Source organism: Billgrantia bachuensis (genome assembly GCF_011742165.1).
Classification (GTDB): domain Bacteria; phylum Pseudomonadota; class Gammaproteobacteria; order Pseudomonadales; family Halomonadaceae; genus Halomonas; species Halomonas bachuensis.
This window is the reverse complement of record NZ_JAAQTO010000017.1, coordinates 54,202-106,436: the sequence shown is the minus strand read 5'-3', so window position 1 is coordinate 106,436 and position 52,235 is coordinate 54,202. Positions and strand designations below refer to the sequence as shown.

Genomic DNA, 52,235 nt, shown 5'->3' with positions numbered 1-52,235 from the left:
CCACCACCCGGTGGTACTGCCACGCTACAGCCGCAGCGATAACAGTCAGCACTACCAGCCACACCCACCCCGGCACCAAGCGGACCAGGCGAGTCACTGCCGCTGTCCCAGGCGCCGCGCCACTACGTCATCCCAGATAGCCGTACCCATGTAGGCGCCGATGACCGTTCCCCAAAGACCATAGGTCGGCCATAGCGCGGCCTCGGGCAGGTCCAGGACGAACAATGCTGCTGTCTCGAGGATGGCCGCTGCCATCGCCCAGTGGGCCAGCCGGCGGCGATTGCGCCACCAGTCGCGCGGCTCGTCACTCATGGCTCTCTCCTGCCAGAATGTGCTCCGGCTCCATCAAGCACAGCTCTCGCTCAGCCTGGCGGCGAGTGACCAGCCCACGAAGAACACGGCCGCCGGCATACACCCAGCGCAGCAGCTCGTCGCAGGCCTCCTGCACCTGGCCGGCGTTGAGGCGCCGCAGCAGGGTCGAGCGAGCGAATGCACCCTCGCCGACGTTGTAGACGAACGATGCCAGGGCAGCCTCACGGGTAGGTGGAAGCTCCGCGTCGACATGACGCTCCACAGCCTCGAAGGCCTCGCCCAGGTCTTGCTGCAACAGTCTCTCGCACTCGGCATCGCTGTGGGTCTGCCCGATGCGCGCGGTAGAGGTATGGCCATAGCAGATGGTGACCACACCCACCGGATCGATGTAGGCGGAGTTCTCCTTACCCTCAAAATATCCGACCGTGCCGGCGGCAATGGCAACAGCCGATGCTGTAGCTAGCGGCAATGCCAGACGCTTTAACACGCTCACGACTTGTCTCCATCGGAGCGGCCAGCCAATAGGTTATCCATGGCCAACCTGTGCTCACGCTGAGCCATCTCATGCTTCTCGCGCTCAATACGGGCTCGTCGTACGATCAAGAAAAGCTGGGCGAGCATGTAGGCGCAGGTCAGCAAACCAGCGACCACAGTGACCTGAGTGCTCGGGTCGGCGGAGAGCATCGCAGCCCAACCGAACGGCACAGGCGCCACGCGGGCGCCCTCCTGAATGATCATGGAGGACATAAAGGTCTCGTCATCGCTGCGGAATAGAGAAAGGCCACGCACAAGGGGCAAAGACACCAGGTGGTGCCATAACTGATAGGTTGCCGTCCTGGGCAGGAGGGCACACTGGGGGATGCGTGTTGGATAGCAGGCCCTGGAGTCGAACCAGGTTCCCGAGGATATGAAGGCCCCCGTGACATGCCGTCTGTCCCGCCTGCCGCAATGAAAACGCCCCGCCGGGGATGCCGGCAGGGCGTTGGTTGATTCTGGCTCCCGGCGATACTGCCTGCCAGGCTACAGATACGGTAGCGCAAGATGCTTATAGACGCAACATGTAGTAGCTATCAGCTGTCGAGGTACTTTTCACGGTACCGTCTCATGGGCTCTGGATCGCCATGCTTCTCAGCACGGTAAGCAATCTGGTATTCGCGCCGCCGATCGGCATCGCGGCCATCGGCGCGCTTGGCGCCTGGTGGCAGCCGATGGTAGTCGCCAGGCCGCTGCTCGGCCATCATGGCGCTTTGGCGGGCCTGGTCGACTGGCGTCTTACGATTGCGCCCGGCTTCCCTGGCGGCGGCGGTGGCGTTGGGCAGGTGGTCGTAGGTAAATCTGCCGGCGTCGATTTGCTGGCGCAGCTGCATGGAGAGCGTTTCGCGCGTGGCGGTGCCGGCGAGCGGGTAGCGCTGGGGGATGCCCCACTTCTCGCGGTAGTCCTGGTGAGTCATGCCGTGGGTGCGTGGAAGGTGAGTGGCCAGGGCACGGAACCATCGGCCGCACTCGAGGCACTGGATCTTTGGCCCGCCTACATAGGCATCCAGCTCCTCGAGCGACACGAACGGCCCGTGGCGCATGTCAGAACCCCAGGCTTTCGATCATGGCCACGCGTTCGGCCAGGCTCATTTCGCGCACGCGGGCGGCGAGGTCGCGCAGCGCCGAGGGCTCGCCGGTATCGCTGTCCTCGAGTTCGGCATCCAGGTGCTTGATGAGCAGCGGCTCGATGTAGGAGCCCGACAGGGTGTTGCCCAGCAGTTGACGCTCCTCGTCGGTGAGCTTGGGCGGCTGTGCACACAGCAGGGCGTAGCGGTCCCATATCTGGTTCAGGCGGCCGGTAACGCCGACGGTGTCGCGCCTGGCGTTCAGGTCGGCACGCAGGCCGGGTGATGGCGTGAACGAGGGGTTGCGGGGTAGCTCTTTCATGGTGCCTCCAGGCGAAAGCCCCGGCGCGTGGCCGGGGCTGGGTGATCAGGCTTCGATTTCATGCCAGCGCTGCTCGGCGGCATCCAGCAGGGCGGCGAGTTCTTCCATGGCGGCGGCTTCGTCGAACTCGATCTGAGCGCCTTTGGCTTCGTCGCGGTAGAAGATGGCCTGTTCGGCAAAGCTGTCGTTGCTCAGCTCGCAACCGCGCTCGCTGGCGGCATCCTGCATCAGATCGAGCAGTTCGTCGGTGGTGGCGGCTTCGTTGATGTGGCGAACGGTGATGTTTTGCATGGAAGGTCTCCTTTGCCTCTCCCGGCCTGTGGCCGCTTCGGCGCTCTGAGTGATGTGGCGGGCTCATTCCCTGTCCACGCCTTTACTGTATGACAGCTGTCGTACAGATGCAAGGACTTTCTCTCTCCGCTTTTGGTCGTAGCTGCAACACAACCCGGCCAAGCGGCCGGGCTCCTTCAAAGAACTCCCGCCTTCGCCTGCAGGATCAGCTCCACCCGCGCCTGGGTCGCCGCGTTGGTGATCGCCTTGCCGTTCTTGAACGCCCTCACACGGTGTGGCTGGCGCACTTCCACCAGCCGCCCTGGGTGCCGGCCGTCCTCGACCTGTTCAATGCAGTCGACGACATAGCTCGACACACTGAAACCCAGTTGGCGTCCGTAGTGCTCGACGTTGGCTGCGATCTGGTCGTAGCTGGCGCCCCACTCACCCTGCACGCGGCGGTCGAGCTTGCGAGCCTGGATCAGGGCGGCCAGCAGGTTCCTCGGCGCCAGTCGGGCGGCCACGATCCAGCGCCTCGCGGCTTCGTGGTCCTTGTGCAGCCGAATTCCCCGATCGTAGGCGGCGGCCAGCGGCTCTCGGGCAATGTCGGTACCGCCAGGCGCCAGCCCGGGGGCCATGGGGCTATGGGTGTGCCACCCGATGTTGTCGTGCTCATGCAACGTGCGCCGCTCGGCCTCCATGTCGAGGATCCTCCGCACGAACACCCGGGCCGCTTCGTCGATGTGCTCCGGGTGCGTCTGCCGCGCCAGCTCCCGCAGCCGCCAAATGCCCATACGCTCAAGGTCCGCCACGTTCGCCCCTCGCTCAGTCCGCGATGTCACTGCCAGTGCTGCAATCCCCATCGCCTTCTTCCCCCTTTCGCCATTCCGTACCTTCCGGACAATCAACAGCCTCCCCCCGATAGAACTGGGTGGGCATCAGGCTGGCGTACCAGCTCAGCACCGCCTTCGCCTCCTCGTAGCCACGCGCCAGCAAAGCGCAATAGCCCCGACTCTCTGCCAGCGCCAGCCAATCTCGTTGGCTCGTCGCCAAGGCAGCATGCTTGGGCGGTGTCGCCTTGAACTCGAGGTAGAGCCCATGCCAGCCGCCGCGGGCATCCATCACTACCAAGTCACTGACGCCTGGCTTCACCCCTTGCTTCTTGAGGTCAGCACCTGTTTTGCCATGGCGCGCCCCGCCGTTAGGTACGTGGTAGATCACGTCATAGAGTTCGCCAACCTTGGTGCCGCGCATCTTCTCGCCCAGCAACCACCGGATCACCACCGCCTGCTCGTTGCCCTCCCAGTCCACTCGGCGCTGTCTCAGTGCCGAAGGCTTGGCCACGCCAGGCGGGGGATTGCGCTTCACCTGGGCCATGGTCGGCTTCTTGCGTCTCGAGTAGATCGTCACAACGGCAGCTCCTGTTTCTTGTCCCACAGTGCGAAACGGCGCTCGATCTCGTCGAAGGCCTGGGCGGCAACAGCGCTCACGGCCAGATGCCCCAGGCTCTCGACGCCCAACTGCTCACGTAGCCAGGCGGCCGCCGTGGTGCGGTTGTGTGGCCAGCGGCTGGGGTGCGCCGATGTCGCATCCAGCCACTCGCAGAACCGCTCATCCTCGACCAGCGCCAGCGCCTGGCGCTCACGGGGTGCGCGTGCTTCGGTCATTGTCCGCCCCATTCTGTTCTGCATGGCGGTGGCGCAGGCGGGTCAGGCTTTCGCTTCTCACAAGGGCACAAACCAAGCTGCGATCTCAATAGCCAAGGCCCCATGAATGGGACGCTGCGCCACTTATCTGAAGCCATAAGCATGTAGCGCTCCGTCAGTGCCTTGCACTTCTCGTCGGCAGCCAGCCATTGCGAATCATCGCGTAGGTTGATCGCTAGGTGGTCCAGGCGCTCCTCGAGCTCGGCGAGCCGGCGCATTGAGCGGATCGGGTGGAGTAGGTAACGAATCACTGCGCTCTCCTCTGCTGGCGCTCCCAGCGCTGATAGTCCGCGACGATCCGGTCGAGCATGGCCCGGGCGGTGTCGCTGTGGTCGATCTCGGCACGGCTGGCAACGCCACAGGCCTGACGAATGAAGTCGGCGGCGTCCTGCACAGAATGGGTACCGTCTGGCAGCTGGGCGGGGCTCAGGCCATAGGCACGGCGCCGACGGTCGTCGAGGTAGAGCCGGAACCGCGGGTTCTGGCCCAGCACGGCCGCGCGCTTGGCTTGCTGGCCACCCTTCACCGCGCACCTCCCGCCGCCAGCAGCTGCTCGCCGGTCTCATACAGCCAGGCCAGCTCACTCTCCGCGCCAGGCTCTCCTGCCGCCGCGGCCTCCCGCGCCTGCGCCAGCAAGGTCAGGTGCATGGCGGCACAGCGCTCGAGCAGATCCTTCGGGATGGCGTGGCCATGGTGGAGCGATACGGTCGCCTCGAGGGGCAAGTCCCCAGCTAGCGGCGGCAGAGCCTGGCCAGAGCCTTCGCCAGTGATTCGCCCGGCAGTGAAAGCGTTGACGACCGGGCACTCGGGGCTGTGGAACTCTCCCTCGTTCGCCTCGCAGCCATGGCAAGCGGGCTGTGCAGGCGACTGCTCAGTTTTCACCGTGGCGGGCGCTTTCGGTGCAGGGGTTTGCTCAACCTGCCGCGTCACCGGCCGGGGTGCGCCTCCTACCATGGGGCGGAGCGTGTCGCGCAACTTCCGCGGCTGCTTGAAACCGGCCTCGATCGGTTGGGCCGGGCTAGCGGAATTGGACGGCGGCAAGCCGGCGGCCAGGTGCTGCGCCGCCTTCCGGCCATCGGCCGTGACTGACCAGCTGTCCTCATGCTGGACCACCAGACTCTGGCGCTTGAGCGCGACCAGGGCGGTGATCACGCCGTCCTGCTGGTTGCCGGTCTTCGCGTTGCAAGCGGCGAGTACGATCATCGTGCGCACCGGGCGGCGAGCCTCGGCGAACTCCTTGGCCAGTGCGATGAGCACCTTCTGCTCGAGCGTGCGATCAGTCATGCGTCATCGCTCCTCTTGGTTGCCAAGCACGTAAGGGCGAACACCGAAAATTCGGCAAATCTGGTCGCTATCGAACTCGCGGAACGCCAAGAACTCACCGGTCATGTCGGCACCCGGCTCTGCCATATCTACGCCCATCCAGGCGCCAGCAGGCAGACCATCGTCCAGGCTCGCCTTTGATGCCTCATGCACTCCGCCGCCTGTCAGCTGATATGCCGGCTGCATCACCTCGCCGACCTCTTCCTCGGCCGCGATATAGATTAGGCCCTGCCGCTCGAGGCGTAGCACGGCATTGGCGACCTGGCGCCAGCCCGGGCCCTCACCCTTGGCAGTGGTCAGGCGCTTGACCAGGGCGGGGATTGTCAGCGGTTGCGGGTCACCGCACAGGGTGGACCGGCGCAGGGCCACGAGGATGGCATTCTCGATGTCGATGGGCTTCATTTACCGCCCTCCAGAGTCTCGAAATAGAACACGACCGGCTTCACCGTCTCAGCAATAAGTCCGTGCTTCTTGGCCACGCGATACGTCGGGTTATTCCTGTGAAGCGCTCCGACGTAGCCGACAAGAACGTCTCTCCACCTCTCCAGTGAGTAGGCCGCTTTTGAGATGTTGCAGGGCGCGCAGGCAGGCATCATGTTGTCGAGCACGTGCCGTTCTTCGAAGTCTGCGCCCACCACACGCGCCTGGTGCCTACCTTTCTCATCCCGGTACAGCTCGTGTCTGCGACGAACGGCCTCAAGGTGGTCGGCATGCCAGCGCTTCCCCAACTCTTCGCCGCAGTAGGCGCAGCGGCCACCGAATTTGAGGCGCACTTGTTCGCGCTCAGTTTTCGTCAGACGCTTCATGCCGCCAGCTCCCGCAGCACCCGCGCTGCCTCAATGCGCCCCTTCTCGGTCAGCCGCAGCGTCGAACGCGGCGAACGGACCCCGGCGGGCTTGACGGTGCCGGCGACCTCGATCAGCTTGAGATCGAGCAACGCATTGGCGCGGGCACATGACGACGACAGCGCCATGCCGGCGAGCTCGGCAATCTCGTGCCGGGTCAGCGGGCGGGATGACAGCGCCAGCACGGCCAAAGCCGCCTCTTGCTGGCGCTTGCAAGCTCCGCTACGGATATGGTCCAGATAAGCGCCCTGCTTCACTTCGGCGCCGGTGGGTGTTCCGATCGGTTGCATGTTCATCCCCTCCCCGTGGCGGCTACCGGCTCACCCGCCTGCGCCAGCAACTCGGCACGGCGGCGTTCTTCCTGCTCCCTGGCCTCGGCACGCTGGCGTGCGGCCTCCTGCACGGGGCGGTTGATCAGGTCACGCAGCTGGGCGACGACGTGCTTTCGCTGGGCCGCGGCTTGCTTGGTCGGCGGTTCATCCGGTGGCGGCAGCAGGTGCTGCACCTGGGGCGCAGGCAACCGTCCGGCAGTCACCGCCTCCTCGAGGACGATCTGGCGCCGCTGCGGGTCATGCCCCAGCGATACCTGCCACTCCGGGCGGCGGCCCTCGGCCTTGGCCAGCGCCAGCTCCCGTTCGTAGGCGGCGAGGAACGCCATGCGAGCGCCCACCTTGTCGCCACCCTCCAGCACCGGCCGGGCAGCGCCGAATGCCTTGGCGATCTCAGGCGTCCACACCACGGTCTCCTGCTCGTCGGTACTGGTCAGCGCCAGCGCCCAGGCCTCGTTCGGCAGCAGGTGGGCGTTCGCACTCGGCAAGCGCTCCAGGATGGCCGCCAGCGTCAGTCGGCCGTGCAGTTCGGCACGGCAGCGGGCCAGCGCCCGGTGGATCTCGGCGAACGGATAGGCGGCCAGGTCCTCGACGATCAGCATGCCGGCGGATGGGCGCATCTCGTGCCCCAGCACCTCGGCTGTCGCATACACCAGGTCGAGCACCTGCTCGTACTGTTCGGCGTTCAGTGGCATGACGTTCCCTCCTGCTGGGCGCGCTTCTCCCGCAGCATGGCCTTGGCCTGCTCCAGGTTGCTCAGGTTGGTCTGGGTGGAGTCCTGCTGGCGCGCCTGGGCCTGGGTGACCTGGCGCCCGGTGGTGCACTGGGTCGCGATGGCCTCGCAGTCGGCCAGCAGCAGCGAGACCGGGTGCACCTTGGCGAGGTAGAACTGGTTGTTCATGCGCAGGAAGAATGCCGCGCACTTCGGCGCCAGCTCAGCCCCCACGCGGTCGACAAGCTGGCTCAGCTGGGCGGCAGTCTTCTGGTTCCACACCGGCCAGGTGCGGTATCGAGCGCGATAGGCACAGGCGTAGTTCGCCCAGGGCTTGAAGGTCTTCGCGTTCGGGTCACGGGTACCGGGCATATCGGCGGGCACCCGCGCCAGCAGATCCTCGCCAGACTCGCCAGCGGGTGTTTCGTGCTGGCGCTGGGAATCGGGTTCGGGCTGTTCGGCAGCGAGGTAGTCTCCCTCTGCCGCCGCGGGGCTTGCCCCCGGCGGAGAAGTACCCTCACCTGGATTGCTCCTATGAACCCCTAAACCTGAACCCCTCTCTACACAGTTTTCCGAATACCCCTCTTCGGAATCTCGAATAGGGTTCTCCCTGTTTCCCGAATACCCCTCTTCGGAATCTCGAATAGGGTTCTCATCGTTTTCCGAATACCCCTCTTCGGTTTTCCGAATACCCTTATCCAGCGGACGTTTCATGAAGATGCGGCGCTCGACTATCTGCTTCCCTTCGCGGATCTGCTCGACGCTCACCCACCCCTTCTTCTTGAGCGAGCTGATGATCTCGGAAACACGGTTGGGTGATAGGTCGAAGAACTCGGCCAGGTTTTTGTTCGACTTGAAGCACCCCTTCTCCGGGTGCTGCAGGCTGTCGATCTCGATCAGCATCACCTTCTCTTGAAGGGAAAGATCGCGATTCAGCCAGATGTGCGCCGGAATCCAGACGCCGCGGAAAGCACGCTGCTCGCTCATCCCGACCTCCCGCACAAATAGGCGGCCATGCCGTCACCCGTTACATTAGGAGTTTCCACACAACCCAATGGAGTAACGACATGGCCGAAACTGAGAAGATGCTGAGGACCATGCTGGTGATGCAGGCCGAGATCCTTGGCCGCCTTGAGGCAATAGAGCGGAAGCTCGAAAGCACAGGAAATGGCATGGAGAATAGAATGCGTCGGCACGTGGGGCTGCATTACGCACCTGCGTACGACGACCCACGACTTGAAGCGCTTCACGAAGTCGACGGGTTGTTGCTCAGTGACGAATGGGCAAACGTCGAGGCAGCCCTCAACGACCTGATCAGGAACGTGGATCATCGCTCCAGCCCTTCCTGAACAGGATCATTGCGAGTATCGCGGATGAAACCGGCTACTCGCTTCGCATACAGCTGACCCAGAAGGTCGTCGGACAAACACCGCCGGCCTTCTTTCTTCATCCAGTGCTCGTTCCAACCCTTGTCCTGGGCCAGCGAGAGCAGCATTACGCCGCTCGCACCTTTGAACTTGGCTCCCTGTTCCATGGCGAGGAGCGTTCGATCCAGCTCCTCGCCTCTGCCGAGCTTGGCCAGCGCCCGAATGGCGAGCAAACGCCTCATAAAAACGAACATCAGTTTCCCCCCTCGTGCTGCGCCAGCTCGGCTTTGGCAGCCCGGGCCTTCTCGCAGTGGTCTGTCCGCGCGCTTTCGATGCGCTGCTGTGCCCCGTCACACCAGGCCGTGGTGCGGCTTGTCAGCTCGGCCATCGTTTCGTGGTAGGCGATCAGCGCCAGCAAGCGGTCTCGGCTGGCCTTGCGCTCCCTGCGCTCGGCAGCTTCGACGAGAAACGCCAGGCGAGTGGCGCGGTCGATCAGGTCTTTGTCTGGGCCGTGGCTGGTGTTGCGCGTGGCCACGGTTGGCAGTGGTGCGTTCATGGCGGTTCCTCCCCCCCCGGTGCTGGGTAGTGCCAGCTACCGCTTCTGCTTTCGGCCGATCAGCCTCACGTCCCACTCGTCAGCAACGACACCCGACAGCTCCAGCAATCGCTTCGAGTAATGGGTTTTCTCCTGCACCTCGGTGAGAGGCAGGCAACCGGCAGCGATCCACTGGGAAACAGCCCCAGACGAGATACCCAGCTCTCTCGCCACCTTGTTCGTGCCACCAGCCCTATGGATGAGCGAGCGGAGGGTTAGCTGGCCTTTCAGGGCTTTTCTGGTCATAAGCTGAGCCGTGCGGTGGGTTTCCTTAATTCTACGTCTAGCTAAAGAATTGAGCAATTCCTTAGTGGATTTGCACTATGGCAGGCAAAAGTTGATCTGTCTAGAATCTCGTTTAGCAATCACTCAACAACGGGCTCCTAGATGAGCGACGAATCTTTCCAGGTGACGAACAGGGAATGGGCAAAGAGGGAGTTTCCTAAGCGCCTACTCCGTTTGGCGATCGAGGAACACGGCTATTCGGAGGGCGAGCATTACGGGGTCAACAAGGACATAGCTGACCGGCTCGGCGTGTCCAGAAGCGCTGTTACTCGCTGGCTGAATGGCTCGGTGCCGGGCATCGAAAACCTCTTAGCCATTGCGAAGGCCTACAAGACAACGCCTGACTACCTGGTGGGGAACGATAATGCCCCTCCGGGGAAGTTTGATTTTGGCATCCTGGAATCAAACATCCCTCGCCCCCTGCTCCTCCACGTCCTGACCGTCATGTCGGAGCTGCGCGCCAGCGCCAAGAACCTCACCGACGAGTGGTTTGCCGAGGCCACCGTGCGGCTGCTCGAGCGCGTTAGCGAAAACCCGGACATGAGCCGGCACGAGATCATGGGCTTGGCGTATGAGCTGCTACGCAACGGGCCGGATCAGGCCGGCAGCGCCAGCGCGGATACGCCTGAGCGATGAACTGTATTACTGCATTAATGCATTGCTGCATGGGCGTATCGCCTCTCAGCTGTAAATGCAGCTGGCCAGTCGCATCCTGCTCAGCAGGATGCCGACGGAAGTAGCGCAGGCGAGCCGCGGCTCATTCCGGTAGAGCCCGGAGGTGCGGGTGGGAGCCCACCACCGGACTGCTACTAGATATAGAGCGCTTGTGGACACATGTGGTAGTGCGACGAAATGACAGGAGCAATCTCTTGAGAATCTCATCCAGCAGATCTATACAGGGAAGTGCAACTAGAATACAGTTGCGACCCGGTGAAGGTAGTCCACGGGGGCTCCATGAGTGACAAGCGGCTCGACCGCCTCAAGGAGCGACCCAGGGATTACACTTGGGATGAGCTGATAGCCTTGCTGAATGGGTTTGGCTACAAGCTGAAGAACGCGAGCGGATCGAGACGCAAGTTCATCGATGCCGAGAAACGCAAAATCTGCCTTCACGAGCCTCACCCGGAGAACACCCTGAAGGCATACGTGATTGAGCATGTTCTTACCGCGCTTGAGGAGCATGGCAAGATATGAAACCTAAAGTGTTGGAATATAGAGGCTATCAAGGCTCTATCGAGGTCTCGCCGGAAGACAATGTTCTTCATGGCAAGATCCTTCACATTGTCGATCTTGTCACCTTTGAGGCTCAGACACCTGCTGGGCTCCGCCAGGCTTTTGAGCATGAGGTCGAAGAGTACCTCGCCTTTTGCGAGGAAGAGGGCGTTGCGCCCGATAAGCCTTTCAGCGGCACCTTCAATGTTCGACTTGGTTCTGAGCTCCACCGTCAGCTCGCTTTGGCGGCAAGCAGGGAGGGTCTGGGTATCAATGAAACGCTAAAGAAGATCGTTGAGATCTGGCTGCATGATTGTCCTGATGGCTTCCGGGTTGTTCACCACCACAACCACATGCATGAGCACTTCTACCCCGCCGAGATGACGCACGACAGCTTTCGAGGCGGCATGAATATTAGTCTCACTGAGCACCCGCGACCGGAATTGCGAGTGGTTCAATGAATATCGTTAGCTTTTACCTGGACCAGCATCGCTTCGAACACATCGAGGCCAACGGGCTGGCTGGAGAGCCCTGCAAACCGCAGCTGATCGAGATACGCTTCGAGGTGGGCTTCCATGACCACACCAAGCCGGATGATCATTTCGATGTCACTTTGACCCTGCAGCTTGCTGCTCGCTTGGATGAAGAGCGCACCGAGGAGCTGCTGACAATGTCCGCTCGAGGCACTTTCCTGTTTCATGAAGGTCAGGAGCCTCAACCAATCAAAGAACCACTCGAGCGGCTCTACGCAGGCACGCTGCTCTACGGCGCTGTGCGGCCGACCCTGGATTCAATTGTCGCGAATTTAGGACTACGAGGCCTCTCCATGCCGCTTAACCTTCCCATGGACGAAGATGGACGCCTCCCGGAACGCAAGCTCGACTGACTCTCAGACGCTAGATGATTCAAAAACGACCCGCCCACCGAGGCGGGTTTTTTTGTATCTCCATCCTGACGACTGTATGCGTATACACGGTCATCCGGTCCGCTGATGTCAGCGCCGCCCCTATCTACCATTGCTCTATCATGGTTCGCCGATCATGCAAGCGCCAGCCCGCCAACGCTGCCCTGGGCCTTGAACCTTGCATCTTTGCCTATCCGTGAAGAATGGGAGCAGAGACACAAAACGCCCAGACAGCAACAGGACGAGACGCGATGTCACGAAAAGCCAAACCGGCCGCCCGCTTTTTGACCAACCGCAAGCTCAATCCGCTTTGTACCATGGCCGTGCCCCTGAGGGGTGGCCAAACCTACTCTTCCATTATACTGTATTGATATACAGGGAACGGCCATGGGGCAAAGAAAAATGAGCACTCTTCCTACCCGCATTCACTCCAACGCTGCCAGGCACGACGCCGCGCGGCTGGAGACGCTTCAAGAATCTGACGATACCCTTATGCCGCTCCTCGCCGTTGCAACGACTGAGGCGGCTCGGCGACTGCTTAGGCGAGATTCACAGGCCCCAGAGCACCGCCAGAAGAAATAAATTTCACTCCATAGCCAAGCACAGTTTCGTGCTTGGCTTTTTTGTTGCGCAATTCTGTTGACAGAGTTGAATGCTTAGGCAACACTAAGCTCAACAGTTGAACAGGACGCGCAACATGAAGCCTCTCACAAAGCGACAAGCCATTCTCGTCACTCTTACCGCTCGCGGTTTGGGCTGCAAAGAGATCGCCCGCGAGATGGGCATTGCCGTCAATACCGCCCGGGTCATGCTCCAGCAGGCTCGCGAGCGCACCGAATGTCGTAACGCCGCCCACCTGGTCGCCCTCGCTCTCAGCAAAGGCTGGATTCCCCCGCTACCCGTTTTGCTCACTGGCCTCGTGCTGGCGCTGGCAGCCGGCGGCGGTGGTGATGACCAGCTCCGCAACACCGCCCGTATCCGTATCCAACGCACCCAGCAAGTCCGCAGGGAGGTATGAGCCATGGCCACGAACGTCACCACCATCGAGGAAGCGCTGGAGAGCGCCGGAAAGCAGCTTTCCGATGTTCAAACCTCCCAGCTGGCTCGCGCCACCCTGGCTAAGGGCGCCTCCCTCGAAATCATCACGGTGATCCGCCCCGCAAAGCAGGGAGCCGTCGTCAGCCAAGAGGCCCGCGACTGCGTCATCACCAAGTTCCCGACCTACATCCGCCTGAAGTGAGGAGCGCCAGCATGACCACTGAACAGAACAACGACGGCGCCAGCCAGCTCAGCAGTGAAGTCGAACTGCTCCAGGCGCGGGTGGAGTACCTCGAGGCGCGGCTGGTGAAGGCTGGGGAGGAAGAGGCTGCCCTGGCGGCGCAGGCGGCGCGACTGCGCGGGCTGGGCCAGCTTGTCCGAGAGGCGGCGACGGACATGGCCAACATTGGAACTGAGGAGCTGTTCGATAGAGCAGAGAAATGGGATGACGCGCTCAAGGAAATGCCCATGGCCAGCCTTGACCAACACCCTGACGATGCCGCCGTTGACCGGTTCGCACGGACCATGAAATTGAAGCTGGCCGCTGCCCGTGAGAAGGGGCGTGACGGTTGGGACGATCCAGACCGCTGCAGCGTGGAGCTGCTTGCCGATCTCCTCATGGAGCATCTGCAGAAGGCCAACCGGGGCAACTACGTCGACATCGCCAACCTGGCCATGATGCTGCACTTGCGCCTTGCCTCGTCGGAACTGCTGGCCCGTGAGCTCTCCCGACGGGATGCCGACAAGAAGGCTGAGGGAGCCCTCGCCATCCGTCACCTCACGAAGGGTGACGACTGGGAGGATGACGAGCTTCGCATGGTGATCGATGACTACGTTGCGGGCCTGCGCCGCCAAGCCGAGGAGCCCCGCCCATGATCTGGCTTATCGCAATCCCTGCCTACCTGGCACTGCTCGCCTTCGTCTTTGCTGCCTGCAAGGTCGCCGGCGACTACGACAGGGAGCTGGGGCTCCTGGAAGAGGAGATCGCCCGCGATCAGTACGACGACGCCATCGTCTTCACGTACCCGGTGAAGGAGCTTGCTGCCGCATGGCGTGACCATGCCCAGCGCCACGGCATCACCGACCCCGAGACACAGCTGCTGGCGCGTGAGGCCGTGCATGGCTCACCCCGGGCCGGGTACCGCCCTGCCTGGTACGTGCCCAGCACCGGCGAGCTGGTGGTGATCATCGCCGCCGAGCCGCACTGGACCGAGGCACAGGCCATCGACTGGCTGCGCTGGATGCTCGAGCAACTGCACGCCAACGGCAGCGTCACCCTCTACGCCCACGACCACGCCGACAAGGCGCCAGCACAGGAGCGCATCGCATGACACCCCGCACCGCACTCAACCGAAGCGTGCTGATCCTGCTAGTGGCCTTCCTGCTCGTCGCCATGACCTGGGTGACGCGCATGGATGAGCATGTCGCCAGCGCCAGCCTGGAGCAGTACTGCGAAGACGCGGCCATCTGGGCAGCCGAAGAAGCCCGCGGCGTGCCGCTCAACGAGCGTGCCGGCCAGCCCGACTGGGAGAACAAGGCCGCCGAGCAGTGCCCCGGCATGCGCCCGGCCCTGCCGGCCTACCAGGTCGCCAGCCCCAGCGTGTTTCCCGCCACCCAGCCCCAGCGCCAGCTGGTTCAGTTCTGAGGAGGTCGTGATGCGCTACCACTGCCATTTCGAGATCGATTACCTACTGGGCCGCTCCGATAGGCAGCTCGGCGAGATGCTCATTCAGCCTAAGGATGGCACCCATTTACGCACAGCACTGTGCGAGATGAAGCAGGACGGCCAGCAGTTCCTGGTGGTTGGCGAGTGCAACAACAAGCGCCCGGATGGCTCATGCGCCGGCCACGCACAAGAAAACGAGGACGCCTGATATGTGGTTCAAGAACCTCTACCTCTACCGCCTACACGACCAGCCCCAGCTTGACGCCGGCGCCCTACAAGCGGCCCTCTCCGAGCAGGCCATCCGGCCTCTCGGCGGCAGCGAAAGGCGCTCCATGGGCTGGATGCCACCTACCGGTGGCGCCAGCACAAGTCTTCTTCATGAGCTGCAGGGTCAGCGCCTCATTACTGCGGTGCGCTTCGAGCGCCTGCTACCCAGCGATGTGGTGCGGGAGGAAGTCGAAGAGCGTGCCGTCGAGATCGAGCAGCGCGAAGGCCGCAAGCTGCGCCGGCAGGAAAGGCAGGAGCTCAAGGAACAGGTCGTCGAGGAACTGCTGCCCCGCTCGCACATCAAGCGCCAGCGCATCGACGTGTGGTGGGACACCAACCGCAGCCTGCTCGCCGTGAACACCGGCAGCCGCAAGCGGGCCGAGGAAGCCCTCGACCTGCTGCGCGAAACGCTGGGCAGCTTGAAGGTCACGCCCCTGGCTACCCAGACCTTACCCATGCGCGCCATGACCGAATGGCTTGCCCAACCGTACCGGCGCCCCAGTGGCCTGCTGCTGGGCGACAAGGTGGAGCTCAAGGCGAAGGGCGACGACGGCGTAGTGCGCGGCCGTCAAGTAGATCTCGACAGCGACGATATGCAGCGCCTACTCGAAACCGGGCGCCAAGCCAGCCAGCTCGCCCTGGAGATCGAGAGCGTCATGTCGTTCGTGCTTCACGACGACCTGACCATCAAGAGCATTCGGTTCAGCGATGCACTGCTCGACGAGGCCGGTGAGATCGAAGACGACGGCGACGCCATCGTTCGTCTCGAGGCCGACTTCCTCCTGATGACGCGCGCCCTGGGCGCCAGCATCGAATCACTCATCAGCTGGATGGGTGGAGAGGCGAATCTGGCCAGCGCCAGCAAGGGGGCTGTGGCATGAGCAAGCTTCCCCCAGTGCTTCGCTACCACGGCGGCAAGTGGCGCATCGCCAGTTGGGTGATAGCGCACTTCCCGCGCCACCAGGTCTATGTCGAGCCCTTCGGCGGTGCCGCCGGCGTGCTGATGCAGAAGCCGTCGGTATCGGCCGAGGTCTACAACGACCTCGACGGCGAGATCGTCAACGTGTTCCGCGTGCTGCGTGACCCGGCGAGTGCCGAGCGTCTGGCTGAGCTCTGCCGCTTCACGCCCTACGCCCGCGCCGAGTTCGATCTCTCGCAAGAGCCGGCCAACGATCCCCTCGAGCAGGCCCGACGCACCCTGCTGCGCGCCTGGGCCAGCTTCGGCTCGGCCGGCGCCACGCGCGGCAACTCGGGCATGCGGACATACACCAAGCCCGATGGCACGTACCTCAACACGGCGTCGGCCTGGGCCCGCATTGCCGACGCGATCCCCGAGTTCACAGCCCGCTTTCGCGAGGTGGTGATCGAAAATCGGCCAGCCGTGGATGTTATGACGCAGCACGACAGCTGGGAAACGCTGCACTATCTTGACCCGCCCTATCTCCCAGAGACGCGAAGCCAGGGCAGCAGCCGCTACTACCGGCACGAGATGACCGTCGAGGAACACGAGACGCTTCTGGAAGCCGTCAGGCACTTGCAGGGCTTCGTCGTGATCAGCGGCTACGACTCAACGCTATACAACAACCGCCTTCCTGGCTGGATGCGTGTGACCCTGCCCACGTCCGGATCCAGTCGATTCGGTAGCGTGAAGCGCACCGAGTGCCTATGGCTCTCCCCGCGGGTCGTCGAACAGCAGCGGCAGCGTGACATGTTCGCAGGAGCCATGGCATGACCAACATGAACCTGAACCTGTTCGGCCACGAGCTCGTGGTCGACAACTTCGCCGGGGGCGGTGGCGCCAGCGAAGGAATCGAGCAGGCTCTGGGCCGGCCAGTGGATCTCGCCATCAACCACGACGCCACCGCTATCGCTGTGCACACCGCCAACCACCCGGGCAGCGAGCATGCCGTAGCAGACGTGTGGGACATCGACCCCGAGCAGGCCACCCACGGCATGCCTGTTGGCCTGGCGTGGTTCAGCCCCGACTGCCGCCACCACAGCAAAGCGAAAGGTGGCCGTCCGGTCAGCAAGAGCGTTCGCGGCCTGGCATGGGTAGCGGCGCGCTGGGCAGCAAAGGTCAAGCCGAGGGTGCTCGCGCTGGAGAACGTGGAAGAGTTCCTGGACTGGGGCCCGCTGATCAAGGACGCCGACGGCAAGTGCCGGCCGGACCCGGCGCGCAAGGGACAGACCTTCCGGGGATTCGTGCGCGCACTCAACCGCCACGGCTACCAGGTGGACTGGAAGATCCTGCGCGCCTGCGACTACGGCGCGCCGACAATCCGCAAGCGGCTGTTCCTTGTCGCCAGGCGCGACGGTTTGCCGATCGTATGGCCCAAGCCCTCCCATGGCGACCCGGCCTCGCCGGCGGTTCGCCGAGGCAAGCTGCAGCCCTACCGCACCGCGGCCGAGTGCATCGACTGGTCGATCCCCTGTCCTAGCATATTCGACCGCGAGCGGCCGCTGGCCGAGAACACGCTCAAGCGCATCGCCAAGGGTGTGATGCGCTACGTGGTGGAGGCAGAGCAGCCCTTTATCGTTACCTGCAACCACGGCGGCGACGGCTTCCGAGGGCAGAGCCTGCTTGAGCCCATGAAGACTATCACCGCGGCGCACGATGCCCATGGTCTGGTCGTGCCACACATCACCAAGTTCCGCTCGGGCGCCGTCGGCCATGGCTGTGACGAGCCGATGCACACCATCACCGCAAACAGCAACGCGACCGATTCGAAGGCGAACCCAGGCGGCTGCGCTCCGTTCGGGCTGGTGTCGGCAACCATGGTTCAGACCGGCTACGGAGAGGCTCCCGGCCAGGCACCGCGAGTTCTCGACCTACAGAAGCCGCTCGGCACTGTAGTTGCCGGCGGACAGAAGCACGCCCTGGTCTCTGCCTTCCTGGCCAAGCACTACGGGGGAGTCATCGGCGCTGACCTACGCCACCCACTGCCCACCATCACCGCCACCGACCACAACGCCCCGGTAGCCGTGAGCCTGCTCAACCTAAAGGGCAGCGACCGTGGGGGCAGCGACATCACCCAACCCATGCCGACCATCTGCGCCGGGGGCACACACGCTGCAGCCGTGGCTGCATTCCTAGCTCCCTACTACGGCAGCGGCTCCGGCGAGACAGGCCGGGATATGCGAGCGCCAGCACCGACGATCACCACGAAAGATCGCTTCCAGTTGGTGACTGTCACCATCGGCGGCGAGGAGTACGCCATCGTCGACATCGGCATGCGCATGCTCCAGCCCCACGAGCTCGCCGCCGCCCAGGGATTCCCGGCCGGCTACCAGTTCGCCGAGGTCGAGGGTAAGCCCGTGCCGAAATACGCCCAGGTGCGCCTGATCGGCAACAGCGTCTGCCCGCCGCTGGCGAAGGCCATCGTTGAGGCCAACTTCACCCACGAGCGCCGCTTCATGCCGGCGCCAGCAGAGAGGGCTGTGGCATGAGCGGGGAGCATATCGGAGACATTCCAGCGGGCAACAGTCTTGCTTTTCTTGGAATGAATGGAGAGAGCCGCGGTGCCGGCGAAGCACCTCTGATCAGCAGCCAGCGCCACCTGGACCGAGAGAAGGTGCTGCGCAAGGCCCGGACCTTCTCGGTATTCGTCGTCAGGGTACATGAGTGCACCTTGCGAGGCCGGCGGTACCGGATGGTCATCGATGGTCATCACAACCTCGCGGCCGCCAGGGTCGCTGGCGTGGAACCACGCTTCAAGGCGCCAGGCAGTAAGTTCCTTCGACACTTGAACAAGATGACTCAGCGCCAGCGCGATGAATTCCTGTTCAACAACCTCACCGACAGCGAGCACTACTACGTCGACACCGGCGAGGTGGTTGCTGAGCTGCTGCCGGCCGAAACAGGTGGGAGTCTGTGATGACCCGATACGCCGAGAACACCAGCGTTTCCAGTGAGCGCAGCCGCGCCGAGATCGAGCAGACCCTGGCGCGCTACGGCGCCGACGGCTTCATGTACGGCTGGGACGGCGGTACCGCGGTGCTCGCCTTCCAGATGCACGGCCGGCGGATCCGGTTCGACCTGCAGATGCCCGATCGCAACAGCCGAGAGTTCAGCCTGACCGACACCGGCCGGGAGCGAGCGCCAGCACAGGCCGCCAAGGCATGGGAGCAGGCCTGCCGGCAGCGGTGGCGCGCACTCGCCCTGGTCATCAAAGCCAAGCTCGAGGCGGTCGAGTCCGGCATCACCATGTTCGAGGAAGAGTTTCTGGCCCACATCGTACTGCCCAACGGCGGCACGGTCGGCCGCTGGATGCTGCCCCAGGTGGGCGAAGCGTACGAGACAGGCAACATGCCCCCACTGCTGCCGGGGCCGGGAGGGAAGAAGTTATGACCGAATTTACCCAGGGGGTATGCCACGACGGCGCAGCGATCCTCAAGGATGGCGAGCCGATGACCATCGAAGAGATCCTCAAGGCCCTACGTGTCGGCGACCGCGAGGCCACAGGATTCCAGGCAATGTGCGAGGCCTGGGAGCGCCTCGAGCAGATTGTCGGTTTCGACACCGGCAGCCGGCGTGTCGCGACTACGTTGAATGCTGTTGAGCAGATCACCAAGGGGCTTTCATTCCATCGCATGCGCTTGGCCAATGTCACGCGCCAGCAGGAATGGCCTGGCTACGACCAGACGGACACCACCTTCAAGGCGCTGGAGGTCTGCGGTGAGGCGGGTGAGCTGGCCGAAGCCGTGAAGAAAATGGTCAGAGCTGAGCGTGGCATAGCCGGCAGCACAGCCAAGCTGGAAGCCGTAGCTGATGAGCTGGGCGACGTCATCATCAGCGCTGACCTGCTCGCAGCTCACCTCGGTATCGACTTGGCGTCGGCCGTGGCAAAGAAATTCGACAAGACCTCTGTGAAGTACGGCCTGGAAACTCGCCTGGGTGCAGCGGAAGAGGAGCCGGAGGCATGAAGGTTTCCATGAACGGCCTACGCCGCAACTTGAGCGGCGACGTAGAGACGCTCCGCGACCTGGTTGAATCAGTCCTCAAGGGCGAGTGGTACGACGGTGAAGATCTGCGCAACGCCATGAACGACGTGATCAGGGACAGCAACGTATTGAACTGCGTCTTCAGCAAAGACGACCCGGACTTCACCGACTTGAGTTCTGTCGAGGTGGAGCTGCTCGAAGAGGAGCACGCCGAGTGACCAAGCCCACCCACACCCACCGCAGCCAGGGCGGCCGTTACGTCGAGGTCAGTCAGCACGCCGGCACCGGGCCGCTCGAGGGGCAACAGTTGGTCATCTATCACGACATCGGTCGGGACGTGCAGAGCGCAACCACGGCCGACGACTGGCGCCTGCACTGGCGCCCGATCGCTCAGGACGATTGCCCGGTCTGCATGGGCGCGGGCACCGATCAGATCAAAGGCAACAAAGCCAAGCCCTGCGGCGGCTGTTACGGGCTGGGCAAGGTGCGGAAGGACGGAGAGACGCCGGCGGATATGTGGGAGCTGGCAGGGATCGCGGAGCGGATCATCATCGAGCTGGAAAACGACGTGAAGGATATGACGGAGCACCTGGCTCTTCCCGGTGTTCTGGATCTGATCAAGCGTCAGCGCCAGAAGATGATCGACGACAGCATCGCCGAGAGCGAGCACAAGTGGCGGGCTGGCCCTGGCAAGGGGCACGGCGGCCAGCGGCATACGGGAGACTGATATGGCAGAGCAGATCGATTTCAGCGACGAGGATTTCATCAGCCCTGAGGAGGCCGGCAAGATCGTGCGCGCCAAGCCGGGCACCCTGGCGGTGTGGCGGTCGACGAAACGCTATCCGCTGCCGTACTACAAGAGCGGCCGAGCGGTGCTGTATCGCCGCAGCGAATGCCTCGCGTTCGTGCAAGATGGCCGGGTTTCGTGTGACTGAGATATATGCTGGGCGTGTCCCCAGCGTGGCCCCGGGTGAAAGTCGGGCTCGCTGGGGAAGTCTGGCAGGGGAGTGCGGAAACTGCGGGAATGGCTCAACGGTGCGGGCTGGCGGAAGAGCGTGGGAGTCGAACCCACCAGGGACCGCTGGCAGCCCCTGCCAGATTTGAAGTCTGGCCGCCCCACCGGGGGTCGATCCTCTTCCTTGAGCATTGCGCCGACGGTGCTGCGAGGCTACTGCCACATGCCGGCGTGGCGAATCACGCGCTCGTCGCCGATGCGGCGCGTGTAACCTACCCTATCAAAGAATTCGAGAATGTGAATGGCCAGTTTGCGGCCGGTGCCGATGCGGTCGCGAAAGGCGGCCGCGCGTATCCGGCCGTGTTCCTGTGCCAGCGCCTGCACGATGGCGGCCATCTCGGCTACCGCTGCGGCGGGGTAGAAGTGGTCGCGGCGCACCTGATAGAGCCGACCCAGGCGGGCGCAGGCGATGAGGACTTCGCGGATACGCGCCTCGTCGAGGCTTGTTTCGCCAAGGCTTTCGCTCGTGGCCAGGTCGCGCACCCTCGGCGGCTGGAAGGGGGCGGCGGCGATGAGCGGCTCGAGCCGCTGCCACAGCGCCTCATCGGCCTCGCTCAGCGCAGCGCGATGCTCAGGCAAGGCGACGAAAGGACCGTGGGCAGCCAGTTCCCCGCGCTCGACCAGTGACGCCAGCAATTCCCGACATACCGCTTCGGGCAGTTCGGGCATGGTCTGGCGAGCCAGCCGGCCGCGCTCGGTGCCGAGCATCGAAGGCTCGCGTTCGTGGTTGGCAGCGACGGTGTCGAGCAGGCGTGCCTGCAGTGCTAGGATGGCCTCCTGCGAGAAGGCGCGACACTGGCCCTGGGTAGCAATGACCCGGCCGCCCAGCGCCTCGGTCCGTGCGGTCAGCTCTGCCGCATCCACATTGGCATTTCGCGCCAAGGCGATCAGGTCGAACCCTTCGGGCCGTCGGTCCAGTGCTTGGCGCAGGGGCGGGTCGAGGTCGAACGGCGGCCCAGCGGCCGCACACCCGGCCAGTGCCGTTAGCCAGGCCAGGCGCTCGGGCCGACGCTGGCCGCGGCGGGGCGGATCGCCATCGAGCACCACGCCGCCGCCCAGGGTGAGGCGCCCGCCGGGGTCGCGAATCACGAAACGGTCGCCGAGACAGGCGTGCACCGGTTCGTCGAGCACCAGTTGGCCTAGCATGCTCCCTCCCGGGGCGAGCCGCTGGCCCTCGAGCAGCGACAGGCGGCCGCTGAGTCGGGTGACGCCGAGGTGCGCATGAATCGGCGCCCAGTGCTTGACCGCCGGCACGCCCTCGAGCAGGTGCAACTGGACATCGAGGCGTCGCAGCGGTGGCGCCTCCAGCGCTTCGGCCACGACCCAGTCGCCGCGCTGAATTGCCTCGCGGCTGATGCCCGGCCCGGCGAGGTTGAGCGCCACGCGATCGCCCTGCTGCGCCCGTTCGCTGTCGCGATGCTGACGACGCAGCCCACGCACTCGCGCCGTCAGGCCGGACGGCACCAGGCGCACCTCGTCGTCCTGGCTGACGCGGCCGGCGAAGGCCGTGCCTGTCACCACCAGCCCGGCACCGCTCTTGGTGAAGACCCGATCGACGGCAAGACGAAAATGGCCCTGGGCCGGAGTGGTGCGCTGGGTAGCCGCCAGGGTCCACAGCCTGTCGCGCAGCGCTTCCACGCCTTCACCGCTGTGGCTTGACACGTCGGTGATCGCAGCGCCGGCCAGCGGCGTATCGGCCAGCAGCGTAGCGATCTCCTCGCGCACCCGGCGGCGGCGTGCGGCGTCGACCCGGTCGACCTTGGTCAGCGCTACCAGGCCGCGGTCGAGCCCCAGCAGGGTCAGGATTTGCAGGTGCTCGACGGTTTGCGGCATGACGCCGTCGTCGGCGGCCACCACCAGCAGAACCGTATCGACGCCGGCGCTGCCCGCCAGCATGTGGTGCAGGAAGCGGGCGTGACCGGGCACATCGACGAAGCCGAGTTCGACGCCGTCGGCCACCTCGGGATAGGCGAAGCCGGGCTCGATGGTCAGCCCGCGCGCCTTCTCCTCCTTCAGGCGGTCGGTGTCGATGCCGGTGAGATGCTGGATCAGGGCGGTCTTGCCATGATCGACATGGCCGGCGGTGCCGACGATCAAGGCGTGCCTCCGTGCATGTCGCTGATGGCGACGACGTTCCCTGTCTCGCCGGCCGCGCTCTTTCCATTGCTGGCCCGCTTGCTCCCGTTGCTGGTATAGCGCCGCTGCAGCTCTTGCAGTTGGTCCAGGAAGACCTTCTCTTCGGCTGCACCGGCCAGGCAGCGCAGATCGAGATGCAGGGCGCCGTCGCTGAGCCGGCCGATGACGGGGCGGGGCAGATCGCGCAAGGCCGTCTCGAGGCGCCGCAGGTGGCGCTCGCGCAGGCGGCGCTGGTTATCCCGGGGCCGCCATACCAGTGCCCGGCTGGGTAGACGATCGATCGGCAGCGAACCACTGCCGAGCTGGCTCAAACATGGCTCCAGCGTCACCGTGACGTCGGCAAGCAGGTCTTGGACGTGGGGCAGCAGTCGCTCACCGGTGGCGGCGATGTCGGCTTCCGGGCGGGTCAGCAGTGCCAGGGTGGGAATATCGTGCTGCGGGGCATCGCTGTCGCGATAGAGGCGCAGGGTGGCCTCGAGAGCGGCCAGGGTCAGCTTGTCCAGGCGCAGGGCACGCTTGAGCGGATGACGCTTGATGGTCTCTAACGCTGCACGGCGACCGACGATGATGCCGGCCTGGGGGCCGCCCAGCAGCTTGTCGCCGCTGAAGGTGACCACATCGGCACCGGCACCGATCGCATCGGAGGGCTGCGCCTCGTAGGGCAGGTCGAGGGCGGCAAAATCGGTCAGCGCGCCGCTGCCAAGATCGATCAGGAAGGGCAGGCCGTGGTTATGAGCGATCTCGGCCAGGCGGGTCTCGGGAACGCTGCTGGTGAAGCCGGTGATGGCGTAGTTGGAGGTGTGGGCCTTGACGATCAGTCCGGTTTGCTCGCCGATGGCTTCTTCGAAGTCGCTTGCATGGGTGCGGTTGGTGGCCCCCACCTCGCGCAGGCGACAGCCCGCCGCGGCCATGATGTCGGGCATGCGAAAGGCGCCGCCGATCTCGATCAGTTCACCGCGCGAGATCAGCGCCTCGCGGCCGGCGCCCAGCGCCCCCAGGGCCAGCAGCACGGCACCGGCATTGTTGTTGACCACGGTGGCGGCCTCGGCACCGGTCAGCTCGCACAGCAGGCTCTCGACCAGCCGATCGCGATCGCCACGGCTGCCGCTGTCGAGGTCGTACTCCAGCGCCACCGGGTGACGCGCCGCTTGCGTCATGGCTTCGACGGCCGCTTCGGCGAGCGGCGAGCGGCCAAGGTTGGTGTGGATGACCGTGCCGGTGAGGTTGAATACCGCGCGGCTGGCCGGTCGGACCAATTCGATCAGGTGGCCCAGCACCCGGCGTGCCAGGTCGTCCACGTCGGGTGCGGCGGGGGAGGCCGGGTGCGCCAGATCGCGGCGGGTCTCGTCCAGCGCCTGGCGTACGGCGCGTTTGACGAGGCGATAGCCGTATCGCTGGCGGGCCTGTTGCACGTCGGGATGGCCCAGCAGTGCATCCACCGCGGGCAGGCTGCGTCGAACGTCCATTGTCGTCATGTCCATGCGGGGATCGGTCATCCCCTTCCAATTGCGTGGATCCATCACCCTTATGGCATAGCATGCTGGGCCGGGGTGCGTCCATTCCCATCCCGGCTTTCGCGGGTTCCTAACCCTCCACGATCAGCAGCGGGTTGAAGCCGCTACGCCGGTAGCGCCCCTCCTCGCCCAGCAGCAGGTCGAGCGCCAGGCTGGCGAGATCGTCGGCCAGCGGTTCGGCGTCGACGTCGAGCGCGCGCGGAAAGATCTTGAGGTAGCTGCCGCAGTCGCCGCAGGCCTCGGCCTGGGCCGGCAGGGGGGCGGTCGCGTCGCTCTCTTGCGCCAGGCTCAGGTAGTCGAGCTTGCCGCTCTGTTCGCACACGCTGCAGAGGGAGCGTTCCAGATACCACTGGGTGGCGCACAGTCCGCACTGCAGGTAGCGTACGCCGTTATACTGCGGATCGGATTCGATCACGCTGGCCAGGGGCGGCGAGCCGCAGCTGGGGCACAGGGTGCGTACCTCGCCGACCGGACGCGCCGGTGCCTGGGGCAGCGAACGCGCCAGACGCAGCCAGGCCACCTGCAGCGCGGCGGCCACCAGTGGCATCAGGCCGCGAGTCCGTTCGTCGCCGGCTTCGCCCGCAAGCACGTCGTCCGCCAGCCGACCGATCTCCTCCGCCGACAGCTTGCGCAGGCCATCGAGCAGCGGACGCTGGGCCTGGCCGACGTGCAGCTCGAGCGCGTCCAACAGGGCGTCGAGCTCGGCCCGGATACCGATGTCGCCGCGCAGCGCCTGCACGTTGAGTGGCGGCATGCCGTGCTCCAGTGCCAGGGAGAAGGTCTCGGGCCCGGGCTGCCAGCTCGGCGTAGTGCGTTCCAGTGCAACCTGCTGGGCCTGGGCCAGCTGCGCCATGAAGTGCAAAAAGTCACCGAGCGGCGCGACACGCTCGGCGAGTTCCTCCAGGCGCCGGGCGCGGCGGGCGAAGTGATCGTCGTCGGGCAGGCGGACCTCGGGGGGATGCATCACCCCCGTTGGGGCATTGCCGAAGGCGTGTGTCACGGCGACTCCTGTCGGTTCGTGGGCGTGTCATGGCGACGGCTGATCGCGCGGTGCTTGCGCGCCTTCTCGCGCTCCTCCTCGTACCACAGGCCATGGTGATGGCGTGCCCAGGCCCAACTGACCCGGCCGCGCACCATGGCCTGGAACGAGCCCTTGACCCAGATACCCGAGTAGACGTGGATGATCAGGGTAATGATGGCGAGAAAGGCGACGAAGGCATGCCCCAGGGATGCCAGCCGACGCAGGGTGATGGGGACGGCGTCGGCGAAGTAGGGCTGCCAGATCAGCAGGCCGGTGATCAAGAGCAGGACGATGCAGCCGAGCATGATCCAGTACACCAGCTTCTGGCCGGCGTTGTTCTTGCCCACCGGCGGCAGCTTTTCGTCGCGATTGGCCAGCACGTCGCGGATCTGCTTGAGCCACTGGATGTCACGCCGACGGATCAAGCTCTCCTTGAAGAAGGCGATCGCCATGAAGAGGAACATCAGCGACATGAACAGGCCGATATAGGGATGCAGGATGCGCGTCATGGTGGGCCCGCCGAACAGTGCCGTCAACGGCCAGAAGAAGGGGTGGAAGAACGGCAGCCCGCTCAACACCAGCAGCACGAAGCTGATCGCTACGAGCCAGTGGTTGAGGCGGTTCCATACGCTGTAGCGCCGCAGTGCGGGGTCCGATTTGGCCAGGCTCATGGGCGTTCCTCCCGTTCGCGTTCGCGGGCCTCATCCTCGCGCACTGCCGCTTCGTCCTCCTCGCCGTATTCCTTTGGGCCGGCGGTGACGTAGTGGAAGAAGCCGGTCAGGGCGGCCAGGCCGATCGCCATGGAGGCCAGCGGCTTGGTCACGCCCTTCCAAGCGTCTACCAGCGGGCTGATGCGCGGGTCCTCGGGCAGGTGGCTGTAGAGCCCCGGCCGGTCGGCGTGCTGCAGCACGTAGATCACATGGGTGCCGTCGACCCCTTCGGGGTTGTAGACCCCGGCGTTGTCGAAGCCGCGGCTCTTGAGGAAATTCGTGCGGGTCTCGGCCAGGTCGAACATGTCCTCGCGGGTGCCGAACATGATCGAGCCGGTGGGGCATGACTTCACGCAGGCCGGCTCCAGGCCATGGAACACCCGGTCGGAGCAGAGCGTGCACTTGTAGGCCTTGTGGTCCTTCTTCGAGATGCGCGGCACGTCAAAGGGGCAGCCCGATACGCAATAGCCGCAGCCGATGCAGTGCTCCGAATTGAAGTCGACGATGCCGTTGGCGTACTGCACGATGGCGCCGGGCGCCGGGCACGCCTCGAGGCAACCCGGCTCGGCGCAGTGCATGCAGTTGTCCTTGCGGATCAGCCATTCGAGGTTGCCCTGCTCGTCCTCGTATTCATCGAAGCGCATCACCTGCCAGGTGTCGGGTGTGAGATCGAGCGGGTTGTCGTATTCACCGACGCACTCGCCGACCTCGTCGCGCAGGTCGTTCCACTCGGCGCAGGCCACTTGGCACGCCTTGCAGCCGATGCAGCGCGATACGTCGATCAGCTTGGTCACGCGATCCACACCACCGCTCCGCTCCTGGGGCGAGGGCACCTGAGTCGCCGACCGGGCGATGACGTTCTGCAGATTGATCTGGTCGCCTCTCATGTCGTTTCGCCTCCTTGTCCTTTCCCTGGCCTATAGCTTCTCGACCCGCACCAGGAACGACTTGAATTCCGGTGTTTGCGTATTACCGTCGCCGACGGATGGCGTCAGGGTGTTGGTTAGGTAGGACTTCTTCGTCTCGCCGAGAAAGCCCCAGTGCAGCGGGATCCCGACCTGGTGCACGGTCTGGCCGGCGACCTGCAGCGGACGAATGCGCTTGGTCACCACCGCAACGGCCTCGATGAAGCCGCGCTTGGAGCTGACCCGCACGCGGTCGCCCTTGGCGATGCCCAACTCCTCGGCCAGGCTCTCGCCGATCTCGACGAATTTCTCCGGTTGGGCGATGGCGTTGAGCCGGTTATGCATCGTCCAGTAGTGGAAATGCTCGGTCAGACGATAGCTGGTCGCGGCATGCGGGAACTCCTCGAAGGTACCGAAGTTCTCGCGGTCCTGTTCGAATACCCGAGCCCCCGGGTTGTGCTTGGCCAAGGGATTGTCCGGGTGCAGCGGGTTGTTGGCGATCGGCGTCTCGAAAGGCTCGTAATGCTCGGGGAAGGGCCCTTCGTTCATGCGATCGCGCGCGAAGATCTGACCGCGCCCGGTCTGGTTCATGATGAACGGCGCCTGGCCGTCGCCTGGGGCGGAGGTCGGCGGGAAGTCAGGCACGTCGTTGCCGACCCAGCGCTGGCCATTCCACCACACCACGGCCTTGCGCGCCGCCCAGGGCGTGCCGTCGGGGCGGGCGCTGGCGCGGTTGTAGAGGATGCGGCGGTTGGCGGGCCACGACCAGGCCCAGCCCAGCGTCTGGCCGGTGCCGTAGGGGTCGGAGTTGTCGCGGCGCACCATCTGGTTGCCGCCCTCGGTCCAGCAGCCGGCGAACAGCCAACAGCCGCAGGCGGTGGAACCGTCGGCACGCAGCATGCCGAAGTCCTCGACCTGCTCACCGGCGCGGACCACCAGATTGCGCTCCTCGTCGAAGACATCCTCCAGCGCCCAGCCGTTGTACTCGCGCGCCAGCTCCTCGGGGCTCGGTTCATCGGGGCGGCGGTAGGGCCAATGCAAATTGAGGATCGGCTCGGGGAAGGGGCCGCCCTCTTCCCGATAGAGCCGCTGTAGACGCAGGAAGATGCCCGCCATGATGGCCGTATCGGAGCGTGATTCGCCCGGAGGGGGCGCCGCCGCCCAGAACCACTGCAGCCACCGGGAGCTGTTGACGATAGTGCCGTCCTCCTCTGCGAAGGCGGTGGTGGGCAGGCGAAACACCTCGGTATCGATCGCGGCCGGGTCCACGTCGTGATACTCGCCGTGGTTCTTCCAGAACTCAGCCGTCTCGGTGCGCAGGGGATCGATCACCACCAGGTACTTCAGCCGCGACAGCGACTCGGTGGTCTTGGCCTTGTGCGGGAATGCCGCCAGCGGATTGAAGCCCTGGCAGATATAGCCGTTCACCTCGCCCTGATGCATGCGCTCGAAAGTGTGCAGGATGTCGTAAAGGTCCACGCCCATCTTCGGCAGCCAGTCGAAGCGCCAATCGTTCTCCTCCTGGGCGGCATCGCCGAACCACGCCTTCATCAGGCTGACATGGAAGCGCTCGTAATAACGCCAATAGGAAACTTCGTCGGGCACCAGGGGCGGTCGCGCCCGTTCCAGAATGTACTGGTCGTACTCCTGCTCGCCGGAGCGAGGCAACGTCAGGTAGCCCGGCAACAGATTGGAGAGCAGGCCGAGATCGGTCAGGCCCTGAATGTTGGAGTGGCCGCGTAGGGCGTTGACCCCGCCACCGCGCATGCCCATGTTGCCCAGCAAGAGCTGGACAATGGCCGCGGTGCGAATGATCTGCGAGCCGATCGAGTGCTGCGTCCAGCCCAGTGCGTAGAGGAAGGTCATGGTGCGATCGGGAACGGCCGTCTCGGCGATCATGTCCCACACACGCTGAATCTTGTCGCGCGGCGTGCCGCACACCGAGGAGACCAGCTCGAGGGTGTAGCGGCTATAGTGCTGGCGCATCATCTGGAAGACGCAGCGTGGGTGTTGCAGCGTTTCGTCGCGCCGAGCATGGCCCTCGTCGTCGTACTCGTACTGCCAGCTCGACTTGTCGTACTCGCCGTTGTCGGCGTCATAGCCGCTGAACAGACCGTCGTCGAAGCCGAACTCGGGGCTGACGATCAGGCTGGCATCGGTATAGGCGCGCACGTAATCCTGATGGAAAAGGCCGTTTTCGATCAGGTAGCTGATCAACCCACCGAGGAAGGCGATATCGGTACCGGTGCGTATCTCGGCGTAATAGTCCGCCACCGCCGCCGTGCGGTTGAAGCGAGGGTCCACCACGACGAGTCGGGCGTCGTTCTTCTCCTTGGCCTCCATGACCCAGCGGAAGCCCACGGGATGCGCTTCGGCGGGGTTGCCGCCCATGGCAATGATGAGATCGGCATTACGAATGTCGACCCAGTGATTGGTCATGGCGCCGCGACCGAATGTTGGGGCAAGACCTGCCACCGTCGGTCCGTGTCAGACGCGCGCCTGATTGTCGAAGGCCACCATGCCGAGGCTGCGTACCACCTTGTGCGTCAGGTAGGCGGTCTCGTTGGTCGAGGCCGAAGCCGCCAACATCCCCGTCGAGATCCAGTGGTTGACGGTATTGCCGTCGTCGTCATCGGCGACGAAGTTGGCGTCACGGTCGTCCTTCATGTGGCGTGCGATGCGCTCCAGCGCTTCGTCCCAGTCGATCCGCTTCCATTCGTCGCTGCCGGCCTCGCGCACCTGGGGGTAGCGCAGCCGGGAGTCGCTCTGGATGTAATCGAGCAGCCCGGCGCCCTTGGGGCACAGTGAGCCGCGGCTCACCGGATGGTCCGGGTCGCCCTCCACGTGATAGATATCGTCGACGTTGTTGATCGCCGCATCGCCCCGGCTGTAGAGCAGTACGCCGCAGCCCACCGAGCAGTAGGTGCAGTTGCTGCGCGTGATCTTGGCGCCGGTCAGCTTGAAATGGCGGATGGAAGCGACGGCGGGTTCCGGGGCGAAGCCCATCATGGCCATGCTGGACGTGGCCATTCCCGCCGCACCTAGCTTGAAGAATTGTCTGCGTGTCACCCGAAGGGTCATGGAGGTCTCCTGCCTGGTTTCTATACCCTCTTGTTCTGCCTGGTCGCTATCGCGGTCGGTCTTGTCACCGCTTGTCGTTCTCGGCACGCTGCGGGCTTTGCGCCCAAGGCGGCGTGTGCATGTTCTACGCAAAGCGTAGCGGTTCTCGGCAGGCGCTGCCGAACGACTTGTTACGATGCGTAGCGGAGTCGCCTATTGTTCAGTGCGGCTTTATTGTTCGTTGCTGCTTTGCGGCTCGCCGCTCTCCCGCCGGCCTTCGTCCTCGGCACCCAGCGGGTCGTCGGGCAGGGCCTGCTGCTCAGGCTCTGCCTCGCGTTCGGGTGTTTGGACTTCGTAGTCGGGGCCGGCATCGGAGCCCGCCGCGGGGGTCTGATGCATATCGTCGCCCTGGGTCTGGCCGCTGCCGGAGCCTTCTTCCGCCTGGTTCATATCGGAGTGGGTAATGCCGCTGCTGGTCCCGTATTGGCCGGTGTCCACGTCGGGCGGTTCGATAGTCTCGGCGGGATCCAGGCCCGCCGCGCCTTCGCCGGGCGAGGCCGTACGCTCCTCCGCCACGGCGGAACTCAGCCAGGCGACGCCCAGCAGGGCGGCAAGCCAGCCCAGGCGACGGCATGCCGGGTTGCGCATCCTTGCCATCAGGCACCTCCAGTTGCTTGTAGCATTTGCGTGGATGCCTCCCAGCGTAGACCCAGACGAGCGAAGCCGACAGCGAGGCACGGAGACATGTCGTCGTCGAGAAGGAAATAGCGCCGTTAAGACTTCGTTTACCGGGATTTGGGCGGTCAGGAAACGCCTTATCCTGCATCTCGGCCAGTTCACTGGCAATCGCTTCATACCCATGCTGTCTTTAGCAAGGAGGAGAGGGCGCTTCGCTTGTTCTCGCAACTCATGCCTACTTCCCGAATCACAACTCCCTGGCTCCTGCCTTTGGTCGTCGGTCTATCTGCCTGCGGCGGCGGCGGCGGTGGTGGCGGTACCAAGCCCACCAATTCAGACGGCATACACGAGTCAGCACCGACCCCCACCCTCCGCTCCTTCGATAACGCAGGTGTGGTGGTCGGGGTAGCCGACACTGGTTTTCGGATTACCCACGAATCGCTGGCGCCTGCGCTCCTTGCGACCGTCAACCTGGTGGATGGCAGTGGCGATGTCAGTGGCGACGAAGATCATGGCACCGCCGTGGCGTCGCTGGTCGAGCAGGGCGACGTTAGCCCCGCGCTCTATCTGGCCAAGGTTTCGTCCGACAGCAGTCCAGGCCGCGCCGCGACAAACGTGCTCGACTACAGCGTCGGATACTTGGCCGACGAGGGTGCCAGGGTGATCAACCATAGCTGGAGCGGGCGCGTCAACGCGCCTTCCCCGAGCGCCTCTTACCTGGGCGTCAACTCGCTCGACTCGCTGCGTCGGATCGCGACCGGCAACGACGGACTGGGCAGTGTCTACGTGGTCGCGGCGGGCAACGGTGGCGAGGCGCTGCAGGCCGACCGGCCCATTCACCTACACGACGACATCTATTCCCGCATGCTCATCGTCGGCGGCTCGGTGCGTGACGACGGGGATATACAGCTGGCCGCGAACAGCAACCACCCGGGAGAGGACAGCGACTGGCAGGCGCGCTTTCTCACCGCGCCTTGGCGCCAGACCGTGGCCGATGCCTCCGGGGACGACACCTACGCCGAGTGGGCGGGGACCTCGATCGCTGCCCCCCAAGTGGCAGGCTACGCGGCGGCGATGATCGCGCTCTGGCCGCATCTCGATGCCGCCACGATTTCCCAGCGCCTGCTGGATACCGCCGACCGCAGCTCATCGCTCTACCAGGACGGGAGTTGTGGTGAGGGCGGTGACGTCAACTGCGGTTACTACTACCTTGGCCAGGGCGAGGCGGACCTCGACGCTGCGCTGGCACCGGCGGGTTCGCTGGCGCTGGCTACGGGAAGCCATCTGGATGAGGGCACTCAGTCTCTTGAGCAGAGCCTGGTTCAGCTCTCCGGGGCCTATGGCGACAGCCTGGCGAGCTCGGGGGCGCTTGCCGACGTTGCCGCCTTCGATGAGTTGGGGCGTGACTACCGCATCGACCTGACGGCTCACGCCTTTCCGCGAGACTCCCATGAGGCGCGACAGCGCAGCCGCATGACGCGGCTCTCCAGTGCATCGCCCGATCAGCGCCAGGAGCAGCGGGGCAGTGCGAGAGCGCTGAGCTGGTCCTCGCAGACAAATGGTCATGGGGAGGCCCTTGCCAGTCGCCTCGATGGTCGCTTCGGTCGCAACGACTGGACGCTCACCCGTTTTGCCGGCGACGAACTGGACCCGGCCAGCGCCTACGCCGAGTCGGGCATCATGCCGCTGCTCGCCTTTCAGGGCGGCTCCGATTTGACCCGAGGGTTGGACACCGTGCATGGGTTGCGCAACGACTACGCATTGAGCCACCGAGCCACTCTCCAGGCGCGTCACTGGATGGGGGACGGCACCGAGTGGGGCGTCGCGCTGGGTGAGGAGTACCAGGCCAGTCGCAGCGACGTTGGCATGCGTTTCGAGATCTCGCCGCAGTTGGCTGTCAGCACGACAGTCGGCGTGCTCGATGAGCGCCACGGCCTGCTGGGTGGGCAGGGTAGTGGAATGCTGACGCTGGGCGAGCGCAATCGCACCGGTTACGCCAGCCTGGGGCTGGACGCCCGGCTGGGCCGGCATTGGCAGGCCTTCGCTCTTTATGATCGAGGGCGAGGGGAGGCCGAAGGGAGCGGTTTTATCCAGCACCTCGATATTGCGCGGGTCGAGGAGCTGAGTATCGGCCTGCAGCGTAGCGGAGAACGGCACACTACGGCATTCGCCTATCGCCAGCCGATGCGTATCGACCAGGCCGAGGCCACGCTCTCCGTTCCCGTGGGCCGGGCCATCGATGGCGATGTGATCCACGAGGAGCGCAGCGTCACGCTGTCCCCGAGCGGCCGCCAGCAGGAGTTCGAGCTGGGCTACCGCTACCAGACCCAGCGACGCGGGGCCATCGGTTTCAACCTCAATCACACGCGCGAACCCGGGCATGACCGCAACGCCCGTTCTGATATCACCCTGCTGTTCAACTACGAAATGACCTTCTGAAGCCGCCACCGGGCACGAGCGCCGGCTAGCAGCTGGCGACAGTCCCGGGGAACCCTCTACACTGAAGCGCGCATGAACCCTGCCGGACGCGGTGCAATACCGCGTCCGGCATCGTCAACGGAGTGACATCTTGCGCAGTCTACCGGCTACCCTTCCGATCCTGTTCGTCTGCGAAATCAGTTTCCTGCTCGGCCACGGCCTGATCATGACCCTGCTCGGGGTGCGCATGTCCATCGAGGGCTTCCCCTCGCAGATGGCGGGCCTGCTGATGTCGAGTTTCTCGCTCGGCTTCGTGCTGGGCAGCTATGCGCTGGAGAAACGCATCCGCAGCGTTGGCCATATCCGGGTGTTTTCCGCCTGTGCCGGCCTGCTGGCGGTCACCGCCATGCTCCACGGCCTGTGGGTCAACCCCTGGGCCTGGCTGGCCTGGCGGCTGATCGGCGGGGTCGCCACCGCGGGCATGCTGATGGTGATGGAGTCGTGGGTTTCGGGCGAGTCGACGAACGAGAATCGCGGTCGGGTGCTGGCGCTCTACATGATCATCTCGACCCTGTCGCTGGCCGGCGGGCAGTGGTTGCTCAACTTCGGCGATCCGGCGGGGCCGGCGCTGTTCTCCCTGGTCGGCATGCTGTTCGCCCTGTCGCTGGTGCCGCTGTCGATCGTGCGCATCCATGGTCCGCGCCAAGCCCACGATTTCCAGCCGCAGAAGATCCGCCTGAAGGCGCTGTTCAAGCGCGCCCCGGTAGGCCTGGTCGGTGCCTTCACCGCCGGCATGATGGTGCAGGCCTTCTTTGCCATGACGCCGTTCTACGGTCAGGAGATCGGCCTGACCACCGGCGAGACGGCGCGCTTCATGGCGATCACCACCATGGTGGCGCTGTTCGCCCAGTGGGGGCTGGGGCGGCTTTCAGACTACATCGACCGGCGCAAGGTGATCCTCGGCATGGCCGTGATGATGACGATATCTGGTGCCTTCGTGTCGATGATGGTGCGCATCGACTTCTGGATGCTGGTCGTGGCGGCCTGTTTCCATACCGCCATGCTGCATACCCTCTACGCCCTGAGCTTGGCGCACACCAACGATTGGCTCGAACCCGGCGAGGTCGTGGCCGCCAACGCCAAGCTGATGATCTGGTACGGCATCGGCTCGATCATCGGTCCCTTTACCGCCTCGCTAGTCATGCGCCTGGTGGGCCCCGACGGGCTATGGGTGTTCCTGGGAGGTGCCTCGCTGGCCCTGGCGGCGTTCGTGGCGCTGCGCTTGCGCCGTCGTCCCGGCGTGCCGGTGGAAGAGGTCGAGCAGGAGCCCTTCGTCGCGGTGCCCACGCTGGAAACGCCGCATTTCGCCGAACTCGATCCGCGCCTGGAGCCGACCCAGCTGGAGTTCCACTTCGAGGAGGGCGGCGACGAGGTGCAGGAGGAGGCAGCCTGATGCTGCCTGGTGAGGCGCAATGCGCCATCATTGTCGGCAGTTCGATTGGAGATGCCGATGCGACACCCGCCCACCTGGTTCCGCACGCTGGCCATGCTGGCCTGCCTGACCCTTGCACCCCTGCCGGTGCGTGCCGACACCTGCCCCGACCCCGGCCAGTGGTACCAGCCCGGCGGTGAGCGGCTGGATAGCGCCGCGCTGTTCGCCGAACTGGCCGGTCGCGACGTGGTAATGCTTGGCGAGCAGCACGACCGCATCGACCATCACCGCTGGCAGCTGCATGTGCTGGCCGGGCTGCATGCGCTGCGCCCCGAGCTGGCGATCGGCCTGGAGATGCTGCCGCGCGAGGCCCAACCGGCCCTTGACGCCTGGGTGGCGGGCGAACTCGACGAGGCGGCTTTTCTCGAAGCGAGCGACTGGTACGGCGCCTGGGGCTTCGATCCCGAACTCTACCTGCCGATTCTCCACTTCGCCCGGCTGCAGCGAGTGCCGCTCGTGGCCCTCAACGTCACACCCGAACTTCGAGAGAGGCTGGTCGAGGAGGGCTGGCAGGCGGTGCCCGAAGCCGAGCGCTTCGGTATTTCCGCCCCGGCCGAGGCCCCACCCGACTATCGTGAGCGCCTGGCCGCCATTCATGCTCAGCACGCGAACTCAGGCGACAACGAGGGTCTCGAGCGCTTCATCGCGGCACAGCTGGTGTGGGATCGCGCGATGGCTGCCGGGCTGGCGAGGGCGGCTGGCGAGGCCGAGCTGGTGGTCGGCCTGATCGGCCAGGGCCACCTGCAGTACGGCCACGGCGTGCCCCACCAGCTCGCTGACCTGGGTGTCGAAGATCCCGTTTCCCTGCTGCCCTGGACGGCAGGCGATGGCGAGTGCGAGCCACAGCCTGCGGGCTTGGCACGGGCCATGTTCGCGCTTGCCGAGGCTGCGGAAGCCGAGCCGCCGATGCAGTTGGGAGTGCTCGTCGCGTCCCACGCAGACGGGGTCGAGGTACAGGGCATGCTCGAAGGCTCCGTGGCCGCGCGTTCGGGGCTGGAGAAGGGGGACGTCATCCTGCGGGCGGCCGGTGAGCGCCTGGCGCAGCCCGCCGACCTCACGCGGCTGGTACGGCGCCAGCCGCCGGGTACCCTGCTGCCGCTGGAAATACTCCGCGGTGGGGAGGCACGTGAAGTGTTGGTGCGCTTTCCGGCGCGAACACAGACCGCTCCTTGACCGAGGTCAGGCATGGCGCTGGCGATTGCGCTATGGTATCCGCAGCAGCGCCGGGCAGGCCGGCGCCCGTACGCATCGCCCCATGCCGGGGGCTGCTGATCATGGAGGTCCCCTTGGCCATTTCTCGTTTTACCGATCTGCTGGAAGAAGCACGGCGTCAGTCCGAGCCGCAGCGGCTGCTGTTCGTCTTCACCCGCGCCGAGCTGCCGGACAATCCCACCGCAGAGCAGCGCCAGCGCTTCGAGGAAGGGGAAGGCGGCGTGCTCACCCCGGTGCTTTGCGTCGACAAGACTCCCGAAGAGCTCAGCGACATGGCGGCGCTGGAAAAGGAGTCGCAGCGAACCGGGATCGAATGGGACATCATGTTCGTCGGGGCACTGTCAGGCAGCGGCGGCGAAGCCGTACCCGACGATGCCGTCGAGCGCCATCTGCAGCGCATGGTCGAAGCGCTGCAGATGGGAAATACCCAGAGCTTCCTGGCGCTGAACCGGCAAGGTGAGGCAGTAGCCTTGCAATGAGGCGCGGGTGCCACCATAGACAAGCCTTATCGGAACCATGGCGGCAATCAATTTTCGCCTATCGGTTGCGATGGATATGATAGGCCTCGTATTCGGATCACCCCACCAACGAAATGACATGGAGCTTTGCTGAATGTCCCTGATCAACACCGAAGTCAAGCCGTTCAAGGCCACCGCTTACCACAACGGCGAGTTCGTCGACGTTTCCGACGCCGACCTGAAAGGCCAGTGGAGCATCTTCTTCTTCTATCCGGCCGACTTCACCTTCGTCTGCCCCACCGAGCTGGGTGACCTGGCGGACAACTACGAAGAGTTCAAGAAGCTGGGCGTCGAGATCTACAGCGTCTCCACCGACACCCACTTCACCCACAAGGCCTGGCACGACAGCTCCGAGACCATAGGCAAGCTGCAGTATCCGATGCTGGCCGACCCGACCCTGCAGATCTCGCGCAACTTCGAAGTGCTGATCGAAGACGCTGGCCTGGCCGAGCGCGGCACCTTCGTGGTCGACCCTGACGGCAAGATCCAGATCGTCGAAATCAATGCCGGCAACATCGGCCGTAACGCCGAAGAGCTGCTGCGCAAGGTCAAGGCCGCCCAGTACGTGCGCAACAACCCCAACGAGGTCTGCCCGGCCAAGTGGAAGGAAGGCGAAGAGACTCTCGCTCCGTCCCTGGATCTGGTCGGCAAGATCTAAGCGGTCTGCCAAGACCCGCGAGGCTATCCCCTGACCTCGTGTATGTACCACGCCCGGGCATGTGCTGCCCGGGCGCTCTTTCCAAGACGTGCAAGCCGCTGCCCGCGCTGACTCCGTGACGCGTTGTGGTGACGTCTTGCCGTCGTTCTTGAGCCAGACATGAAGGAAACCGCTGTCATGTTGGACGACAATCTGAAAAGCCAGCTAAAAGCCTACCTGCAGAAGGTCACTCAGCCGTTCGAGATCGTCGCGTCCCTCGATGACGGCGCCAAGTCCAAGGAGCTTCACGGACTGCTCAAGGATATCGAGAGCCTCTGCGACAAGATCAGCCTGCGCCTCGACGGTACGGACGCGCGCAAGCCCTCCTTCGCGCTGAACCGTCCCGGCGAGGACACCGGCCTGGTATTCGCGGGCATTCCCATGGGCCACGAGTTCACCTCGCTGGTGCTGGCCCTGCTGCAGGTCGGCGGCCATCCGCCCAAGGTCAGCGACGACACCATCGAGCAGATCAAGGCGCTCGAGGGTGCGCTGCATTTCGAGACCTACTATTCGCTCTCTTGCCAGAACTGCCCCGACGTGGTGCAGGCGCTCAACCTGATGGCGATCCTCAATCCGAACGTGCGTCACGTCGCCATTGACGGCGCGCTGTTCCAGGACGAGGTGGAAGAGCGCCAGGTGATGTCGGTGCCGAGCATCTTTCTCAACGGCGAGCCCTTCGACCAGGGCCGCATGAGCCTGGAGCAGATCCTGGCCAAGGTCGACACCGGCGCGGCCAAGCGCGAGGCGGCCAAGCTCAACGAGAAGGATCCCTTCGACGTGCTGGTGGTGGGCGGTGGCCCGGCCGGTGCCGCGGCGGCCATCTACGCCGCGCGCAAGGGTATCCGCACCGGTGTGGCGGCCGAGCGCTTCGGCGGCCAGGTGCTCGACACCATGGCCATCGAGAACTTCATCTCCGTGCCTTATACCGAAGGCCCCAAGCTGGCTGCGGCGCTGGAGGAGCACGTCAAGCAGTACGAAGCCGACATCAACCTGCAGCGTGCGGTGAAGCTGGTGCCGGCGGCCGATCAGGGCGGCGAGCACGAGGTGGTGTTCGAATCCGGTGCCAGCCTCAAGAGCCGGACGCTGATTCTCACCACCGGTGCCCGCTGGCGCGAGATGAACGTCCCCGGCGAGGCCGAGTACCGCAACAAGGGCGTGGCCTACTGCCCCCACTGCGACGGCCCGCTGTTCAAGGGCAAGCGCGTGGCGGTGATCGGCGGCGGCAACTCCGGTGTCGAGGCGGCCATCGACCTGGCCGGCATCGTCGGCCACGTGACGCTGATCGAGTTCATGGACGAGATGCGCGCCGACGCGGTGCTGCAGAAGAAGCTGCGCAGCCTTCCCAACGTCGAGATCATCCTCGGCGCCCGCACCACCGAGGTCAACGGCGACGGCACCCGGGTCACCGGCCTGACCTTCGAGGAGCGTGCCAGCGGCGAGATCAAGCAGCTCGAGCTGGAAGGCATCTTCGTGCAGATCGGCCTGGTGCCCAATACCGAGTGGCTCACCGATTCGTCTATCGAGCTGTCTCAGCGCGGCGAGATCGTGATCGACGAGCGCGGCATGACGTCGGTGCCCGGCATCTTCGCCGCCGGCGACGTGACCACCGTGCCCTACAAGCAGATCGTCATCGCCATGGGCGAGGGTTCGAAAGCCGCCCTGGGCGCCTTCGACTATCTCATTCGCCACTGACGCGATTCACCACTGACAGAGTATTCGCCCCGCAGGCCCGGCCTGCGGGGCGTTTTCTTTAGTGGGCTAAATATTCTTCGTTGAAGGCAAGGGGAGAGCGGGCCGTGAGGCGTCGTGCAGGAGTCGTGAGGATGCGCTAAGCATAAGCGAGGCCTTGCTAGAGGCCTCATGATCAACAACAACGAGGGAACGACATGACCCATCATGACAGGCTGGCTTGGCTGGCATCGTCAGCGCTGTTGCTTGGCGGCATCGGCTTGGCCCAGGCGGCGACGCTCGACGACGTTCGCGAGCAGGACCAAGTGCGCTGTGGTGTCAATGCTGCCCAGCCGGGCTTCTCGGCGCTGGACGACGAGGATAACTATCGGGGCCTGGATACCGACGTCTGCCGGGCCATCGCCGCCGCGGTACTGGGTGACGCCGAAAAGGTGCACTTCGTGCCGCTGAACTCGGTGGAACGATTCACGGCCCTGCAGTCGAGCGAAGTGGACGTGCTCTCGCGTACCACGACATGGACTTCATCCCGGGATACGACGCTGGGCGTCAACTTTACCGGCGTCAGCTACTATGATGGCCAGGCCTTTTTGGTGGCCAGCGATCTGGGCGTTGCAAGTGCCACGGAGCTCGACGGTGCCGCGGTGTGTACCCAGTCCGGCACTACCAGCGAACTCAACCTGGCCGACTACTTCCGCGCCAACGGCATGGAGTACGAGCCGGTGGTGTTCGACTCACCGGAGCAATCGATAGCAGGTTTCGAGGCAGGGCGCTGCGATGTGCTCAGCTCCGATGCCTCCCAGCTCTACGCCCAGCGTATGCAGCTTGCCGACCCCGACAGCGCCATGGTGCTGCCCGAAGTCATCTCCAAGGAGCCGCTGGGGCCAGCCGTACGTCAGGGCGACGACCAGTGGTTCAACATCGTCAAGTGGTCCCTGTTCGCCATGCTCAATGCCGAGGAGCTGGGCATCACCCAGGCCAACGTCGACGAGATGCTCGAATCCGACAACCCGGACATCGCTCGCCTGCTGGGCCGCGATGGCAACTACGGCGAGGGCATGGGGCTCACCGCGGACTGGGCTTATCGGATCGTCAAGCAGGTGGGCAACTACGGTGAGATGTTCGAGCGCAACGTGGGTGCCGGCTCCGATTTCAACATTGCTCGCGGCCAGAATGCCCTGTGGACCGAGGGCGGGCTGCATTATGCGCCGCCGGTGCGCTGAGGCATACCCGGTTGCACCAAAGCGGGGCAGCGGTTCAGGCTGGATCGCCTCCGGCATGAGCGTTGAATAAGAGTTTTGCCTGCACTATCCCTGCCTTGGAACAAACCTTGCTAAGGTGCAGGCACATGCTCCGGCATGCTGCTTTCAAGAATTCCAATCTCTACGAGGGATCTTTACATGCGCGACAACAAGAACAAGTGGATGCTGCTCACTTCCGCAGCGGCTCTGGCACTGGGAACCGCCGCCGTGGCCTCCGCCGACACGCTGGAGAACACCCGCGAGCGCGGCGCCGTACAGTGCGGCGTCAGCGATGGCCTGCCGGGCTTCTCCGCACCGAACGACCAGGGCGAGTGGCAGGGTCTCGATGTCGACGTCTGCCGCGCCGTGGCGGCAGCGGTGTTCGGCGATTCCGAAGCGGTGCGCTACATCTCGTTGAACGCCGTCGAGCGCTTCACCGCGCTGCAGTCGGGCGAGGTCGACCTGCTCTCGCGCAACACCACCTGGACCACCACCCGCGATACCACTCTGGGCCTCAACTTCGCGGGCGTGAATTTCTATGACGGCATCGGCTTCATGATCAACAAGGACCTGGGTGTCTCCAGCGCCACGGAGCTCGACGGTGCGGCGATCTGCGTCCAGTCCGGTACCACCACCGAGCTCAACGTGGCCGACTACTTCCGTGCCAACGGCATGGAGTTCGATCCTATCGTTTTCGACACCTCCGAGCAGACCGTGGGTGGCTACGAGGCCGGCCGCTGTGACGTGCTGACCTCCGACTCCTCGCAGCTGGCAGCGCTGCGCATCCAGCTCTCCGATCCGGATCAATCGGTCATCCTGCCCGAGATCATCTCCAAGGAGCCGCTGGGCCCGGTAGTTCGCCAGGGCGACGACCAGTGGTTCAACATCGTCAAGTGGTCGCTGTTCGCCATGCTCAATGCCGAAGAGATGGGCATTACCAGCGAGAACGTCGACGAGATGCTCGAATCCGACAATCCCGACGTCGCTCGCCTGCTCGGCCGCGACGGCAACTACGGCGAGGCGATGGGTCTCTCCGCCGATTGGGCCTACAACATCGTCAGCCAAGTAGGCAATTACGGCGAAAGCTACGAGCGTAATGTCGGCATGGACTCGCCGCTGCAGATCGAGCGCGGCATCAACGCCCTGTGGACCGAAGGCGGCATTCAGTACGCTCCGCCGATTCGCTGATCGTACCGCCCGGGGCATCGTCGCGATGCCCCGATCCTCGTACTGCCCCGGCCCGGATACCTCCCGGGCCGGATGGCTGATACCTGCTTGACGGATCCAGGCGGAGAGTTCCTTCATGTCCGTTCGACCCAAGGCCCAGTCCGTGGGCCCTAAACCGCCGTTCTGGCGCGATCGCGCCAAGCGTGCGCTGATCTTTCAGCTTCTGTTGATCGCCGCGGTCGTAATCTTTCTGCTCTACATCGTCGGCAATACTCAGGACAACCTCGCCGCCCGCGGCATTACTACCGGCTTCGGTTTCCTGACCAACACTGCCGGCTTCGGCATCGTCCAGAGCCTGATCGACTACTCGTCGCAAAGTACCTATGGCCGAACCTTTCTGGTGGGTCTGCTCAATACCTTGGTGGTATCCGCACTGGGAATCCTGGCGGCGACGATCATTGGCTTTACCGTGGGCATTGCCCGACTGTCGCCCAACTGGCTGATCGCCCGGCTGGCCAACGGCTATATCGAGATTTTCCGCAATATCCCGCTGCTGCTGCAGATCTTCTTCTGGTACTTCGCCGTGCTGCGCGCCATGCCCAGCCCTCGGGACAGCATGACCCTGGGCGAAGTGGCCTTTCTCAACGTGCGTGGACTGTTTCTGCCCGAGCCGCAGTTCCTGTCCGGCTTCGGCCTGATTCCGCTGGCCTTGGGCGTGGCCATCGTGGCCAGTATCGCCTTGGCGGTCTGGAACAGGCGTCGCCACGAGGCGACCGGCAAGCGCCTGCCGGCGGGCTGGATCTCGCTGGGCCTGATCGTCGGCCTGCCGCTGCTGGTGCTGGTCGTGACCGGCGTGCCGGTGACCTGGGACGTGCCGGAGCTGCGTGGTTTCAATTTCCGCGGCGGGGTCACCGTCATCCCCGAATTCCTGGCTCTGTGGCTGGCGCTCTCCATCTATACGGCTTCGTTCATCGCCGAGATCGTGCGTTCGGGCATCCAGGCCATTCCCCACGGCCAGACCGAAGCGGCCCAGGCACTTAGCCTGCCGCGGAATCTGGTGCTGCGCCTGGTGGTGGTACCCCAGGCGCTGCGCGTGATCATTCCGCCGCTGACCAGCCAGTACCTCAACCTGATCAAGAACTCCTCGCTGGCCACGGCCATCGGCTATCCGGACCTCGTCTCGGTGTTTGCCGGCACGACCCTCAACCAGACGGGGCAGGCGATCGAGGTCATTGCCATGACCATGGCAGTCTATCTGACCATCAGCCTGCTGGTATCGATGTTCATGAACTGGTTCAACGCCCGTGTGGCGCTGGTGGAACGCTAGGAGAGGCGCCATGACGATTCAACACAAGATGATCGAGGCGCGACCGGCGCCGAAGAATACGGTAGGACCGGTGGCCTGGCTGCGGGCCAACCTGTTCAGCGGGCCGGTGAACAGCTTTTTCACCCTGCTGGGTCTCTACCTGCTCTATCTGCTGCTGACGCCGACGATTCAGTGGGCCTTCATCAATGCCGACTGGATCGGCACCACGCGGGATGACTGCTCTCGCGAGGGGGCCTGCTGGGTGTTCGTCAGCGCCCGTTTCACCCAGTTCATCTATGGGCTCTATCCGCGTGGCGAGATCTGGCGGGTCGAGGTGACGTTCGTCACCTTTGCCGCCCTGATCGCCTGGCTGGCCATCCCGCGGTTGCCGTTCAAGCGCTGGGTGGCGCTGGCGGTGCTGGTGGTGTTCCCGATATTCGCCTATTTCATGCTCTATGGTGGCCACTTCGGCTTGCCGGTCGTGGAGACCCATCGCTGGGGCGGCCTGATGCTGACCCTGGTACTGGCAGTAGTGGGCATGGTCGGTGCGTTGCCGATCGGCATTCTGCTGGCCTTGGGACGGCGTTCGCAGATGCCCATCGTCAAGAGCTTCTGCGTGGTGTTCATCGAGTTCTGGCGCGGCGTGCCGTTGATCACGGTACTGTTCATGGCCTCGGTGATGCTGCCGCTGTTCATGCCTACCGGCGTCAGCGTCGACCGCCTGATCCGGGCCTTCATCGGCATCACCCTGTTCCAGAGCGCCTACATGGCCGAGGTGATCCGCGGCGGGTTGCAGGCGATCCCCCGTGGCCAGGAGGAGGCGGCGGCGGCGCTGGGCATGAGCTACTGGATGCGCATGGGCCTGATCGTGCTGCCCCAGGCGCTGAAGATGATGATCCCCGGTATCGTCAATACCTTCATCTCGCTGTTCAAGGACACCACCCTGGTCATGATCATCGGGCTGTTCGACCTGCTGGGCATCGTGCAGGCGGCACTGTCGGACTCCCGCTGGCTGGGCTTCTCCCTGGAGGGCTACGTGTTCGCCGCGTTCATGTTCTGGATCTTCTGCTTCAGCATGTCGCGTTACAGCCAGTACTTGGAAAGAAAACTGCATACCGGCCACAAGCGGTGAGGAACGAGAACAATGACTGAACAAGCAACCCAGGCCGGCGCCGAGACCCTCATGGTCGAGATGCGCGGTGTCAACAAGTGGTACGGCGACTTCCACGTATTGCGCGACATCAATCTAGAAGTGAAGAGTGGCGAGCGAATCGTCATCTGCGGGCCCTCGGGCTCGGGCAAGTCGACGCTGATTCGCTGCATCAATCACCTCGAGGAGCACCAGGCCGGCGAGATCGTGGTCGGCGGCGTTCCGCTGACCCAGGACGTCAAGCGTATCGAGCAGATCCGCCGCAGCGTGGGCATGGTGTTCCAGCACTTCAACCTCTTCCCGCACCTCACGGTGCTGGAGAACTGCTGCCTGGCGCAGAAATGGGTGCAGAAGAAGCCGCGTCGCGAGGCGGAGCGGCTCGCCATGCAGTATCTGGAACGAGTCAAGATCGCCGAGCAGGCCACCAAGTATCCCGGCCAGCTCTCCGGCGGCCAGCAGCAGCGCGTGGCGATTGCCCGCTCGCTGTGCATGCACCCCGACGTGATGCTGTTCGACGAACCCACCTCGGCGCTCGACCCGGAAATGATCAAGGAGGTGCTCGACGTCATGGTGGAGCTGGCGGAGGAGGGCATGACCATGCTCTGCGTGACCCACGAGATGGGCTTCGCCAAGACCGTGGCCGACCGCGTGATCTTCATGGATCAGGGCCAGATCATCGAGGAGAACGCGCCGGAGCCATTCTTCAACGACCCGCAATCCGAGCGCACCCAGCTCTTCCTCAGCCAGATCCTGGGTCACTGAGGGAGGGCGCCGCGGGGCCCGTGCCATCCTGCGAGCCCGGCGTATCGACGACCGCCCAGCCGACCTATGCCGCCAAGCACGCCGGACGCAACCGGGTGTCGCGGTTCGGATCTAGCGCAATGCCTAGCGAATAGACTAAGCCGCCATTGCAGGAGGCTAGACGCTTCCCTGGGGCTTGAGGGGCTCGGCGGGGCGGGTCACGCGAGCGTTGCCGAGCACGCTGGGTTCGGTTTCCACCGGGCGTGCCTCGCTGGTCCAGGCCGCCTGGTTGTTGTGCACGGCCGGGCGGCGCTCGAACGAACGGGTGACCACGTCGCCGGGAGCAAAGCCTACCCGGCTGCCCAGATGATGCGGAAGCAGACAGAGCTCGACGAGCAGTCGCAGGCCCAGGGTCGCGGCCAGCCAGAGCCCGGCGCCCAACGCCAGAGTGGGCCAGGCCTGGCCCCAGTCGATGGCACTGAACCAGGGGCTGCGTGGTAGCAGCCACAGTGCAGCGCTTGCCAGCAGGCCGAGCTGCAGCACGAAATGGCTGAAGAGCAGGACGCCGCGGGACATGGGGCGGCGGGGAAACAGGAACTGTCGCATCGGGCTCCTCCCGTTGACGCATCGCAGTACGATGAACTGGCCGACATCCCTGCCGGCGATTCGATGCTAACCCAGATTGCGATGAGCGTCAGCCGTTACGTAGGGGTACCCGCTCAGTCGAGCACAGTGATGCTGGCCGGAAGCAGCGCCTCGCGGCCGCGATGCTCCGTCAGCAGGCGACTCTCCAGGGCGGTCAGCATGATCTGCAGCGGATCGCCGTGGCTCACCAGCAGCACGGTTTCGTCACGCAGCGCCTGCTCCAGCGAGGCGATTACGCCCTGCATGCGAGCGGCCACGCTGGCCACGCTTTCGACGCCGTATTCGCGATGCTCGGGGTCGCGAGCGTCGTGCGCCCAGACGTTCTCGTAGTGGCTGTCGGCCAGGCCCTCGAAATCGCCGAAGTCGCGTTCACGCAGGCGCGGTTCGGGCTGCAGCTCGAGGCCGAAGTGAGTGGCCACTCGCTGGGCGGTTTCCGTGGTGCGCAGGAAATCCGAATGCAGGATGCGGGTCGGGACCGGCCAGTGCCATTCGGCGAGCAGTGCCTCCAGTTGCGCTTCGCCCTGCTCGGAAAGACCGAAATCCGCCAGGCCCCGGGCGGAGGTACTGATGATCAGGCGCCGGGCATTGGCCTGGCTATGGCCATGTCGCATCAGCAGGTAGCGGTTGCGGTAGCGGCCCGAGGCGGAGTGAAATCGGATTGACATCGTATTGTCATACTACCTAGATTGTGGGTTAGTTTCGTTTGCGATCATGCAGGTTTATTCGTGTTCGCTTTCGAGCAGGATGAGCGGCTTTTCTGGGTGTCCTCGCCCCCGCCGTCCCTTAAAAACAACATAATGACAGTGATACAGAGAGACACGCCAATGACAATATCAAAGATCTTCGGTCGTTCCCCCTTCGCCACCCTGGCCCTCTCCACGCTGCTGCCGCTGGCCCTGGTGATGTCTACACAGGCTCAGGCCCAATCCGACTGCCCTCGCGGTGACCTGGACGATATCTACTGCGACGAAAACGGGGATCTGGTCGCCGACCGCCCCGCCGACGAATCCGAATGGGTCGACCCCGATACGCTGATCTTCGCCTATACACCGGTCGAGGATCCGGCCATCTACTCCGACATCTGGCAGCCCTTCATCGACCACCTGCAGGAGGTCACCGGGCGCGACGTGCGCTTCTTCGCCGTGCAGTCCAATTCGGCCCAGGTCGAGGCCATGCGCAGCGGTCGGCTGCACATCGCCGGCTTCTCTACCGGCCCGACGCCGTTTGCCGTCAACCTGGCCGGTGCGGTGCCCTTCGCCCTGATGGGCTCCGATGACGGCCAGTTCGGCTATACCCTGCAGGTCTACACCCACGTCGATTCCGACATCGAGGAGATGGAAGACCTCAAGGGCAAGCGCATCGCTCACACCTCGCCGACCTCCAACTCCGGCAACCAGGCGCCGCGTGCTCTGTTCCCCGAAGAGGGAGTGGTACCCGACGAGGATTACGAGGTGATCTACTCCGGCAGCCACGATCAGTCGATGCTGGGCGTGGTCGCCCGCGACTACGACGCCGCCCCGGTGGCTTCCGAAGTGGTCGAGCGCATGGCGGCACGCGGCCTCTACGACCCCGAGGAAGTGCGCATGATCTTCGAGTCGGATCGTTTCCCCACCACCTCCTATACCTATGCCCACAACCTGCATCCCGACCTGGTCGACAAGATCGAGGAGGCCTTCTTCAGCTTCGAATTCGCGGGCACCGAACTGGGCGAGGAGTTCGAGGGCGTCGAGAAATTCATCCCCATCAACTATCAGGAGCACTGGAAGGTCATACGCACCATCCAGGAAGCCAACGGCGTGAGCTACACCCGCGAGGACCTGGAACAGGAGTGAGCCTGGCGAATGACGCCGGGGGCCCTCGCCATGGCGGGGGCGCTCCTTTCCTTGTGACGTGAGGTGGATGAATGCTGGAGATTTCGAAACTGGTCAAGCGCTACGGCCGTGATGCGCCGGTGCTCGAGGGGCTCGACCTGACGGTAGAGGGCAGCAGCGTGGTATCCATCGTCGGTGCCTCGGGGGCCGGCAAGAGCACCATGCTGCGCTGTATCAACCGCCTCGTGGAGCCCACTTCGGGCTCGATCAGGCTCAACGGCACCGAGCTGGTCAACCTCAGGGGGCGCGAGCTGCGCCGGGCCCGGCGCAAGATCGGCATGGTCTTCCAGGGCTTCAACCTGATCGATCGGTTGACGGTGATGGAGAACGTGCTGGCGGGCCGGCTCGGCTACGTCAACCTGTTCCAGGCGATCACGCGGCGCTATCCCCAGAGCGATATCGAGCGCGCCTTTCAACTGATGGAGCGGGTGGGTATCGCCCACTATGCCAACAAGCGCGCCGACGAACTCTCGGGTGGCGAGCGTCAACGCGTCGGCGTGGTACGGGCGCTGATGCAGGAGCCAGAAATCCTGCTGGCCGACGAACCGACGGCATCGCTCGACCCGCGCACTTCCGAGCAGATCATGAAGCTGTTGCAGAGCCTGGCCAGCGAGCTCTCGCTACCGGTCTTGATCAATATCCACAACGTGGCCCAGGCCAAGGCCTACACCGAGCGTATCGTCGGCCTGCGCCATGGACGAATGATCTTCGATGGCCTGCCGGCCGACTTCGACAAGGAGGCGCTTGACGCCATCTACGGCGGTATCGAGACGGCCGGTGACGAACTCACCGAGGAGCCCGGCCGCTCGACGCAAGGGGTGGCGCATGACTCGACCTGACCACGCGGCTCTGCCGCGAACCTGGCGCAAGCCGCCGTTCATCGCCAATCCGGCGCTGCGCTATGGGCTGTGGCTGGCGGTGATCGTCTACCTGATATGGGCCTTCGGTTCGCTGCCGTTCAACTGGGAGCGCATCAGCGAGGGCTTGCCGCGGGCGGCGCGCATCTTCGGCGGCGGTTTTCCGCCGAGCTTCGAGCGCAGCGGCCTGCTGATCACCGGCTTCAAGGAGAGCTTCCAGATCGCCATCCTGGCCACCCTGCTCGGCGTGGCGCTGTCGATCCCCTTTGCCGTGATGGCGGCCAGGAACGTTGCCCCCAAGCCCATCTACCTGTTCGGGCGTGCGGTAATCATCGTCTCGCGCAGCTTTCATCCGGTGATCGTCGCCATCCTGTTCGTCGCCGCAGTGGGTTTCGGCCCCCTGGCGGGAATCCTCACACTGACCATCTACTCGATCGGCTTCGTCGGCAAGCTGTTGGCGGAAGAGATCGAGGAGATCGACTGGGGCCAGGTCGAGGCGATGAAGGCCGCCGGGGCGGGTTACCTCGCGACCCTGGTCTACGCCGTGTTCCCGCAGATCCTGCCGCGTCAGGTGGGGCTCTCCATGTACCAGCTCGACAGCAACCTGCGCGCTTCGGCGGTGGTCGGCATCGTCGGCGCCGGCGGCATCGGTGGCACGCTGATGAACGCCTTCGGTCGCTACGACTACGATTTCGCCTTCGCCATTCTGCTCACGATCATTGCCGTGATCCTGATCAGTGAAGGCATCAGCGGCTGGGTGAGGAAGAAGATATGGTAGATCATGCCGGAGCCCTGGCCGACCGCATCTGGCGGCGCTATGACCGCAAGCAGCGCCTGATCCGCTACGCCGTGCTGCTGGTCACCGTGATGGTGGTCTACTGGGCGGTGCGCGATATCGACATCTTCTGGCCCTGGGTATGGGACGCGCCCAATCAGATCTCGAGCCTGGGGGCGCGCATGTGGCCGCCCGATCCCTCGCGGCTGGCGGCGATCGTCAATGCGCTGCTCGAGACGGTGCATATCGCCACGCTGGCCACCGCGCTGACGATCTTTATCGCCTTGCCGGTCTCCTACATCGCCGCACAGAACACCACCCCCAATCGTGCCTGCCTGTGGCTGGGTCGCTTCATCCTGGTCGCCAGCCGTTCGGTGAATACCATCATCTGGGCACTGCTGTTCGTGGCGATCTTCGGCCCTGGGGTGCTGGCGGGCATACTCGCCATCATGTTTCGCTCGGTGGGCTTCATCGGCAAGCTGATGGGCGAGGCGATCGAGGAGATCGATCGCCGCCCGGTCGAGGCCATGGAGGCCACCGGCGCCTCCAAGGCCAAGGTGATCGCTTACGCCATCGTGCCGCAGGTCATGCCGGCCTTCTTCGCCATCGTCATCCTGCGCTGGGATATCAATATTCGCGAATCGACGGTGCTGGGCCTGGTCGGTGCAGGCGGCATCGGGGTGATCCTGCAGGGTGCCATCGATACCTTCGCCTGGCCCACCGTAGCCACCATCCTGATCGCCATCGTCGTGCTGGTGCTGATCGGCGAGGCGGTTACCGGCCTGCTGCGCAGCAAGGTGCTCTAGCCGGTTGACCCTGAAGGGTCTGGTTGCCATGTTGAAGAAGAAAGTCCGCAACGGGATGGCGGACTCTTCCTTCAACCCGACTCAAGGAGAGGCTATGACAACGTATATCGTGGTGGCCGATGCGGCGCGGGCGCGCGTATTCACCCGCGATGCGCTCAGGCTGGAGGAGAAGGATAGCTTGATACACGCCGAAGGGCGCCTGCACGAGGGCGATCTGGTCACCGGTACCACGGGGAGCGTCGACGAGTCGACGTCCCATACTCGCCGCGCCAGCCGTGGCGACAGCGTGGCCCTGGATCACGAGGCGGAGATCTTCGCCAAGCAGGTTGCCGAGCGCATCTACAAGGCGCGGGTCGACAACAGCATGGACAAGCTTATTCTGGTCGCCCCGCCGCGCTTCCTGGGGGTGCTGCGTGACAAGCTCGATGGACCGACCAGCAAGCTGATCATTCATACCTTGGACAAGGATCTATCCAAGGCGCCGCTGAACGATATTCAGGAGGCCGTCAGCGATATGCGCTGATTGCGTTGCGTCTTTCGTCTCAAACTTTCGTCTCAAGATAGGGGCGCTCTTGCCGATAGAAGGAGCATGGATGCGAAGTTTTCTTCGCTGCCACCTGTTCCCACTTCAGCGAGAGCGCCCATGCATCTCAGATCGATCCGCCAGTTCGTGATTCTGCTGGCTGGCCCCTGTCTGTTGGCCGTAGTCGTGGCCTTGGTGGTCTACGGCCTGTTCTCCTCGGCGCGTACCCAGCAGACCGTCGAGTCCCATACCCGTGAGCTGCTCGAGGGTGCCATCGACGAACGCCTGACGGTGTTGGCGAATGCCGAGGCCGGGCGTATCCAGCGCGAGCTCGAGCACGCGCTGACGCTGGCCACCCAACTGGCTGACACCAATGCGTTGATGGGCCAGCAGGACGCCAGCGGCCGTCGCGCCCTCTCCCTGAGCCGGCGCGAACTCTCCAACCTGGTGCGTCAGACGGTGATCGAGAATCCCTCGCTGTTGGATGCCTTCATCGGCTGGCAGCCCGATGCCTTCGGACGTGACGCCCTATATGCCGAACTCGGCGAAAGCGAAGGTTACGATGGCAGCGGGCGCTTCATGCCCTGGTGGTATCGCACCGGGGATGGCGACGTCGAGGTACTGCCGCTGGGCGAGACCATGGAGAGCACCACGCCGCTCGCCAGTGGCGTGCGCGAAGGCGAGTACTACCTCTGCCCCCGCGAGACGCTCGCCCCCTGCATCATCGACCCGGTGGCCTACGAATATGGCGATGAGACGCTGCTGGTCACATCGTTCAACGTGCCGATTCTGGTCGACGGTGAGTTCCGTGGCGTCGCCGGGGTCGACCTGGCGCTCGATTTCATTCAGGAACTGCTGCTAGAGGCCAATCAGTCGCTCTATGGCGGCGCGGGCGAGATGGCGCTGATCGCCGGGCGTGGTGGCTTGGTGGCACATACCGGTGACGCCGAGCGTCTCGGTGCCTCGGCGAACGAAGCGTTCGACGGTGAAGTGCTGAGCGCCATCGAGCGGGCACGAGTTGAGGACGGCAGCGTGAGCCAGACGCGGGAAGGCATGCTGGAGCGCTATCAATCCTTCACCATCGGTGAGAGCGAAGCGCCCTGGACGCTGCTGATCCGCCTGCCCGAGGAGGCCGTGATGGCCGAACTCGCCGCGCTGCAGGAGGTGTTGGGCGAGCAGCGCCGTGCCGATACCCTGGGCATGGCGCTGGTCGGCTTGCTGCTGGCGGCGCTGGGTCTCGCCGCGCTGTGGTGGGTCGGCACCCGGGTCTCACGACCGCTGCGGCTACTGGCCGATCGCATGCGCGAGATTGCCACCGGCAACGGTGACCTGACCCAGCGGCTTCCGGTGCGTGGGCGCGACGAGAGCGCCGAGCTGGCTACCCAGTTCAATGCCTTCGTCGACAAGATCCATGACGTGCTGCTCGACGTGCGCGACAGCAGCGAATCGGTACGCGTGGCGGCCAGCGAGATCGCCAGCGGTGGAGAGGACCTCTCTCGACGTACCGAGCAGGCTGCCGCCAGCCTGCAGCAGACCTCGGCCTCGATGGAGGAAATCTCGGCTACCGTCGAGCACACCTCGGCCTCCTCGCGGGAGGCCAACGGCCTGTCGAAGTCGGCCGCAGAGGTCGCCCAGCGCTCGGGCGAGACGGTCGGCCAAGTGGTGGAGACCATGGACGAGATCAGCCGTTCATCGGAGAAGATCGGCGAGATCGTCAAGGTGATCGACGGCATCGCCTTCCAGACCAATCTGCTGGCGCTCAACGCCTCGGTCGAGGCGGCGCGGGCCGGCGAGCATGGCCGCGGCTTCGCCGTGGTCGCCGGCGAGGTGCGTCAGCTCGCCACCCGCAGCGCCGAAGCCTCGCGCGACATTCGTGCGCTGATCGATGCCTCGACCCAGCGGGTCGCCAACGGCACCGAGCTGGTAGGCCGTGCCGGCGAGAGCATGGGCGAGCTGGTGGCAAGCGTGAACCGGGTGGCCAACATGCTCGGTGAGATCAGCATGGCCGCCGGCGAGCAGAGCGACGGCATCGGCCAGGTCAGCGTGGCGGTGGCCGACCTCGACCGCACGATTCAGCAGAACGCGGCGCTGGTGGAGGAGTCGACCACCGCCGCCGAGCAGCTGAGCGAGCAGGCCGACCGCCTGGCCAGCGTGGTAGGCGGCTTCAAGCTACGCGACCGGTAGCGGGATGGGGGTCAGGAGACTGGCGGCAGGTCGATCTCGTCGCTGCGCCTGATCCCCTCGGTCATCTGCCGGCACAGGCGCAGGAATTCGCGCATGCCGGTGGCCAGGTACTTGTGACGATGCCAGATGAAGGCGAACTGGCGGCTCAGGTCTAGCTCCGGCGTGGGTATCGGCACCAGGCTGCCGCGTCGGAAGGCGTCGCGCAGCGCCAG

67 protein-coding genes and 1 tRNA gene (2 of these 68 only partly in view) are annotated in these 52,235 nt (G+C 64.5%); 37 read left to right on the top strand and 31 right to left on the bottom strand.

Annotated features, from left to right (window positions below):
• From HBJ55_RS07430 to HBJ55_RS07350, 17 genes are all read right to left on the bottom strand, one after another.
• Window positions 1-97, bottom strand: the start of a protein-coding gene (locus tag HBJ55_RS07430) for a hypothetical protein (RefSeq protein ID WP_167112610.1). The gene continues 329 nt to the left of window position 1, outside the view; the window shows 97 of its 426 coding nt (coding positions 1-97); the start codon lies at window positions 95-97; its stop codon lies off the left edge, out of view.
• Window positions 94-312: a hypothetical protein gene (locus HBJ55_RS07425; RefSeq protein ID WP_167112608.1), complete on the bottom strand. Its 219-nt coding sequence runs from the start codon at window positions 310-312 to the stop codon at window positions 94-96. Before HBJ55_RS07425 ends, HBJ55_RS07430 begins: the two co-directional genes overlap by 4 nt.
• Window positions 305-805 (bottom strand): lysozyme, encoded by a 501-nt coding sequence (locus HBJ55_RS07420; protein WP_338071978.1) that lies wholly within the window; start codon window positions 803-805, stop codon window positions 305-307. Before HBJ55_RS07420 ends, HBJ55_RS07425 begins: the two co-directional genes overlap by 8 nt.
• Entirely contained in the window at window positions 802-1,059 is a 258-nt protein-coding gene (locus tag HBJ55_RS07415) for a hypothetical protein (RefSeq protein WP_167112606.1), read from the bottom strand. The genes HBJ55_RS07420 and HBJ55_RS07415 overlap by 4 nt, the downstream gene beginning before the upstream one ends.
• 323 nt (window positions 1,060-1,382) lie before the next feature.
• Window positions 1,383-1,889, bottom strand: coding sequence for a MucR family transcriptional regulator (locus HBJ55_RS07410; RefSeq protein WP_167112605.1), 507 nt, complete (start codon window positions 1,887-1,889; stop codon window positions 1,383-1,385).
• Window position 1,890: 1 nt separating this feature from the next.
• Window positions 1,891-2,235 carry a hypothetical protein gene (locus HBJ55_RS07405; protein WP_167112603.1) on the bottom strand — a complete coding sequence of 115 codons (345 nt, stop codon included), beginning with the start codon at window positions 2,233-2,235 and terminating at the stop codon, window positions 1,891-1,893.
• 45 nt (window positions 2,236-2,280) lie between these two features.
• On the bottom strand, window positions 2,281-2,526 hold the full coding sequence (locus HBJ55_RS07400; protein ID WP_167112601.1) for a hypothetical protein: 246 nt from the start codon (window positions 2,524-2,526) through the stop codon (window positions 2,281-2,283).
• A 176-nt stretch (window positions 2,527-2,702) separates the two neighbouring features.
• Complete coding sequence (locus HBJ55_RS07395) at window positions 2,703-3,299, bottom strand: hypothetical protein (protein WP_167112599.1); 597 nt, start codon at window positions 3,297-3,299, stop codon at window positions 2,703-2,705.
• Between the two features lie 31 nt (window positions 3,300-3,330).
• On the bottom strand, window positions 3,331-3,915 hold the full coding sequence (locus HBJ55_RS07390) for a VRR-NUC domain-containing protein (protein ID WP_338071977.1): 585 nt from the start codon (window positions 3,913-3,915) through the stop codon (window positions 3,331-3,333).
• Complete coding sequence (locus HBJ55_RS07385) at window positions 3,912-4,172, bottom strand: hypothetical protein (RefSeq protein WP_167112597.1); 261 nt, start codon at window positions 4,170-4,172, stop codon at window positions 3,912-3,914. Before HBJ55_RS07385 ends, HBJ55_RS07390 begins: the two co-directional genes overlap by 4 nt.
• Window positions 4,173-4,458: 286 nt before the next feature.
• Window positions 4,459-4,737 (bottom strand): hypothetical protein, encoded by a 279-nt coding sequence (locus HBJ55_RS07380; RefSeq protein WP_167112596.1) that lies wholly within the window; start codon window positions 4,735-4,737, stop codon window positions 4,459-4,461.
• A complete protein-coding gene (locus tag HBJ55_RS07375; RefSeq protein WP_167112594.1) occupies window positions 4,734-5,495 on the bottom strand; it encodes a hypothetical protein in 762 nt (253 codons plus the stop codon). The genes HBJ55_RS07380 and HBJ55_RS07375 overlap by 4 nt, the downstream gene beginning before the upstream one ends.
• 3 nt (window positions 5,496-5,498) lie before the next feature.
• A complete protein-coding gene (locus HBJ55_RS07370; RefSeq protein ID WP_167112592.1) occupies window positions 5,499-5,936 on the bottom strand; it encodes a phage portal protein in 438 nt (145 codons plus the stop codon).
• The gene (locus HBJ55_RS07365) at window positions 5,933-6,340 is read right to left on the bottom strand and encodes an HNH endonuclease (RefSeq protein ID WP_167112589.1); all 408 of its coding nucleotides are present in this window, start codon (window positions 6,338-6,340) and stop codon (window positions 5,933-5,935) included. Before HBJ55_RS07365 ends, HBJ55_RS07370 begins: the two co-directional genes overlap by 4 nt.
• Window positions 6,337-6,669, bottom strand: a complete 333-nt coding sequence (locus tag HBJ55_RS07360; protein ID WP_167112587.1) for a hypothetical protein — start codon at window positions 6,667-6,669, stop codon at window positions 6,337-6,339. Before HBJ55_RS07360 ends, HBJ55_RS07365 begins: the two co-directional genes overlap by 4 nt.
• A gap of 2 nt (window positions 6,670-6,671) precedes the next feature.
• A complete protein-coding gene (locus tag HBJ55_RS07355) occupies window positions 6,672-7,403 on the bottom strand; it encodes a hypothetical protein (protein WP_167112585.1) in 732 nt (243 codons plus the stop codon).
• On the bottom strand, window positions 7,394-8,407 hold the full coding sequence (locus HBJ55_RS07350; RefSeq protein WP_167112583.1) for a helix-turn-helix domain-containing protein: 1,014 nt from the start codon (window positions 8,405-8,407) through the stop codon (window positions 7,394-7,396). Before HBJ55_RS07350 ends, HBJ55_RS07355 begins: the two co-directional genes overlap by 10 nt.
• 80 nt (window positions 8,408-8,487) lie before the next feature.
• Here HBJ55_RS07350 and HBJ55_RS07345 point away from each other — a divergent pair, with 80 nt between their 5' ends.
• Window positions 8,488-8,769, top strand: coding sequence for a hypothetical protein (locus tag HBJ55_RS07345; protein WP_167112582.1), 282 nt, complete (start codon window positions 8,488-8,490; stop codon window positions 8,767-8,769).
• Here HBJ55_RS07345 and HBJ55_RS07340 read toward each other — a convergent pair.
• A complete protein-coding gene (locus tag HBJ55_RS07340; protein WP_167112580.1) occupies window positions 8,748-9,041 on the bottom strand; it encodes a hypothetical protein in 294 nt (97 codons plus the stop codon). The two genes, HBJ55_RS07345 and HBJ55_RS07340, sit on opposite strands and share 22 nt — an antisense overlap.
• Window positions 9,041-9,343 (bottom strand): hypothetical protein, encoded by a 303-nt coding sequence (locus HBJ55_RS07335; RefSeq protein ID WP_167112579.1) that lies wholly within the window; start codon window positions 9,341-9,343, stop codon window positions 9,041-9,043. The genes HBJ55_RS07340 and HBJ55_RS07335 overlap by 1 nt, the downstream gene beginning before the upstream one ends.
• 426 nt (window positions 9,344-9,769) lie before the next feature.
• On the opposite strand from HBJ55_RS07335, the gene HBJ55_RS07330 reads away from it, so the two are divergent.
• From HBJ55_RS07330 to HBJ55_RS07240, 19 genes are all read left to right on the top strand, one after another.
• Window positions 9,770-10,303 (top strand): helix-turn-helix domain-containing protein, encoded by a 534-nt coding sequence (locus HBJ55_RS07330; protein WP_167112577.1) that lies wholly within the window; start codon window positions 9,770-9,772, stop codon window positions 10,301-10,303.
• A 318-nt stretch (window positions 10,304-10,621) separates the two neighbouring features.
• Complete coding sequence (locus tag HBJ55_RS07325; protein ID WP_167112575.1) at window positions 10,622-10,861, top strand: type II toxin-antitoxin system HicA family toxin; 240 nt, start codon at window positions 10,622-10,624, stop codon at window positions 10,859-10,861.
• A complete protein-coding gene (locus HBJ55_RS07320; RefSeq protein WP_167112573.1) occupies window positions 10,858-11,340 on the top strand; it encodes a type II toxin-antitoxin system HicB family antitoxin in 483 nt (160 codons plus the stop codon). The genes HBJ55_RS07325 and HBJ55_RS07320 overlap by 4 nt, the downstream gene beginning before the upstream one ends.
• Window positions 11,337-11,765, top strand: a complete 429-nt coding sequence (locus tag HBJ55_RS07315; protein WP_167112571.1) for a hypothetical protein — start codon at window positions 11,337-11,339, stop codon at window positions 11,763-11,765. The genes HBJ55_RS07320 and HBJ55_RS07315 overlap by 4 nt, the downstream gene beginning before the upstream one ends.
• Before the next feature lie 715 nt (window positions 11,766-12,480).
• Complete coding sequence (locus HBJ55_RS07310) at window positions 12,481-12,801, top strand: sigma factor-like helix-turn-helix DNA-binding protein (protein WP_167112569.1); 321 nt, start codon at window positions 12,481-12,483, stop codon at window positions 12,799-12,801.
• 3 nt (window positions 12,802-12,804) lie between these two features.
• On the top strand, window positions 12,805-13,023 hold the full coding sequence (locus HBJ55_RS07305) for a hypothetical protein (protein ID WP_167112567.1): 219 nt from the start codon (window positions 12,805-12,807) through the stop codon (window positions 13,021-13,023).
• Between the two features lie 11 nt (window positions 13,024-13,034).
• Complete coding sequence (locus tag HBJ55_RS07300) at window positions 13,035-13,697, top strand: hypothetical protein (protein ID WP_167112565.1); 663 nt, start codon at window positions 13,035-13,037, stop codon at window positions 13,695-13,697.
• On the top strand, window positions 13,694-14,152 hold the full coding sequence (locus tag HBJ55_RS07295; RefSeq protein WP_167112563.1) for a hypothetical protein: 459 nt from the start codon (window positions 13,694-13,696) through the stop codon (window positions 14,150-14,152). Before HBJ55_RS07300 ends, HBJ55_RS07295 begins: the two co-directional genes overlap by 4 nt.
• Complete coding sequence (locus HBJ55_RS07290; protein WP_167112561.1) at window positions 14,149-14,466, top strand: hypothetical protein; 318 nt, start codon at window positions 14,149-14,151, stop codon at window positions 14,464-14,466. Before HBJ55_RS07295 ends, HBJ55_RS07290 begins: the two co-directional genes overlap by 4 nt.
• Window positions 14,467-14,476: 10 nt before the next feature.
• The gene (locus tag HBJ55_RS07285; protein WP_167112559.1) at window positions 14,477-14,695 is read left to right on the top strand and encodes a hypothetical protein; all 219 of its coding nucleotides are present in this window, start codon (window positions 14,477-14,479) and stop codon (window positions 14,693-14,695) included.
• A 1-nt stretch (window position 14,696) separates the two neighbouring features.
• The gene (locus HBJ55_RS07280) at window positions 14,697-15,635 is read left to right on the top strand and encodes a recombination-associated protein RdgC (protein ID WP_167112557.1); all 939 of its coding nucleotides are present in this window, start codon (window positions 14,697-14,699) and stop codon (window positions 15,633-15,635) included.
• Window positions 15,632-16,486 carry a DNA adenine methylase gene (locus HBJ55_RS07275; protein WP_167112555.1) on the top strand — a complete coding sequence of 285 codons (855 nt, stop codon included), beginning with the start codon at window positions 15,632-15,634 and terminating at the stop codon, window positions 16,484-16,486. Before HBJ55_RS07280 ends, HBJ55_RS07275 begins: the two co-directional genes overlap by 4 nt.
• Window positions 16,483-18,201, top strand: coding sequence for a DNA cytosine methyltransferase (locus tag HBJ55_RS07270; protein WP_167112553.1), 1,719 nt, complete (start codon window positions 16,483-16,485; stop codon window positions 18,199-18,201). The genes HBJ55_RS07275 and HBJ55_RS07270 overlap by 4 nt, the downstream gene beginning before the upstream one ends.
• Window positions 18,198-18,629: a chromosome partitioning protein ParB gene (locus tag HBJ55_RS07265; protein ID WP_206022325.1), complete on the top strand. Its 432-nt coding sequence runs from the start codon at window positions 18,198-18,200 to the stop codon at window positions 18,627-18,629. Before HBJ55_RS07270 ends, HBJ55_RS07265 begins: the two co-directional genes overlap by 4 nt.
• Window positions 18,629-19,102, top strand: a complete 474-nt coding sequence (locus HBJ55_RS07260) for a hypothetical protein (protein ID WP_167112551.1) — start codon at window positions 18,629-18,631, stop codon at window positions 19,100-19,102. The genes HBJ55_RS07265 and HBJ55_RS07260 overlap by 1 nt, the downstream gene beginning before the upstream one ends.
• Window positions 19,099-19,677 (top strand): MazG-like family protein, encoded by a 579-nt coding sequence (locus HBJ55_RS07255; protein WP_206022323.1) that lies wholly within the window; start codon window positions 19,099-19,101, stop codon window positions 19,675-19,677. Before HBJ55_RS07260 ends, HBJ55_RS07255 begins: the two co-directional genes overlap by 4 nt.
• On the top strand, window positions 19,674-19,913 hold the full coding sequence (locus tag HBJ55_RS07250; RefSeq protein WP_167112549.1) for a hypothetical protein: 240 nt from the start codon (window positions 19,674-19,676) through the stop codon (window positions 19,911-19,913). The genes HBJ55_RS07255 and HBJ55_RS07250 overlap by 4 nt, the downstream gene beginning before the upstream one ends.
• Window positions 19,910-20,422, top strand: a complete 513-nt coding sequence (locus HBJ55_RS07245; protein WP_167112546.1) for a hypothetical protein — start codon at window positions 19,910-19,912, stop codon at window positions 20,420-20,422. The genes HBJ55_RS07250 and HBJ55_RS07245 overlap by 4 nt, the downstream gene beginning before the upstream one ends.
• 1 nt (window position 20,423) lies before the next feature.
• Window positions 20,424-20,630, top strand: a complete 207-nt coding sequence (locus tag HBJ55_RS07240) for a helix-turn-helix domain-containing protein (RefSeq protein WP_206022321.1) — start codon at window positions 20,424-20,426, stop codon at window positions 20,628-20,630.
• A gap of 108 nt (window positions 20,631-20,738) precedes the next feature.
• Here the strand turns inward: HBJ55_RS07240 and HBJ55_RS07235 are convergent.
• From HBJ55_RS07235 to HBJ55_RS07200, 9 genes are all read right to left on the bottom strand, one after another.
• Window positions 20,739-20,834 (bottom strand) — tRNA-Sec (locus HBJ55_RS07235).
• A gap of 29 nt (window positions 20,835-20,863) precedes the next feature.
• On the bottom strand, window positions 20,864-22,807 hold the full coding sequence (gene selB, locus HBJ55_RS07230; RefSeq protein ID WP_167112544.1) for a selenocysteine-specific translation elongation factor: 1,944 nt from the start codon (window positions 22,805-22,807) through the stop codon (window positions 20,864-20,866).
• A complete protein-coding gene (gene selA, locus HBJ55_RS07225) occupies window positions 22,804-24,342 on the bottom strand; it encodes an L-seryl-tRNA(Sec) selenium transferase (RefSeq protein WP_240936019.1) in 1,539 nt (512 codons plus the stop codon). Before selA ends, selB begins: the two co-directional genes overlap by 4 nt.
• Before the next feature lie 88 nt (window positions 24,343-24,430).
• Entirely contained in the window at window positions 24,431-25,360 is a 930-nt protein-coding gene (gene fdhE / locus HBJ55_RS07220) for a formate dehydrogenase accessory protein FdhE (RefSeq protein ID WP_338071976.1), read from the bottom strand.
• Window positions 25,357-26,052: a formate dehydrogenase subunit gamma gene (locus HBJ55_RS07215; protein ID WP_167112542.1), complete on the bottom strand. Its 696-nt coding sequence runs from the start codon at window positions 26,050-26,052 to the stop codon at window positions 25,357-25,359. Before HBJ55_RS07215 ends, fdhE begins: the two co-directional genes overlap by 4 nt.
• On the bottom strand, window positions 26,049-26,978 hold the full coding sequence (fdxH, locus tag HBJ55_RS07210) for a formate dehydrogenase subunit beta (protein ID WP_104203035.1): 930 nt from the start codon (window positions 26,976-26,978) through the stop codon (window positions 26,049-26,051). The genes HBJ55_RS07215 and fdxH overlap by 4 nt, the downstream gene beginning before the upstream one ends.
• 30 nt (window positions 26,979-27,008) lie before the next feature.
• Window positions 27,009-29,471 carry a formate dehydrogenase-N subunit alpha gene (fdnG, locus tag HBJ55_RS07205; RefSeq protein WP_206022319.1) on the bottom strand — a complete coding sequence of 821 codons (2,463 nt, stop codon included), beginning with the start codon at window positions 29,469-29,471 and terminating at the stop codon, window positions 27,009-27,011.
• A gap of 12 nt (window positions 29,472-29,483) precedes the next feature.
• On the bottom strand, window positions 29,484-30,077 hold the full coding sequence (locus HBJ55_RS22760) for a molybdopterin-dependent oxidoreductase (protein ID WP_206022310.1): 594 nt from the start codon (window positions 30,075-30,077) through the stop codon (window positions 29,484-29,486).
• A 210-nt stretch (window positions 30,078-30,287) separates the two neighbouring features.
• Window positions 30,288-30,713 carry a hypothetical protein gene (locus HBJ55_RS07200; protein WP_240936017.1) on the bottom strand — a complete coding sequence of 142 codons (426 nt, stop codon included), beginning with the start codon at window positions 30,711-30,713 and terminating at the stop codon, window positions 30,288-30,290.
• A 414-nt stretch (window positions 30,714-31,127) separates the two neighbouring features.
• Here HBJ55_RS07200 and HBJ55_RS07195 point away from each other — a divergent pair, with 414 nt between their 5' ends.
• From HBJ55_RS07195 to HBJ55_RS07145, 11 genes are all read left to right on the top strand, one after another.
• Window positions 31,128-33,173, top strand: coding sequence for a S8 family serine peptidase (locus HBJ55_RS07195; RefSeq protein WP_167112537.1), 2,046 nt, complete (start codon window positions 31,128-31,130; stop codon window positions 33,171-33,173).
• Window positions 33,174-33,303: 130 nt separating this feature from the next.
• The gene (locus HBJ55_RS07190) at window positions 33,304-34,605 is read left to right on the top strand and encodes an MFS transporter (RefSeq protein WP_167112535.1); all 1,302 of its coding nucleotides are present in this window, start codon (window positions 33,304-33,306) and stop codon (window positions 34,603-34,605) included.
• 57 nt (window positions 34,606-34,662) lie between these two features.
• Entirely contained in the window at window positions 34,663-35,817 is a 1,155-nt protein-coding gene (locus HBJ55_RS07185; protein ID WP_240936016.1) for a ChaN family lipoprotein, read from the top strand.
• 113 nt (window positions 35,818-35,930) lie between these two features.
• Complete coding sequence (locus HBJ55_RS07180; protein ID WP_167112533.1) at window positions 35,931-36,335, top strand: ribonucleotide reductase subunit alpha; 405 nt, start codon at window positions 35,931-35,933, stop codon at window positions 36,333-36,335.
• A gap of 133 nt (window positions 36,336-36,468) precedes the next feature.
• Entirely contained in the window at window positions 36,469-37,032 is a 564-nt protein-coding gene (gene ahpC, locus HBJ55_RS07175) for an alkyl hydroperoxide reductase subunit C (RefSeq protein ID WP_167112531.1), read from the top strand.
• 177 nt (window positions 37,033-37,209) lie between these two features.
• Complete coding sequence (ahpF, locus tag HBJ55_RS07170) at window positions 37,210-38,763, top strand: alkyl hydroperoxide reductase subunit F (RefSeq protein ID WP_167112529.1); 1,554 nt, start codon at window positions 37,210-37,212, stop codon at window positions 38,761-38,763.
• 194 nt (window positions 38,764-38,957) lie between these two features.
• Window positions 38,958-39,980 (top strand): amino acid ABC transporter substrate-binding protein, encoded by a 1,023-nt coding sequence (locus tag HBJ55_RS07165; RefSeq protein ID WP_167112527.1) that lies wholly within the window; start codon window positions 38,958-38,960, stop codon window positions 39,978-39,980.
• A 177-nt stretch (window positions 39,981-40,157) separates the two neighbouring features.
• A complete protein-coding gene (locus HBJ55_RS07160; protein WP_167112526.1) occupies window positions 40,158-41,186 on the top strand; it encodes an amino acid ABC transporter substrate-binding protein in 1,029 nt (342 codons plus the stop codon).
• A 115-nt stretch (window positions 41,187-41,301) separates the two neighbouring features.
• Complete coding sequence (locus tag HBJ55_RS07155) at window positions 41,302-42,492, top strand: amino acid ABC transporter permease (protein ID WP_167112523.1); 1,191 nt, start codon at window positions 41,302-41,304, stop codon at window positions 42,490-42,492.
• Between the two features lie 10 nt (window positions 42,493-42,502).
• Complete coding sequence (locus HBJ55_RS07150; protein WP_167112521.1) at window positions 42,503-43,603, top strand: amino acid ABC transporter permease; 1,101 nt, start codon at window positions 42,503-42,505, stop codon at window positions 43,601-43,603.
• 51 nt (window positions 43,604-43,654) lie between these two features.
• Complete coding sequence (locus tag HBJ55_RS07145; protein ID WP_167112666.1) at window positions 43,655-44,383, top strand: amino acid ABC transporter ATP-binding protein; 729 nt, start codon at window positions 43,655-43,657, stop codon at window positions 44,381-44,383.
• A gap of 156 nt (window positions 44,384-44,539) precedes the next feature.
• Here HBJ55_RS07145 and HBJ55_RS07140 read toward each other — a convergent pair whose 3' ends face one another.
• Both HBJ55_RS07140 and HBJ55_RS07135 read right to left on the bottom strand, forming a co-directional pair.
• On the bottom strand, window positions 44,540-44,968 hold the full coding sequence (locus HBJ55_RS07140; protein ID WP_167112520.1) for a hypothetical protein: 429 nt from the start codon (window positions 44,966-44,968) through the stop codon (window positions 44,540-44,542).
• A 113-nt stretch (window positions 44,969-45,081) separates the two neighbouring features.
• A complete protein-coding gene (locus HBJ55_RS07135; RefSeq protein ID WP_167112517.1) occupies window positions 45,082-45,672 on the bottom strand; it encodes a histidine phosphatase family protein in 591 nt (196 codons plus the stop codon).
• Window positions 45,673-45,831: 159 nt separating this feature from the next.
• On the opposite strand from HBJ55_RS07135, the gene phnD reads away from it, so the two are divergent.
• From phnD to HBJ55_RS07105, 6 genes are all read left to right on the top strand, one after another.
• Window positions 45,832-46,839: a phosphate/phosphite/phosphonate ABC transporter substrate-binding protein gene (phnD, locus tag HBJ55_RS07130; protein WP_167112515.1), complete on the top strand. Its 1,008-nt coding sequence runs from the start codon at window positions 45,832-45,834 to the stop codon at window positions 46,837-46,839.
• A gap of 71 nt (window positions 46,840-46,910) precedes the next feature.
• Entirely contained in the window at window positions 46,911-47,717 is an 807-nt protein-coding gene (gene phnC / locus HBJ55_RS07125; RefSeq protein WP_167112513.1) for a phosphonate ABC transporter ATP-binding protein, read from the top strand.
• Window positions 47,704-48,513 carry a phosphonate ABC transporter, permease protein PhnE gene (gene phnE, locus HBJ55_RS07120; protein ID WP_167112511.1) on the top strand — a complete coding sequence of 270 codons (810 nt, stop codon included), beginning with the start codon at window positions 47,704-47,706 and terminating at the stop codon, window positions 48,511-48,513. Before phnC ends, phnE (HBJ55_RS07120) begins: the two co-directional genes overlap by 14 nt.
• On the top strand, window positions 48,507-49,316 hold the full coding sequence (gene phnE / locus HBJ55_RS07115) for a phosphonate ABC transporter, permease protein PhnE (protein ID WP_167112509.1): 810 nt from the start codon (window positions 48,507-48,509) through the stop codon (window positions 49,314-49,316). Before phnE (HBJ55_RS07120) ends, phnE (HBJ55_RS07115) begins: the two co-directional genes overlap by 7 nt.
• A gap of 94 nt (window positions 49,317-49,410) precedes the next feature.
• On the top strand, window positions 49,411-49,839 hold the full coding sequence (locus HBJ55_RS07110) for a host attachment protein (RefSeq protein ID WP_167112507.1): 429 nt from the start codon (window positions 49,411-49,413) through the stop codon (window positions 49,837-49,839).
• A gap of 120 nt (window positions 49,840-49,959) precedes the next feature.
• Window positions 49,960-52,023 carry a methyl-accepting chemotaxis protein gene (locus HBJ55_RS07105; RefSeq protein ID WP_167112504.1) on the top strand — a complete coding sequence of 688 codons (2,064 nt, stop codon included), beginning with the start codon at window positions 49,960-49,962 and terminating at the stop codon, window positions 52,021-52,023.
• Window positions 52,024-52,034: 11 nt separating this feature from the next.
• Here HBJ55_RS07105 and HBJ55_RS07100 read toward each other — a convergent pair whose 3' ends face one another.
• Window positions 52,035-52,235 carry the final stretch of a LysR family transcriptional regulator gene (locus HBJ55_RS07100; RefSeq protein WP_167112502.1) on the bottom strand. Its footprint extends 726 nt past the window's final position, so the window shows 201 of its 927 coding nt (coding positions 727-927); its start codon lies off the right edge, out of view; it ends in the stop codon at window positions 52,035-52,037.

What these genes read in the sequence shown, in the direction of transcription:
- HBJ55_RS07265 (WP_206022325.1), top strand. Translation starts at nt 18,198, where the DNA reads ATGAGCGGGGAGCATATCGGAGACATTCCAGCGGGCAACAGTCTTGCT.
- HBJ55_RS07310 (WP_167112569.1), top strand. Translation starts at nt 12,481, where the DNA reads ATGAAGCCTCTCACAAAGCGACAAGCCATTCTCGTCACTCTTACCGCT.
- HBJ55_RS07350 (WP_167112583.1), bottom strand. Translation starts at nt 8,407, where the DNA reads ATGAGCGAGCAGCGTGCTTTCCGCGGCGTCTGGATTCCGGCGCACATC.
- fdxH (WP_104203035.1), bottom strand. Translation starts at nt 26,978, where the DNA reads ATGAGAGGCGACCAGATCAATCTGCAGAACGTCATCGCCCGGTCGGCG.
- HBJ55_RS07320 (WP_167112573.1), top strand. Translation starts at nt 10,858, where the DNA reads ATGAAACCTAAAGTGTTGGAATATAGAGGCTATCAAGGCTCTATCGAG.
- HBJ55_RS07215 (WP_167112542.1), bottom strand. Translation starts at nt 26,052, where the DNA reads ATGAGCCTGGCCAAATCGGACCCCGCACTGCGGCGCTACAGCGTATGG.
- HBJ55_RS07400 (WP_167112601.1), bottom strand. Translation starts at nt 2,526, where the DNA reads ATGCAAAACATCACCGTTCGCCACATCAACGAAGCCGCCACCACCGAC.
- HBJ55_RS07335 (WP_167112579.1), bottom strand. Translation starts at nt 9,343, where the DNA reads ATGAACGCACCACTGCCAACCGTGGCCACGCGCAACACCAGCCACGGC.
- phnE (WP_167112509.1), top strand. Translation starts at nt 48,507, where the DNA reads ATGGTAGATCATGCCGGAGCCCTGGCCGACCGCATCTGGCGGCGCTAT.
- HBJ55_RS07105 (WP_167112504.1), top strand. Translation starts at nt 49,960, where the DNA reads ATGCATCTCAGATCGATCCGCCAGTTCGTGATTCTGCTGGCTGGCCCC.
- HBJ55_RS07405 (WP_167112603.1), bottom strand. Translation starts at nt 2,235, where the DNA reads ATGAAAGAGCTACCCCGCAACCCCTCGTTCACGCCATCACCCGGCCTG.
- HBJ55_RS07410 (WP_167112605.1), bottom strand. Translation starts at nt 1,889, where the DNA reads ATGCGCCACGGGCCGTTCGTGTCGCTCGAGGAGCTGGATGCCTATGTA.
- HBJ55_RS07370 (WP_167112592.1), bottom strand. Translation starts at nt 5,936, where the DNA reads ATGAAGCCCATCGACATCGAGAATGCCATCCTCGTGGCCCTGCGCCGG.
- HBJ55_RS07425 (WP_167112608.1), bottom strand. Translation starts at nt 312, where the DNA reads ATGAGTGACGAGCCGCGCGACTGGTGGCGCAATCGCCGCCGGCTGGCC.
- ahpC (WP_167112531.1), top strand. Translation starts at nt 36,469, where the DNA reads ATGTCCCTGATCAACACCGAAGTCAAGCCGTTCAAGGCCACCGCTTAC.
- HBJ55_RS07255 (WP_206022323.1), top strand. Translation starts at nt 19,099, where the DNA reads ATGACCGAATTTACCCAGGGGGTATGCCACGACGGCGCAGCGATCCTC.
- HBJ55_RS07250 (WP_167112549.1), top strand. Translation starts at nt 19,674, where the DNA reads ATGAAGGTTTCCATGAACGGCCTACGCCGCAACTTGAGCGGCGACGTA.
- HBJ55_RS07345 (WP_167112582.1), top strand. Translation starts at nt 8,488, where the DNA reads ATGGCCGAAACTGAGAAGATGCTGAGGACCATGCTGGTGATGCAGGCC.
- HBJ55_RS07270 (WP_167112553.1), top strand. Translation starts at nt 16,483, where the DNA reads ATGACCAACATGAACCTGAACCTGTTCGGCCACGAGCTCGTGGTCGAC.
- HBJ55_RS07165 (WP_167112527.1), top strand. Translation starts at nt 38,958, where the DNA reads ATGACCCATCATGACAGGCTGGCTTGGCTGGCATCGTCAGCGCTGTTG.
- HBJ55_RS07135 (WP_167112517.1), bottom strand. Translation starts at nt 45,672, where the DNA reads ATGTCAATCCGATTTCACTCCGCCTCGGGCCGCTACCGCAACCGCTAC.
- HBJ55_RS07375 (WP_167112594.1), bottom strand. Translation starts at nt 5,495, where the DNA reads ATGACTGATCGCACGCTCGAGCAGAAGGTGCTCATCGCACTGGCCAAG.
- HBJ55_RS07325 (WP_167112575.1), top strand. Translation starts at nt 10,622, where the DNA reads ATGAGTGACAAGCGGCTCGACCGCCTCAAGGAGCGACCCAGGGATTAC.
- HBJ55_RS07295 (WP_167112563.1), top strand. Translation starts at nt 13,694, where the DNA reads ATGATCTGGCTTATCGCAATCCCTGCCTACCTGGCACTGCTCGCCTTC.
- HBJ55_RS07150 (WP_167112521.1), top strand. Translation starts at nt 42,503, where the DNA reads ATGACGATTCAACACAAGATGATCGAGGCGCGACCGGCGCCGAAGAAT.
- HBJ55_RS07290 (WP_167112561.1), top strand. Translation starts at nt 14,149, where the DNA reads ATGACACCCCGCACCGCACTCAACCGAAGCGTGCTGATCCTGCTAGTG.
- HBJ55_RS07415 (WP_167112606.1), bottom strand. Translation starts at nt 1,059, where the DNA reads ATGTCCTCCATGATCATTCAGGAGGGCGCCCGCGTGGCGCCTGTGCCG.
- HBJ55_RS07240 (WP_206022321.1), top strand. Translation starts at nt 20,424, where the DNA reads ATGGCAGAGCAGATCGATTTCAGCGACGAGGATTTCATCAGCCCTGAG.
- HBJ55_RS07160 (WP_167112526.1), top strand. Translation starts at nt 40,158, where the DNA reads ATGCGCGACAACAAGAACAAGTGGATGCTGCTCACTTCCGCAGCGGCT.
- HBJ55_RS07140 (WP_167112520.1), bottom strand. Translation starts at nt 44,968, where the DNA reads ATGCGACAGTTCCTGTTTCCCCGCCGCCCCATGTCCCGCGGCGTCCTG.
- HBJ55_RS22760 (WP_206022310.1), bottom strand. Translation starts at nt 30,077, where the DNA reads ATGACCCTTCGGGTGACACGCAGACAATTCTTCAAGCTAGGTGCGGCG.
- HBJ55_RS07315 (WP_167112571.1), top strand. Translation starts at nt 11,337, where the DNA reads ATGAATATCGTTAGCTTTTACCTGGACCAGCATCGCTTCGAACACATC.
- phnD (WP_167112515.1), top strand. Translation starts at nt 45,832, where the DNA reads ATGACAATATCAAAGATCTTCGGTCGTTCCCCCTTCGCCACCCTGGCC.
- HBJ55_RS07145 (WP_167112666.1), top strand. Translation starts at nt 43,655, where the DNA reads ATGGTCGAGATGCGCGGTGTCAACAAGTGGTACGGCGACTTCCACGTA.
- HBJ55_RS07395 (WP_167112599.1), bottom strand. Translation starts at nt 3,299, where the DNA reads ATGGGCATTTGGCGGCTGCGGGAGCTGGCGCGGCAGACGCACCCGGAG.
- HBJ55_RS07110 (WP_167112507.1), top strand. Translation starts at nt 49,411, where the DNA reads ATGACAACGTATATCGTGGTGGCCGATGCGGCGCGGGCGCGCGTATTC.
- HBJ55_RS07365 (WP_167112589.1), bottom strand. Translation starts at nt 6,340, where the DNA reads ATGAAGCGTCTGACGAAAACTGAGCGCGAACAAGTGCGCCTCAAATTC.
- ahpF (WP_167112529.1), top strand. Translation starts at nt 37,210, where the DNA reads ATGTTGGACGACAATCTGAAAAGCCAGCTAAAAGCCTACCTGCAGAAG.
- HBJ55_RS07285 (WP_167112559.1), top strand. Translation starts at nt 14,477, where the DNA reads ATGCGCTACCACTGCCATTTCGAGATCGATTACCTACTGGGCCGCTCC.
- HBJ55_RS07185 (WP_240936016.1), top strand. Translation starts at nt 34,663, where the DNA reads ATGCGACACCCGCCCACCTGGTTCCGCACGCTGGCCATGCTGGCCTGC.
- HBJ55_RS07340 (WP_167112580.1), bottom strand. Translation starts at nt 9,041, where the DNA reads ATGTTCGTTTTTATGAGGCGTTTGCTCGCCATTCGGGCGCTGGCCAAG.
- HBJ55_RS07200 (WP_240936017.1), bottom strand. Translation starts at nt 30,713, where the DNA reads ATGGCAAGGATGCGCAACCCGGCATGCCGTCGCCTGGGCTGGCTTGCC.
- HBJ55_RS07155 (WP_167112523.1), top strand. Translation starts at nt 41,302, where the DNA reads ATGTCCGTTCGACCCAAGGCCCAGTCCGTGGGCCCTAAACCGCCGTTC.
- HBJ55_RS07355 (WP_167112585.1), bottom strand. Translation starts at nt 7,403, where the DNA reads ATGCCACTGAACGCCGAACAGTACGAGCAGGTGCTCGACCTGGTGTAT.
- phnC (WP_167112513.1), top strand. Translation starts at nt 46,911, where the DNA reads ATGCTGGAGATTTCGAAACTGGTCAAGCGCTACGGCCGTGATGCGCCG.
- HBJ55_RS07260 (WP_167112551.1), top strand. Translation starts at nt 18,629, where the DNA reads ATGACCCGATACGCCGAGAACACCAGCGTTTCCAGTGAGCGCAGCCGC.
- HBJ55_RS07305 (WP_167112567.1), top strand. Translation starts at nt 12,805, where the DNA reads ATGGCCACGAACGTCACCACCATCGAGGAAGCGCTGGAGAGCGCCGGA.
- selA (WP_240936019.1), bottom strand. Translation starts at nt 24,342, where the DNA reads ATGACCGATCCCCGCATGGACATGACGACAATGGACGTTCGACGCAGC.
- HBJ55_RS07300 (WP_167112565.1), top strand. Translation starts at nt 13,035, where the DNA reads ATGACCACTGAACAGAACAACGACGGCGCCAGCCAGCTCAGCAGTGAA.
- HBJ55_RS07360 (WP_167112587.1), bottom strand. Translation starts at nt 6,669, where the DNA reads ATGCAACCGATCGGAACACCCACCGGCGCCGAAGTGAAGCAGGGCGCT.
- HBJ55_RS07330 (WP_167112577.1), top strand. Translation starts at nt 9,770, where the DNA reads ATGAGCGACGAATCTTTCCAGGTGACGAACAGGGAATGGGCAAAGAGG.
- HBJ55_RS07385 (WP_167112597.1), bottom strand. Translation starts at nt 4,172, where the DNA reads ATGACCGAAGCACGCGCACCCCGTGAGCGCCAGGCGCTGGCGCTGGTC.
- HBJ55_RS07275 (WP_167112555.1), top strand. Translation starts at nt 15,632, where the DNA reads ATGAGCAAGCTTCCCCCAGTGCTTCGCTACCACGGCGGCAAGTGGCGC.
- phnE (WP_167112511.1), top strand. Translation starts at nt 47,704, where the DNA reads ATGACTCGACCTGACCACGCGGCTCTGCCGCGAACCTGGCGCAAGCCG.
- HBJ55_RS07280 (WP_167112557.1), top strand. Translation starts at nt 14,697, where the DNA reads ATGTGGTTCAAGAACCTCTACCTCTACCGCCTACACGACCAGCCCCAG.